35 protein-coding genes (2 of these 35 running past the window's edge) are annotated in these 57671 nt (G+C 64.7%); 19 read left to right on the forward strand and 16 right to left on the reverse strand.

Annotation, left to right across the window (positions count from 1 at the left end; genetic code table 11):
- The 8 genes from RN629_RS05275 to RN629_RS05310 form a co-directional block, all read right to left on the reverse strand.
- Positions 1–1116 carry the 5' portion of a TIGR03032 family protein gene (locus tag RN629_RS05275; RefSeq protein ID WP_407034225.1) on the reverse strand. The gene continues 51 nt to the left of window position 1, outside the view, so 1116 of the gene's 1167 nt are visible here — the first part of the coding sequence; it begins with the start codon at positions 1114–1116; its stop codon lies beyond the left edge, outside the window.
- Positions 1117–1182: 66 nt separating this feature from the next.
- Positions 1183–14007 (reverse strand): filamentous haemagglutinin family protein, encoded by a 12825-nt coding sequence (locus tag RN629_RS05280; protein ID WP_407034226.1) that lies wholly within the window; start codon positions 14005–14007, stop codon positions 1183–1185.
- An 88-nt stretch (positions 14008–14095) separates the two neighbouring features.
- Entirely contained in the window at positions 14096–14371 is a 276-nt protein-coding gene (locus RN629_RS05285; RefSeq protein WP_407034227.1) for a hypothetical protein, read from the reverse strand.
- A 358-nt stretch (positions 14372–14729) separates the two neighbouring features.
- The gene (locus RN629_RS05290; RefSeq protein ID WP_407034228.1) at positions 14730–16565 is read right to left on the reverse strand and encodes a putative porin; all 1836 of its coding nucleotides are present in this window, start codon (positions 16563–16565) and stop codon (positions 14730–14732) included.
- Between the two features lie 49 nt (positions 16566–16614).
- A complete protein-coding gene (locus tag RN629_RS05295; protein WP_407034229.1) occupies positions 16615–17337 on the reverse strand; it encodes a cell envelope integrity protein TolA in 723 nt (240 codons plus the stop codon).
- Positions 17337–17768, reverse strand: coding sequence for an ExbD/TolR family protein (locus tag RN629_RS05300; protein ID WP_407034230.1), 432 nt, complete (start codon positions 17766–17768; stop codon positions 17337–17339). Before RN629_RS05300 ends, RN629_RS05295 begins: the two co-directional genes overlap by 1 nt.
- Before the next feature lie 25 nt (positions 17769–17793).
- On the reverse strand, positions 17794–19527 hold the full coding sequence (locus RN629_RS05305; protein WP_407034231.1) for a DUF2341 domain-containing protein: 1734 nt from the start codon (positions 19525–19527) through the stop codon (positions 17794–17796).
- Entirely contained in the window at positions 19527–20957 is a 1431-nt protein-coding gene (locus RN629_RS05310) for a ShlB/FhaC/HecB family hemolysin secretion/activation protein (RefSeq protein ID WP_407034232.1), read from the reverse strand. Before RN629_RS05310 ends, RN629_RS05305 begins: the two co-directional genes overlap by 1 nt.
- Between RN629_RS05310 and RN629_RS05315 the strand changes: the two genes are divergently transcribed.
- Positions 20929–21249: a hypothetical protein gene (locus tag RN629_RS05315; RefSeq protein WP_407034233.1), complete on the forward strand. Its 321-nt coding sequence runs from the start codon at positions 20929–20931 to the stop codon at positions 21247–21249. The two genes, RN629_RS05310 and RN629_RS05315, sit on opposite strands and share 29 nt — an antisense overlap.
- 273 nt (positions 21250–21522) lie before the next feature.
- On the opposite strand, the gene RN629_RS05320 is transcribed toward RN629_RS05315, so the two are convergent.
- Positions 21523–22449 (reverse strand): AraC family transcriptional regulator, encoded by a 927-nt coding sequence (locus RN629_RS05320; protein WP_407034234.1) that lies wholly within the window; start codon positions 22447–22449, stop codon positions 21523–21525.
- Positions 22450–22625: 176 nt separating this feature from the next.
- Here RN629_RS05320 and RN629_RS05325 point away from each other — a divergent pair, with 176 nt between their 5' ends.
- The 4 genes from RN629_RS05325 (at position 22626) to RN629_RS05340 (ending at position 25608) form a co-directional block, all read left to right on the forward strand.
- Positions 22626–23297 (forward strand): energy transducer TonB family protein, encoded by a 672-nt coding sequence (locus tag RN629_RS05325; protein ID WP_407034235.1) that lies wholly within the window; start codon positions 22626–22628, stop codon positions 23295–23297.
- A gap of 79 nt (positions 23298–23376) precedes the next feature.
- The gene (locus RN629_RS05330; protein ID WP_407034236.1) at positions 23377–24072 is read left to right on the forward strand and encodes an STN domain-containing protein; all 696 of its coding nucleotides are present in this window, start codon (positions 23377–23379) and stop codon (positions 24070–24072) included.
- On the forward strand, positions 24069–24617 hold the full coding sequence (locus tag RN629_RS05335; protein WP_407034237.1) for an RNA polymerase sigma factor: 549 nt from the start codon (positions 24069–24071) through the stop codon (positions 24615–24617). Before RN629_RS05330 ends, RN629_RS05335 begins: the two co-directional genes overlap by 4 nt.
- 55 nt (positions 24618–24672) lie before the next feature.
- The gene (locus RN629_RS05340; RefSeq protein WP_407034238.1) at positions 24673–25608 is read left to right on the forward strand and encodes a FecR family protein; all 936 of its coding nucleotides are present in this window, start codon (positions 24673–24675) and stop codon (positions 25606–25608) included.
- Between the two features lie 115 nt (positions 25609–25723).
- Here RN629_RS05340 and RN629_RS05345 read toward each other — a convergent pair whose 3' ends face one another.
- Positions 25724–27106, reverse strand: coding sequence for an aminotransferase-like domain-containing protein (locus tag RN629_RS05345; protein WP_407034239.1), 1383 nt, complete (start codon positions 27104–27106; stop codon positions 25724–25726).
- Positions 27107–27241: 135 nt separating this feature from the next.
- Here RN629_RS05345 and RN629_RS05350 point away from each other — a divergent pair, with 135 nt between their 5' ends.
- From RN629_RS05350 to RN629_RS05365, 4 genes are all read left to right on the forward strand, one after another.
- On the forward strand, positions 27242–28540 hold the full coding sequence (locus RN629_RS05350) for an aminotransferase class I/II-fold pyridoxal phosphate-dependent enzyme (protein ID WP_407034240.1): 1299 nt from the start codon (positions 27242–27244) through the stop codon (positions 28538–28540).
- 25 nt (positions 28541–28565) lie between these two features.
- Entirely contained in the window at positions 28566–29372 is an 807-nt protein-coding gene (locus tag RN629_RS05355; protein WP_407034241.1) for a TSUP family transporter, read from the forward strand.
- A 97-nt stretch (positions 29373–29469) separates the two neighbouring features.
- Positions 29470–30615 (forward strand): Fe(II)-2OG oxygenase family protein, encoded by a 1146-nt coding sequence (locus RN629_RS05360; RefSeq protein ID WP_407034242.1) that lies wholly within the window; start codon positions 29470–29472, stop codon positions 30613–30615.
- 77 nt (positions 30616–30692) lie between these two features.
- On the forward strand, positions 30693–31790 hold the full coding sequence (locus RN629_RS05365; protein ID WP_407034243.1) for an alpha-hydroxy acid oxidase: 1098 nt from the start codon (positions 30693–30695) through the stop codon (positions 31788–31790).
- Positions 31791–32393: 603 nt separating this feature from the next.
- On the opposite strand, the gene RN629_RS05370 is transcribed toward RN629_RS05365, so the two are convergent.
- The 4 genes from RN629_RS05370 to RN629_RS05385 all read right to left on the reverse strand — a co-directional run bounded on the left by RN629_RS05370 (position 32394) and on the right by RN629_RS05385 (position 39594).
- Entirely contained in the window at positions 32394–34073 is a 1680-nt protein-coding gene (locus RN629_RS05370; RefSeq protein ID WP_407034244.1) for an aspartate:alanine exchanger family transporter, read from the reverse strand.
- A 70-nt stretch (positions 34074–34143) separates the two neighbouring features.
- On the reverse strand, positions 34144–35796 hold the full coding sequence (locus RN629_RS05375) for an NAD-dependent malic enzyme (RefSeq protein WP_407034245.1): 1653 nt from the start codon (positions 35794–35796) through the stop codon (positions 34144–34146).
- Positions 35797–36362: 566 nt separating this feature from the next.
- Positions 36363–37688: a sigma-54-dependent transcriptional regulator gene (locus tag RN629_RS05380; protein ID WP_407034246.1), complete on the reverse strand. Its 1326-nt coding sequence runs from the start codon at positions 37686–37688 to the stop codon at positions 36363–36365.
- Complete coding sequence (locus RN629_RS05385; RefSeq protein WP_407034247.1) at positions 37681–39594, reverse strand: sensor histidine kinase; 1914 nt, start codon at positions 39592–39594, stop codon at positions 37681–37683. Before RN629_RS05385 ends, RN629_RS05380 begins: the two co-directional genes overlap by 8 nt.
- 519 nt (positions 39595–40113) lie before the next feature.
- Here RN629_RS05385 and RN629_RS05390 point away from each other — a divergent pair.
- The 6 genes from RN629_RS05390 (at position 40114) to RN629_RS05415 (ending at position 51760) form a co-directional block, all read left to right on the forward strand.
- Positions 40114–40614 carry an RNA polymerase sigma factor gene (locus tag RN629_RS05390; RefSeq protein WP_407034306.1) on the forward strand — a complete coding sequence of 167 codons (501 nt, stop codon included), beginning with the start codon at positions 40114–40116 and terminating at the stop codon, positions 40612–40614.
- Between the two features lie 124 nt (positions 40615–40738).
- Positions 40739–41737, forward strand: coding sequence for a FecR family protein (locus tag RN629_RS05395; protein ID WP_407034248.1), 999 nt, complete (start codon positions 40739–40741; stop codon positions 41735–41737).
- A 142-nt stretch (positions 41738–41879) separates the two neighbouring features.
- Entirely contained in the window at positions 41880–45512 is a 3633-nt protein-coding gene (locus RN629_RS05400; protein ID WP_407034249.1) for a TonB-dependent receptor domain-containing protein, read from the forward strand.
- 416 nt (positions 45513–45928) lie between these two features.
- Entirely contained in the window at positions 45929–47548 is a 1620-nt protein-coding gene (locus RN629_RS05405; RefSeq protein WP_407034250.1) for a long-chain-fatty-acid--CoA ligase, read from the forward strand.
- Between the two features lie 50 nt (positions 47549–47598).
- Positions 47599–50094 (forward strand): alpha/beta hydrolase fold domain-containing protein, encoded by a 2496-nt coding sequence (locus RN629_RS05410; RefSeq protein WP_407034251.1) that lies wholly within the window; start codon positions 47599–47601, stop codon positions 50092–50094.
- 46 nt (positions 50095–50140) lie between these two features.
- A complete protein-coding gene (locus tag RN629_RS05415) occupies positions 50141–51760 on the forward strand; it encodes a GMC family oxidoreductase (protein ID WP_407034252.1) in 1620 nt (539 codons plus the stop codon).
- Here the strand turns inward: RN629_RS05415 and RN629_RS05420 are convergent.
- Positions 51749–52837 (reverse strand): AraC family transcriptional regulator, encoded by a 1089-nt coding sequence (locus tag RN629_RS05420; RefSeq protein ID WP_407034253.1) that lies wholly within the window; start codon positions 52835–52837, stop codon positions 51749–51751. The genes RN629_RS05415 and RN629_RS05420 overlap by 12 nt on opposite strands.
- A 56-nt stretch (positions 52838–52893) precedes the next feature.
- Here RN629_RS05420 and RN629_RS05425 point away from each other — a divergent pair, with 56 nt between their 5' ends.
- Both RN629_RS05425 and RN629_RS05430 read left to right on the forward strand, forming a co-directional pair.
- Entirely contained in the window at positions 52894–54282 is a 1389-nt protein-coding gene (locus RN629_RS05425; RefSeq protein ID WP_407034254.1) for a coniferyl aldehyde dehydrogenase, read from the forward strand.
- 237 nt (positions 54283–54519) lie between these two features.
- Complete coding sequence (locus RN629_RS05430) at positions 54520–55419, forward strand: 3-hydroxyacyl-CoA dehydrogenase (protein ID WP_407034255.1); 900 nt, start codon at positions 54520–54522, stop codon at positions 55417–55419.
- A gap of 60 nt (positions 55420–55479) precedes the next feature.
- On the opposite strand, the gene RN629_RS05435 is transcribed toward RN629_RS05430, so the two are convergent.
- Positions 55480–56655 carry a Gfo/Idh/MocA family protein gene (locus RN629_RS05435; protein ID WP_407034256.1) on the reverse strand — a complete coding sequence of 392 codons (1176 nt, stop codon included), beginning with the start codon at positions 56653–56655 and terminating at the stop codon, positions 55480–55482.
- 118 nt (positions 56656–56773) lie between these two features.
- Here RN629_RS05435 and RN629_RS05440 point away from each other — a divergent pair, with 118 nt between their 5' ends.
- Together RN629_RS05440 and RN629_RS05445 are read left to right on the forward strand one after the other, a co-directional pair.
- A complete protein-coding gene (locus RN629_RS05440) occupies positions 56774–57163 on the forward strand; it encodes a c-type cytochrome (RefSeq protein ID WP_407034257.1) in 390 nt (129 codons plus the stop codon).
- Between the two features lie 26 nt (positions 57164–57189).
- Positions 57190–57671, forward strand: partial view of a sugar phosphate isomerase/epimerase family protein gene (locus RN629_RS05445; protein WP_407034307.1) — the beginning only. 559 nt of this gene lie beyond the right edge of the window; only the first 482 of its 1041 coding nucleotides appear in the window; its start codon is at positions 57190–57192; its stop codon lies off the right edge, out of view.

Here is a 57671-nt window from a genome sequence, read left to right on the forward strand (position 1 = left end):
CGCGGCGCTTCTGGGCGTGGACCAGAAACCGATGTCGGGCAGATCGATCGCCGTCTGCGTCGCGTCTCCGTCGAGATCGCTGATGCCCATCACCCGCGCCCTGGTGGTGATCTGGATGTCGTGTATCTCGGTGCAACCGCCCGTATAAGTGAGCATGCCCACCGCTTCCCCGGTGTCGGCGCGCAGCGCGGCGACACCGCACATCAGCGGTTCGCCGCTCGCGGCGACGGGGAGATCCTTGAACGGCTGGACGCCGCGCGGCAGCGACAAGCCCACGAACAGATAGCCACCCAGTTCCGCCAACCCGCGCGCGAAGCCCGGCAGCGTGCCGATTACCCGCTTCTTGCGGGTCGCCCGGTCGATCTCGACGATCGCGCCGATGCCAGCCTCGGTGAGCAACAGGCGGCCGGCGATGATGCGTGGCGAATGCGGCATGCACAGGCCGGAGGCGACCGCGCGCCCACCCGGCACCTCCAGCACGACGCCCCCTTTGTACCGACCCGCATGCCAGCCGCGCGGGGTGTCGGTCTGGCCAAGTGCGGTCACATAGCGGATTCTGCCCTGCTCGATCGCCATGCCGTTGAGATGGCAAAGATCATCGGGCGAAAGCGCCGACACGAATGGCGGCTTCCAGATCGGCGTGAAATTGTGAAAGCCGTCCAGCCGGCACAGGCAGCTATAGTTTGTATTGACCGCGATCACGTCCGGACCGTCGAACACCATGTCATGGATCGCGCTCTCGCCGGTGACGTGGCGTTGCCGCACCACAAAATAGCCACCATAAATATTCTCCGCGCCCGGCTTGGTCCGCGCGAGCGAGCGCACGTTGGAGAGGATCGCGACTTCCGATCGCATCGCCACGGCCAGGCGGTCCCCGTCGAGCGCGAGGCCCATGGCCGCCGGAAAATGGGCGAAGGACTGAACCGGGCGGCCATCGCCCAGACTGCCGACGATCATGACTGCGCTGGCCTGATAGCTGCTGATGATCAGCGAGCAGCCAAGCTGCTCCAGCAGACCGACAAATCCGTCCGTCATCTCATAGTCGATACGCTCGGCGACCGGCGTTGCCCGATCGCCACCCCGCCGCCCGTTCAAATTCTCATCTGTCGCGGTCATTCTAGATACTCGCTTCCGCTGCTTCAGGATGCGGGAAGGTCAGGCAAAGTTGGTCCCGGTCCATGATCAATCCTCGCCGAACCCGAGGAAGCGGACGTTTACGAGCGTAGGGATATCGCGCATCGGTGCGGGGCGTGACCGCTCGGCCAGGCGCGTCGCCTCCGTCACGGCGGCGCTGCTCGCCGCCGAAGCGGCGGTCAGCGCGCCGGTGTTGACCACCACTGCCTGCGGGATGCCCGACGCATTGCCCTTCACCTGGATGTTCGCGGCATTGAGCACCTGAAGCGCTGCCAGGTTGATGCTGCCCGACACGCGGATGCCCGCCTCGCCCGCGTCGATCGTGCCGAGCGGCGCGATCAGGTCGATATCGCCCGGCTTGACCTCCGGGATGGGATCGAGCGTGGCGATGCCCGCGCCGCTCGACGGCGCCAGTGGCGACAGCGTGACATTGCCGTAATTGTCATAGGTGCGGCGTGGCGGGGTATAGACGATCGTCGTCTTGGCGCCGCGCCCGGCATTGATGTCGCCTTCCGCCGACCAGCCGAGGACGGAGCCGCCGAAGGTCGTCATGATGCGCGACAGGCCGAGCAGCAGGCTGCCCTTGCTGTAGGTGCTGATGTCGCCATTGCCCTGCGTGATGAGGCCCGCCGTCGAGGGCGGAACCGCGCCCTGCACGCCCAGCACGATCTGCCCGCCCGGCGCGAGCAGGCTGATGTCCCCGCCCGCGATGGTGCGCACCCCCGACCCGCCGAACATCGTGATGTCGCCGGTGCGGACGATCGCCTTCCCGGCCGCGTCCTTGTCCGGGAACAGGGTGGCGATCATCCCGCGCCCGCGCAGATAGCTTCCGAAGCGGGGGCCGGTGGCGTCGTTATACTCGCGCCCGCCTTCGCGCAGTTCGGCGTAATAGACCTGTCGCAGGAAGAGGTTCCGGTTCTCGACCGGCAGGGCGTCGAAATAGGCCAGTGCGTCTTCCGCAGAGCCGGTGAAGCCATAGTGCTCGCCCAGCCATGCGACCAGTTCCTTGCCATAGACCTTGGCGACCTTGCCCCGGTTGTTCGCATGGGCGAGCGGGAAAGCCGGGTCGGCGAGCTTGGCCGGATCGAGATAGCTATTGCGGATCGCGCTATAGTCGAGGCCGTTCGCGCCCACCCCGGCGGTCATCGAAATGCCGGCACCAGGCCGCAAATCGCCGCGCACGATCGGGCCGATCGAGGTGACGAGGCCGCGATCCTCCTGCACGATGTTGCGCCCTGCGCTGATTTCCAGCGCGCCCGGACCGGCAATCTCCACATTGGCGTAGCGAATGTCGCGCCCCGCCGAGATCACCGACACGTCGTTCGCGTCGCCATGCACGATCAGGCTGCCGGTGGCCCACGCCGACATGACTTCCCCAAATCCGATTGTCCGGCTTTCGTCCGATGCCCTGCCCAACCCCAATATGTCGCGGCCGGCCCGGATACGGACCGGGCCCCCCCCTTCATACCAGGCGAGGCGGCTACGGGTGAATATCAGCTTCTCGCCGGTGCTGAAGTCCACGATGTCGCCATTGACGGCATAGAAGCGTGCCGGGTCGCGCCCTTTGCCGACCATGCCATTGAGGATGCCTGGGGCGCCAAAGGCGAATAACGGGAAATCATATCCGCTGTTCGCGAGGACACCGAGATCGGGGCTCGTGCCGGTGCCCGTCTCATAGACATTCTGGCCAACCGCCGATCCGTTGCTGAACACCGGCGTATAAAGCTGGCCCAGATAATTTGTCTCCCAGGCGGCGAACGCCGGGTCGAGCGGTGTCGGCAACGCCACATTGGCAGCAGACATGTTCACGCTATGGCCGTTCGCATAGATCGACTGACCGGCCAGCAACTCAAGGGCGCCCGATGGTGAAGGGGCAAGCAGCAGCGATCGCGCCAGCGCTCCGGCCTGCAGCAGGTTGTTCGTTTCCGGCACCAGACCATAATAGAGGCTGCCATTGGGCGCGACGGCGCGGAGGATGGAGGGATAGACGATCTGCCCGTCCATGGTCCTGACGTCATCCAGATTGAGTTGACGCGGCGTCAGATTGCCGCCCGCCGAAAACAGGTTGACCGCGCTGTGCTCCGTCCAGAGCGTGAACCATGTCACGCCGCCCGCCAGATAGGTCGTGCCGTCATAGCTGTAGCCGGCGGAATTATATTGCCGCGCCCGCCCCGCATCTTCGGCGATGCCGAGCACCAGATCGTCGCGCGTATTGAGATAGGACGCAGCGTCGCCCAATGTCAGTGCGATGCCGCCCGTTGGCGTTCCAAGCGTCGCCGTGAAGGGGTCGGTCACGAACCGGGCGGTAGTGCTGAAGACATTGCCGTAGGTCAGGCCGATCGTGCCGACCCCGCGGCTGTCGAGTTGAACGCTGCCGCGCAGGTCAACCAGCGCGCCGTTCAACTGGCTCGTTTCCCCGAATTTGACCGCATTGCCACGGACATGCCGCGTCGCCGACGCATTCGGGTTCCATGTGCCACCCAGTCGCATGTCGATATCCCCGCCACCGGTCAGCCGCAGGTCGGCGGCGTTGGTGACGCCATCGCCATTGTCGAGGACGCGGCCCGTGCTGCCCACGACCACCACCAACGCCTGACTGCGGGCATAGGCCATGTTCTGATCGGGCGCGATTGCCGAACCTATGGCGTCGATCGCGCCGACATCGCCCCCGGCGCGCAAGGCAACATTGCCGCCGCCGAGCGCGCCAAAGCCGGTGAAGCCGATGACGCTGGCCAGATCGTTCCGTGGCTTGTTCGTCACGGCGTAGGTACCGAAATTGATCCACCAGGCGGTGGGAACCGAACCATCGCCGCGCACCGCCGATCCGGTGCCCTGACGCCACAACCAGTTGCCGACATCGCCGCTGTTATAGAGGGCGACACCCGGCCAGGGCGCATCGACATCTCCGAGTTGATCGCCGACGATGGCGCCACCGGCATTGACCAGCAGATTGCCGCCATGGTCGGGATACCAGGCCCGATAATCGGCCAGCAGCGGTTCCAGGGTAGCGTTCGTCGCGCCCAGCACCGTCCCGTCGTTGAACCGGCTGCGCGGCTGGTTGAACCGTGCATCATCGCCGCCGGACCGGGTGTTCACGCCCGCCGTATAGATGCCGTAGAGCGAGCGCACGCGCACATCCCCGGCCGCGATCAGGTCGAGATCGCCTGTGCCTGTGCGCACCACGCTCATCAATGGACGTTCGGGCTTGAAGACGGTCGATCCCGCGGAAATCGAGCAGATCCCGGGGTAGGCCGAACAGTAGAACATTGCACCCGCAGGAACGGGATCACCCGGAAGATAGAACCCGCCGGGAGGGAAATTCACGACCGCATCGGTGAAGGTCGCACTGCCGGGCGTTGCCTCCAGCACTCCAGCCGTGTGTGTATCGGCCAGCGTCAAATTGCCCGACGTGCCCTTGTGGATCATGCGGGTATCGACCGCGTCGAGATCGGCGCCCGCGACCAGACGCATGTCCCAGGATGTCGATCCTTCGCCCAGCATCGGCGCCACGGCCCAGTTGCGGCCCTGGCGACCGTCCACTGTCGGGCGCAACTCTATGGAGCCGCCAACGATCTTCACATCCGTCATGGATGGAATGACCGAGCCGATGGCCAGCGGGAGCGCTTCGTTCAGCGACATCGCGACCGGCAACGCCACGCCCTTTGGCCAGACAATCGCGCCAATCTGTGTAGCGCCGACCAGCCGTGTGCCAGCGCCCAGCTTCGTCCCTGCTGTCAGGGTTATATCTTCCGACAGCACGGTTCCCGCCGCATGCGCGATGCTACCATCCGGATTGAGAATATCGGCAGCAAGCACCGTTCCGGCCGGCAGGCTGATCGCGGCGGCCAATGATGCCTCCACAGGCAGCACCGTGCCCGCTGGCAGCGTCATGTCCTTCATCGGGGCGTCGTAATTCAACGTCACGCCGACCGAGAACTTCGTGCCCGCATCCAGAATGACGCCCGCGATCGGCACCACCACTTCCTGCCCGAAAGGCGTCACATTGCCGCCGGTTCCGTCCCAACCTTTATAGGCTGCGAGCACCCAGCTATTGGCATCATCAGGAGTGCCCACCGGCAGGCCAAAGCCGTCATTGATGCTGCCATGGATGCTGAGCGTGCCGCCCGCGCGGATGACCAGCGCGCCCGGCTCGCCATAGCCGCGCAGGGCCGGATCGCTCCGATTGGCGTTGGGGCCATAGCGATAGCCGGAGAGGTCGAGGTCGCCCATCACCGCGATGTTGCCGGCCGGGTTGGTCGTCGCATTGCTGGTGATCGCGACCCCCGGCCGCAGATGATAGACCCCCAGCCCGGACAGGCGACCCGACAGGTTGCCATTGCCCAGCGCGGCGGCCATGAACGCCTGGCTGTCGAGATCGATCGCGTCCAGATAGGCCTGCGTCACGATCTGCGGCGTGTTGCCGGTCACGTCCGGGCTGGTGGCAAGCGGCGCGTCGTCATAGCTGCGGAAGGCGTTGACCGCGATCAGCTTCGCGCCGTTGATACCCGGCGTCCCGGCCACCGAGATATCGGCGTTGTTCACACCCAGCCGCCGCGCATTGAACGTCAGCGTGCCGAGCGGCGCCTGATCCGCCAGTGTGTCCGTGCCATAGCGCAGGTCCATCCGCGCGCCGCCGGCGACAGAGATGCGCCCGTCGCTGGCGGTCAGGTCGATGATCGCCCGGTTGGGGCTTTCGATGACCTTGCCATAGCTGTCGCGCCGCACGCCCGCGCCATGGGCGTCGAGCGTGCCGTTGATGGTCAGCCCGTCGCGCCCGCCCAGCCGGATCGAGCCGACCTGGAACCCGCTGGCGTCGATCAGGCCGTTCACCGTCAGGCTGCCGCCATCGGTGAAGATCTCCACCCGCCGCGCCTTCACGCCGTCGCCGACGACGAGATCGCCCTGTTTGATGTGGAAGCGCCGCGCGCCGGTGACGCCGCCGCTGTTCAGCCGCGTGTTGAGCCCGGCGAAGTCCGTCACCTGCCGCGCCTCGATCGACAGTTCGGCGGCGTCGAACGGCACCATCGTGCCGCCCGCGTCATATTGGCCGCTCGCGGCGCCGCGGATCGACCCGGCCAGATCGACCGTCCCTGCGCCCGTCCCCAGCGCCACCGCCTCCAGCGCTCCGCCGGCATTGTTGGTGGCGGACAGGTCGATGACCGATCCGGTACGCTGGGTGATGTCGCCCGCGCCGCTGACGAGGCTGAGATCGCCGCCCCAGCTATATTTCTTCACGTCGAACATCGCGATCTCGCGGCCCGACAGGTCGATGCGAGAGCGCGCGCCCAGATCGATCGCCCCGCTCGCCTCCAGACCCAGCTTGCCGCTGTGCAGCGCGACCGTCGTGTCGACCAGCACGTCGCTGCCCGCGAAGCGCAGTTCGCCCCCCAGCGCGTCATGGTCTGACGCCGCCGCCCCTTCGGGCGCGACCAGCCGGATGGCCCCGCCGCTCTTGACGATGGTCGATCCGCCCGCCGCCGAGGTGACCAGCGGCGCGGTGATGGTCAGCGCCCCGCCCGAATAGCTGAAGCCCTTGTCGGCGACATAGCCGCCCTGCGCCTGATAGACGCCGATGCGGTTCCTGCCCTCGAACAGCACGCGCTCCGACGCGGTGAGGTTGAGCGCGTCGAAACCGGCGACGAGGCGGTCGGTCACGATGGTCGATTGCGGCGTTACATTGACGCCATGGCCCACCGCGATGCGACCGGCCAGGATGTCGAGCGCGCCATGGCCGAGCCGGCTGGCGATCGCCGCGCCGGGGGTGGCGGCGGCCGCGCCGTCCATGACGCCCGCCCAGACGAATTCGCCGGTCTTGATCACCGCCGTATCGCCCGCTGCGCCATAGCCGTAGATGGCCGGCGTGCCGAGCACGAGGCGACCCGGGCCTGACGCCCCGGTGCTGCCGGTGTCGATCGTCACCGCGCCATAGATGTTGACCGACTGGCTGGCGTTGAGGCGCAGCGTTTCCACCGCTGGCGCGTTGATCGCGCTGTTGCCGCGCAGCAGGGTGTCGAGGACGGTCTGGTTGATGGTCAGGCCCGGCGGCCGCGCCCCGGCCGCGCCCGCATCGGCGATCGCGCCATTTTCCCCGAAGTTGATCGAGGAGGTGGCGATCACCAGATTGCGCGTGCCATAGCGCACGGTGTCGGCGATCTGGAAGCTGCCGGTGGTCGCCAGCGCCATCGAGCCTTCGGAGACGAGCCGCGTCTCGCCCGTGCAAGCGCCGCTCGCGCAGGTGCCGATCTCGATCGCGGGACCGGCTTCGCCGGTCAGCCGGACGTTGAGATCGCTGTTGGAGAGGATCAGCCCGGTTTTCACATTACGCACATAGCCATCGTCCGCGCCGCGGCTGACCTTACCCTTGCCGACGGTGTCGATCGTCACGCCCTGTTCGACGACGATCCCGCCGCCGATCCTGAGAGTGGACGGATCGTTGCTCGACAGCACAGCGACCTCGCCCGCTGACAGCGTCGTGCCCGACCGCAGGATCAGCTTCGATCTATAGCCCTCGATCGACAGGCTGGGTGCGCCGATCGCCGTCAGCGCATCGGCGTAGAGGGAGGCCCCCACGATCCCCGCCGTGCCGCTGGGACTCGCGCCCTTCGCCATGATTTCCAGTTCGGAGTCGGCGAACGGCTTGGTGATCTTCATCGAGACAGTCGCGCCGCCCGTAAAGCCGCCGCTCTTGGCGTCCGGCGCGAACAGCGCCTTGCCCTCGAACGTCAGCGCGGCACGCTCGCCACGCCCAGCGCCTTCGTCGAAGACCATGTTGAGGAACCGGGCGTCGCCGGTCAGCGGCGCGCGCAGCACCCCGCGCCGTGCCGCATCGGCCAGCACGAACGCATTATAGCTGGTTTCATTATAGCCCGAATAGCTGCGCACCGCCTTGGCGGGCGTGATGAACACCGCATTGGGCAGCGCGTTGCGTTGCGACGTGCCGAGCGTACTCAGCGTGCCTGGCGCGCTGTACGTCATTCCATCGATCGCCGTGACCTTGGTGAGCGTCGGGCTGGCCTTGCCGATTTCCACCCGGAACGCGCCGTCCATCAGCGCATAGGTCGAGGGCATCAGCGTATAGGTGCCCGCCGGAAGCCCCGGCACGCCATCAGGAACCGTGATCTGCCGCCCGATCGCCGGATCGCCCGCCCCCGCATCCGGGGCGTCGGGCGCATAACCGGCATAGCCGGGCACGATCGCATAGACCTGATTGTCCGGATCGCTGAACGTATAGCCCGGATTGACGTTGGCGAAGGCGGTGTTCAGCACGTCAACCGAACCGCCGCGCCCGCTGACGAACGCGCTGCCCAGCAGGTCGCCGCCACCTGACAGGTCGAGCACCGCGCCCTTCTGAACATCGATCTCCAGACCGGCGATGTTGATGTCCTGATACAGCACGGCGGTCTTAATGAGGCCGCTTGCGTCCTTCAGCAGCACTTCCTTGCCGTTATAGAAATATTTGATGCCGTCGACCGTGCCGCCATAAGGCAAGGTTATGCCCGCCGCACTGATCGACGTCTCGCTGCCCGGCAGGAAGCGCACGGTGGAGCCGGGGTGCGCAATGCCGTCGCCAAGCACATAGGTGTTATAGCCGATGTTCAACTGACCCAGCGGCGCGCGCACCACGCCGCCTTGCTCGATCGCCGGGGCGGCCAGCGTGAGCGTGCCGAACACCGACAGCGGGGCCACCGCATTCGTCCCGGCCGTGCGCGCGATGGTCAGCACCGCATCGGGATTCCATCCGCTACTGCTGGAACCGCGCGTATCGATGGCGCCAGCCGCGATCATCGTCGATGCGCCCGTGACGGGGTAAAGCTGCGCCGCCGTCAGCGAGATGTCGCCGCGCGTGATGAGTGCCGTCGACTGCAGTCCTCCGTCCATGGACCGCAGCAGCCTGAGGTCGCCGCTGCTGGTAAGGCTCACCTCGCCAAAGCCGCGCCGGTCGATGGTCACATTGCCGTTGGCCGGTCTGTCTCTTGCAACCGCGCTCACGCCGAAACCGACCCGGTCGCGCAGGTCTATCAGGCCCGCCGTCACCGCAAAGACGGCGTCGCTTTCCCGCGACGGCGTCTTTGCGTTACTGTCGCCAGCGCCGAAGCGGACCAGCGGCATGACATAGCCATTATTGGTGCTCGGCGCCGTGCTGACATTGGCCAGCAGGACATAGGGCGCGGCAAGCGAGACGCGCGCCGCATCGTCGGCACTGTCGGACAACGCATAGGCGCCGGCATAGAGGCGCAGGCTCTGCGCCATGGTCAGCCTCACGCCGCCGTCGAACGAGAGCACGCCATTGACCAGCAGCGAGGCATTGTCGAAGCCGCCCGCCTCGATCTGGTCCACACCGATACGGCCAGCGCCATAACGCAGCGCCGGATCGCTCTGGCCCGGCGACAGGTCCGCCGCCAGCCCGCTGCCACCGCTTTGCGACAGGACCAGTTCGCGCGCGTTCATCACGGCGGCGTTCGCACCCGTGGTCGCATAGATCGGCGTTTCGAGCGCGATGCCGAGCGTCCCGCCCGCCGCGCCCGCGCCGCCTGCGGTGGCTTTCATCGTGCCGTCGATGAAGAGGCCGCGATTGGAGGCAAGGACGATGGTGCCGCCATTGCTGGCCATGTCGACCGAACGCGACCCGTTCGCCACGCCACGCACCGGATAATCGAGCAGGGCATGCGTGCCCGACGCATCCAGCACAGCGCCGGGGCGAATGATGACGAAGGCGTCGCTGGCGAAGTTCGCGCCGCTTTTCTCCCAATCGAGCGCGCCGCCGATCGCGATCGTGCCGCCGTCGCGCACCACGCCATAGGTCCGCCCATATTGGTCGGTCGCGGTCGCCGCGCGCGCCGCCACGTCCAGCACCGCATGGTCGCCGATCCAGATCGCGTTCGCATCGCCTCCATTGGCGGCGATGGGGTCGTTGGCAGGGTCGCTTGTGGTCAGCCGATAGTTCTGATCGATGGCGATCTCACCGCCCCAGGCGTTGAGCGTCCCGTCGACGATCGTGCGCCCCAACCATCCCGTCAGGCGGATTGTGTGGCCGGGATCGACGGTGATTGCCGCGCCATGGGAAATCGCGATCGTGCCGCCTGCGCGCGCGCCGCCCGACAGCAGCGCAAGACTCGCCCCCTGCCGCTGCGTCAGAATGCCGGTGACGGGGTTTGCCTGATAGAGCGGTGGCGTCCACAGTTCCAGCGCATCGGCCGGCGCGGCACCGCTCGCAATCGTCCGGGCATTGGCCGTCAAACGATAGACCGGCATGGCGACGTCGATCTTGACATCCTCGCCAACGGCGACACCGCGATTGCCGTTCACTTCATAGGCGGAAAAGCCCGTCGAGAATATCCGCCTGTCCAGTTTGCCGGGTGACGTAACGGCCACCGCGCGGTCCAGCGCGGTGCCGCGTGGAACGATCGTGTTCGCCGGGATCGTGAAGGGTGCGGCGACGATTTCGCCCGCCTTGACCGACATCGTCGTCGGCGTGATCGGGATGCCACCGCCCGCAAACACGCCATCGGGAACGACAAAGCCGGATGGAAACGCCTGATCATACCAGATTATCTTGGATCCGGTGGGAATGACCGGCGCAGGGGCACGGGCCGGCCTCCACCTGACGCTCGTCATCGTGGTTTCGCCCGGCCGAAAGTACCAGATCGAAACGGAAAAGAATCGGCCCACGCCAGGGTAAGCTGGCGGCTGCCAGTCCCGCAGCAGCACGACCCCGCTGCCGGATTCAAATTGTGGAACGCCCGACACCGCCTCGCCCGGTGACGCCACCGTCTTCTGGTAGCTGAGGTCGATCGGCATCGCCTCGCCTGCCTGAACGACATACTCTTCCAGCGTGACGAGATCGACCGGCGCCTTCTCACCCGCGCCAAGCACACCTTTGTTCGCCAGTCCCTTGCCGCCGATGATGATTGCCGGGCCGGACTGGACGCGCAGCGTGCCGCCGCCCGCGACGCCATAGGCGCGGATGTCGCCGTCCAGCGTCAACAGGCCGTTGTTGGAGACATTCTTCTGTGTCGCATCGGCGAGCAGGGAAACATTGCCGCCGCGCCCGCCCATCATGCTGCCATCGACCAGCAGCGCCGCGCCGGAGGACACATCGATCGCGCCGCCCTTCTCCACCGTCACGTCGCGGCTCGATTCGAGCGTCACGCTGCCGCCGTCCAGCCAGGCGAGGTTCGACAGTTTCGCGCCGCTGTCGTTCGCGTTGACCCACAGCCCGCGCAGGTCGAGCGTCGCGCCCTTGCGCAGCGTCGTGCTTGCCTTGCCGTCGAGTTCCAGCTCGCGGGTAAGCGGCGCGGTGCCCTGCGAGACGACCGGCGTGAACAGGTTGGTGGCATGGATGCCGCCGCCACGCGCGGTGATGTTCGCGGCGATGTCGATGACCGGCGCGGTCAGGTCGATACGGCCACCTGTCGCCATCTCCAGCGGCGCATCGATGGCGATGGTCCCACGCGTACCCAGGTCGAGTTTGCCCAGCTTCATCGCGCTAAGGCGGCTGGCGTCGAACCAGGCGGTATCGACCCGATCCGTCGCTATCGCGCTATCGCCGTCAAATGCGGGCGCGGCATTGGCAAGATCGCCGATGCGGATGGCGGTGCCGTAAAGGTCGGTGCGGCCCAGGAAATCATATTTGCCGATGGCCAGCGTGCCCGCCCCGGCGGCGGTGTGCTGGCTGAGCTTGTAGCCATCGGTCACGCCGTCCGGGCGGGTGATCGTCTGGCGGTCGCCGTTGACGACCTCGGAGACGATATCGCCGTCGAACAGCACCGTCGGCGCGGAGAGGATCAGTTTGCCAGCGTCGCGGCCGACGGTATAGCCATCCTCCCAGCGCGCCGATGTCCCCCGCGAGAAGAGCGTGTTGGAATAGACGTCGCTATATTGCTCGCCCCAGCGGGCATGCTTGCGCAGGAAGGCATTGCCGACCGCCACCATCTTGATGTTCGCGGGCGCGTTGCGGATGTCGTACATGCGGCCATCGGCGCCCATCACCAGGCTGGAGCGGACATAGCCCGCCTGATAATCGAGGCTGCCGCCCGAGATATCGAACAGCGCGCCCTTCTCGGCGACCACTTCCTTCGCCGACAGGGTGATCGTGCCGCCGACCGCAGTCCACTCGCCGATGCGATGCTTGGTGTTCGCCAGATAGCCGCCCACTTCGAGCAGGCCGCCCTTGGTGTACCAGCGATCGCCCTCGTAGCCGCCGGTGCCGTTCGGCAGCAGAACGAGGTCGCGCACATCGACCCAGACATTCTGGCTGCGGATATTGTTCTGGTCGCGGTTCGCCGGGCTGTCGCGCATCTCGTTGCCCTGGATATTCACCAGCATGGAGTTCGACTCCATGTCGAGCGCGACCCCCATGGTGCCCGAGACGTCGATCGTGGCGCCATCCGCGACCGTGATGCGACCGGCATCGGCCTGCACCGAGACCTGGCCGCCATTGGCCATGGTCTGCGACCCGCCCTCGAACAGCACCTTGCCGCCGGTAACGATCTCGACGCGGGACTGGTCGAGCCGATCGGTGAGGGTCGAGCGATCGTCGAATCCGAGCGCGGGGTCGTTACGGGCCGTTCCGGTCGACGCCTTGATCAGCGCATCCCGCTGCGAATCGAGCGCGGTGTCCTTGCTGTCGAGTTCGGGCAGGATGAGGGTGAGGCTTCCCTTGCCGAGGGTCACCGAGCCTTCGCCGTCGGCGCGTGAATTGAGCAGGTGGATGGTGCCCCGCTGGTTGACGCTGGTGGTCGAGACAAGAACGCCGTCCTGGCGGATCGCGCGGCCAGCGAGGGTGATGTCGCCCTGTACGGCTTCGATCATGCCGGTGTTTGTTACGGTACCGCTGGCGGAGTTGGCGCTGATCTGCCCGCGCACCTCATTGCCGCGTGTCGTTGAATATTGGTTCTCGTTGGTGCCGTAGCCGCGGCGGATGAGGAAGTCGTCACCAGCGGACAATGTGCTTTGGCCGCGCGGGGTGGTGATGGAGCCCGCATTGGTGACCTCGGTGCCCATCAGGAGGACGAAGCCGCCGCCCGACGTGACCGAACTGGGCGTGGTGGTGGTGATCTGTGCGCCGGCCTCGACACTCACCTTGCCACCGGCATTGGTGAAGCTGGGCAGATAGTTGGAACCGGAGATGGTGGAGTAGATGCCGTTCCTAAGGAACTGATCGTTGGTGATGCTGGCGGTCGCGGCGATGAGGTTGCGGACATTGACCTGGGACGCGCCGCCGAAGATCACGCCGTTGCGGTTCAGGATATAGACCGATCCGGGTGCCTTGATGCTGCCGAGGATTCTCGTCGGATCGGCGCTGGCGTCGGTGACGCGGTTGAGCGCGACCCAGTCTGCGCCACCCTGTTTGAAGGAGAGGTCTGTCTCGCGGCCGACATTGAAGCTGTCCCAGGTGAGGATGGCCTTGGCTTGCGTCTGGTCGATGAGGACATTGGTGCGGCCCTTTTCGCCCGCGCTCTGCGCGGGCCGGTGGGCGCCGATCCACAGGCTGCCCTCGATCGGCTTGCCGTCGGGACCGAACACCACGCCGTTCGCCACCTGAAGACCGCCCTGGCCGAGACCATTCGGAACATTGCTCTGCGCGGCCTGGGCAGCGGCGCGGGCGGCAGCCTGCGCGGCGGACATGGCGCTGCGGGAGTCGGCGGCGCGGCGGAACGCGGTGATGGCGCGCTGGCTTGCCGAGTTGCTCTGGGCGGCTCGGCTGGCCTGGTCCTGTGCGGCGCGGGCTGCGGCGACGGCGGGGTCGGCAGTGCCGCTGCGGCTGCCGAACACCGAACGGCTCTGGGCGAGGGCGGTACCTGAAATGATGAGCGTGCTCACCGAAGCGCCGATGAGCAGGGAATGGCGAAGCGTGCGAAACTTGACGGTCATCGGTTGGACTCCGGATGGGCCGCACGGGCGGCCATATCTTGATCTGGGGCTGCGTCCGGAGCGTGGTGCCCCGTCGAATACTGGATGGTCATGGGCGGCTGCCGGGCACGGCGCCGGGCCGCATTGCGGGCGGCGTGCGATAGGGCCGCTGCGGATGGACCGAGGTGCCGAACATATTGCCCATGCGCTGGCGGGTGGCGGTCTGGTTGGCGACGCCGGTCCGCACGTCGGGTGACGTGGCGTCGATCACAGCCATGTCGATGGTGGCGCGCGCCAACGCCTGGGCCGTGTGCGCCGCCGCCTCGAGTTTCCGGCTGGCACAGTCGAGATGGCCGACCTTCTCGCCGGCGATATCGACGGTCACGCACGACGTCATGACTGGTCTGCGGCCGATGCGACCGGGCACGGGCGCATCCTGCGCGGTGGCGAGATCCCCGCCATTGAGAAATACGGCAAAGGCAAACAGGCCGGCGCGGACGGACCCTGGGAGTGAAGAGGCCCACGCGCCGGCCTGTCGCTCCGCCCGCCCGGAAAGGGAGTGAACGGACGGGACCGGTCCGGCTGACACGTGCCGGACTGGAGCTGAGAAAATGCAGAGCCGCAACGCCCAGCCGCGCACGATCCGGCTACGTCCCGCAAGGGGACTCAGCCGCGCGGCGGACCGAGAGTCACGCAGCCGGGTGGCGAGGAGGAGCGTTGCGGTCAACATGGATGCGGGCCGATCAGAACCGCGTCACGAGATCGACAAAGAGGCGATCGACCGAGAGCGGCGGGCCGGCAACCTCGTTGGACGAGATCCAGCGCGCGCCGATCATGGTGTTATGGCCCAGGCCATAGTTGCCCGAGAGATACCAGCCTTTCACATTGGTGCCGCCCATGCCGAAGTCGCTGTCGGCAAACGCGTCGAGAATCGCGTCGCTTTCCAGGCGGCGATAGGCAAGCATGAGGTTCCAGCCCCCACGCTCGATCGTGCCGCCATCAGCATCGGTGTTGAGGCCGAGCGAGGAACCGACCGTCAGGCGCGCCTGCCAACCTGTGTTGCCGCCGGCATAAGGACCGTTCTGCAGGATCGTCTTGGTCGAATCCTTGGGATCGGGCACCCGCACGCCCGCGCCCAGATTGTTGACCGCAAGGCCGCTCCAGCCCGAGGTGGCGCTGTAGGTGCCGCGCAGCAGGGCGCGGTTCCAGGCGAGATTCCTCACGAAGTCGCCTTCGAGGCGCATGCCAAAGCTGTCGGACGGTGCGAAGTCGACCGCCGCATGGATGTTGAGCACGCGGAACTTGCTGGCGAGACCGAAATACTGGTTCTCCGGGCTGTGGACCGGATCGAGCGGATTGGGGATCACGTTACGGATCGGGAACAGTGTATTTCCCAGCTGCTGGAAGGCAGGGCGCGTCGCGTCGGTCGAGCAGGTCAGTTCATAATATTCGCACGGCGCCGAACGCTGCCCCTGAACATTGTCGTAGTGGAAATAGGCGCCGGCGAGGCGGAAGCGCAGCGCGTCGCTGGGCTGGAAGGCGATCCCGGCCTGCGCGGCGAAGAGATATTTATCCTGGCTCCTGTAAGGTCCGCGCACCCCCGGATAGCTGTTCTTGCCTTCGACATCGGCGGTAGGCGCGTTGCGCGAGCCGAAGTTGAGCGCGGTGTTGAACACCGGGAACGCACCTGCCGTGCCGAATAGCGAGAATTTCTGCGTCACCGGGGCGCTGGCCGAGACGGCGACGCCGTCAAAGCCCATGTCGGGATCGAACATGAGGTCGGTGGTGAAGAAGGGATTGCTGAACCGGCCAAGCTCGATATCCACGCTCTTGACCGGGGTCAGGGTGATCGCGGCGCGGTCGAGCCAGACTTGATAGCCGCCACCGCCGAATGCGCCCAATGTCTGGTTGGTCGAGACCGGGGTGCGGTCATTGCCGGTGGCGACGCGGATATTGGCGCTGATCCATTCATCGACCTGTGCCTTGACGCCGAGACGTGCACGAAGCTGGGCGCGGTTGCGGTTGGCGAGTGTGTTGAGGAAGGCCGGACCGACATAGCCCGGCGTATTGGTGTTGATGTTCTGCGGGTTGCCTTCATTGATGTCGGCATAGTTGGGGAAGATGTCGGCATTGCCCTTGTCGAAGAAGCGCCGCTCGAACCGCGCGCGCACGTCGCCATAGACGCTGATACGGCGGGTCCATTCCGGGGTCTCGCCGGGTTTGGCCCAGCCTTCGGTCTGGGCTTGGCTGGCGAGCTGGCTCTTGACCTGCTCGGTGATCTGGTCGCGCACGACCTGCGGCACATAGGGCACGATCTGGGTGCCGTCGGCGGTGACCCCACCCTGGAGCGGCGCGGCCGTGGTCTGCGCCGGGGCGGCCCGCACCGGCACGGTCGCCTTCGCGATCATCCGGTCGGCCTGGGCCTGGGTCAGAACACCTTCGGCGACGAGCTGCTCGACCAGCAATTTGGGATCGATGGTGGTGTCCTGGGCAAAGGCAGGCGAAGCGCAGGCGGCCGTGCCCGCCGCGCAGGCGAGAAGCAGCGGCCGCAGCCGTTCGTGAAAGATGGACTTGGACATGGCAGTATTCCCCCTGGGAGATGAGGCGCGGAAAGGCTGAGTGGACACATCAGGCTCCCGAGCGGGTAGCGAGTTCGAGCCGCATCGGCGGAAGGCCGGGAGGCGGCGTACGAGAAATCTGGAGACCGACGAGCACCGAGCGCAGGCGCGCGTCGCGGCGGCTGTCGCCTGAGCTGTCGATCACGCGCACGTCGGTAACGCGCCCGGCCTCGTCGACCCGGACCATCAGGCGCACCGTGTAGCGGCCACGGGCCAGTTCGCGGTCGCTCTGCGTGGCGAGCTGGATGGCGCTGCGCACCACCCCTGCATAAGCGGCGAACCCGTCATTACCGCTCCCGCCCGGCCGGCCGCCGATCCGCGTGCCCGAGCCGTTGCCCACGGCGAGGCCGTAATTGCTGGGGCCGGCGCCTTCGCGGGCGGTGAGCGCGCTGTCGCCCTGGGTCGGCTCGGAGGGTTTCGCCTGGTCGGGCGGCGGTGGGTTGTCCTGCGGCTGCTCGATTGGTGGCGCCTCTTTCGGTTCGGGCGGTTTCTCCTGGGGCTTGACCTCGGGCGGCGGCGGCGGGGTTGGGGGGGGCGGCAGGATGACCTGCGTCGTCTTCATCTCGCTGGGCCGCTTGCTCACGATCTGGGCGGTCATGAACGTCCAGATCATGAAGGCGACGAGCGCGATTCCGCCGACCAGCGTGGCTCGGCCCCAAGTCAGGTGACGCGCGATGGGCAAGCTTCGCCGACGCGGACCGTCCGGTCCGCCATTCAGGGCCAGCGCCGCCATTACTGGCCTCCACCAGATGCCGAAACCGGAGGCCGGGTCGAGGCCATGCCCAAGCTCGGCACGCCGACCTTGGAGCACAGGTCAAGCACCTGCATCACCTTGTCATACTGCACCGCCCGGTCGCCGCGCAGGATCACCGCCAGCTTGGGATCGTTGGCGATGGAGGTGCGCAATTGTCCCTCCAGTTCGCTCATTGAAACCGGGATCGCGTCGATCGATACTGTGCCGTCATCGGCTACAGCGATCACCCGGCTTTTCTGTACCTCCAGCGGCTTTGCCGAAGAGGCGCTTGGCAGGTCCACCTTGATTCCTTGCACCGCCGCGGTGGTCAGCAGGATGAAGATGATGAGGAGTACCAGCATCACGTCGATCATCGGCGTGACATTGATCTCGTTATACGGCTTGTCTTCGTCGCCGATCTGCATCGCCATGACCTGAACTCCTTCTCTACGGGGATCAGGCCGTGTGCGCCGCGGCAGGAACATCCTGCCACGTCTCGGCGATGCGCTTCTCCAACTCGTCAGCGAAGATCTGGCCGTGCGCGGTGATCTTCTTCGAGCGGGTGAGCAGCGCATTATAGCCGAACATCGACGGGATCGCGACGACCAGGCCCGCCACCGTCGCCAGCAGCGCGGCGGCGATGCCCGGCGCGATGGCGTTGATGTTGACCTCGCCTGCCGCGGCCACGGCGGCAAAGGTGATCATCACGCCCAGCACCGTGCCAGCCAGACCGATGAACGGACCGCCCGAGATCGAGTTGGTCAGGAACCCCATCCGTTCCTGCAGTTTCTGGTTCTGGAGCACCTGTTCGGCATCGAGTGCCGAACGGATCGCCGCGATCGACTGCGCGCGGATCGCGAAACGGCTGCCGGTGGCGCGCCCCTCCTTCAGGCGTTCGGCCAGTTCGCGGCGGCCCAGCGCATAGATCTGGCCCAGCGTCGAGCTCTCCGAACCGGCACCCGGATCGAAGGCGGGCAGTCCTTCATGATCGCCCGCGCGCTTCGCCTGCGCGCGATAGGAGTCGAGGAAGAGCGCATTGGCCTTCTCGATCCGCCCGAACAGCAGATGCTTGGCGATCATCGTCCACACCGCCAGGATGAACATCACCCCCAGGATCGCGATCACGATCCAGGCGTCGAGCGTCAGCGCGCCGAACAGGATGCCGAAATAACCATGGCCGCCACCGGTCTCGACCTGCTCGGCCGTGTCCGCCAGCACCAGCTTCGCATTCTGGCCTTCGCTCGCTGCGGCAAGTTGGAACATGGCCTGCGGCAAGGCCGCGCCCGCCACGCGAAGCTCGTCCACCTCGCCGGCAAAGCCCACGCCCATCTGCGCCGCGCCGGTCGGCGGGGCCAGCGCCCCTGCGACCTCGCCCGCAGGCTGACCGTTCACATAAAGCAGGCTCTTCTTGCCGTCATTGACCAGCGCGACATTGGCCCAGGTGCCGGCCGCAAGCGCAGCACCCGCCGAGCGCACCCCGCCCTGATCGATGAAGAGCCGGCCGCCTCCGCTCACCAGGCTTACGGCGCCCGGCAGCGTAAAGATGGTGCCATCCGAGCCGGGCTTCACCCAGAAGCTGATCGAGAGCGGCCCGGCCGCGAACGCAGAAGCGGGCAGCGTCATCGGCGCCTTGCCGTCAAGGACCAGGCTCGGCCCGATCAGGCCGCCCGCGTTCCGCGTGTCGCCGCCATGGCCGTTCGCGCCATTGACCGTCGCGTCCCGAGGTGCTCCCGCATTGTTGAAGTGATAGACCAGCCGATAATCCGGGCCGAAGGTCCCGGCGAGGTCCTGACCGTCTTTGGCGTTCTTGTTTCCATAATAGGCATAGATCGCGGAGGCCTGGCCTGGCTGCAGGCCCTGCACATCCACCCAGACCAGCGCCTGTTGGCCCGCCACGTCCCACTTTTCGACGTGGAACTTGAGCGGGGTGCGATCGTCGCCGGCTATGAAACGCAGGTCGGACCCGTCGGGCTTCACATCATCGAAATTGAAATTGCCCTGATGCAGGCGGACAAGGACGGGCGCGCGCGCCACCTCACCGGTGATGCCGGCGGCCTGGGCATTGAGGTTGAGCTTGGTGCGATAGGCATAATCCGCTTCCCACCAGGCGAAGGCTGGCGAGGCGGTGGAGAGCGCGATGACGGCGATCACGCCGCCCATCACGCTCTTCTTCAGAGACGATCGAGACATCAGAATTCCCCCCAGATGCGGAAGCGAGCGAAAATGTCCCCCGAGCGGCTCTCGGAGGTGGAGAAGATCGGCGTGCCGATATCGACCGCGCCGTTAAGGATCTTGAGCAGGCGCACCCGTGCACCGGCGCCCACCGACATCGCCTTGAACAGGTGGTGCTGGCCCGGCAGTGGGGCATGAATGCCGGTCCGGCCGGCATCGTAGAAGACGTGGAAGCGCAATGCGTCGAGCGGTGGCAGGATGTCCGCCAGTTCCGGCGTCCTGAGTTCGGTCTGCATCGCAAAGCCCCAGTCGCCCAGCGCTTCACTCTCATAATAGCCGCGCACGCTCTGCATGCCGCCCAGACTGAACTGCTCGTTCGAGATCAGCGGATCGCCCGCCCATTGGCCCGAAAGATGCGCGTTGAACTGGAAATCGCCCAGCACGTCCTGCGTGTGGTTGCCCTCGACCTTGAACACCACGAAGCTCGGCCGCGCCTGATAGCGCTTCGCGTCGAACCGCTCCTGGCCGTCGCCGATCCCGCGAAAGCCGAATATGGTGCTCAAGGTCAGGTCGCTGTTGCGCCGGTCGCCTGACCAGTCGCCACGCCAGCTTGCCGTCGCCGGGAAATATTCGATCGGCGCCGAGGCGCGGTCCGCGCCCAGCAGCACGTCTTCCTTGAAATGCTTCCAGTCGAACCCGATGGTCAGCGAGTGATAGAAGCCCTCCTGGCTGCCCAGCGACCGGATCAGCCGCACGCCCGCCATGTCGCCCTTGCCGATGACGCTGGTGCCGCCCACGACCGCTATGTCGCTATCCGAATGCACCCCGTAGAGCAGCAATTGCGTGCCCGTGCCCAGCCGCATCAGATAATTGCCCGAGAGCACCTTGGCGTCGTCCAGCCGGCGCGGTGCGGTCTGCACCGAGACGCTCAAGGAGTCGCCGCGGCCCCACATATCGTCATAGCGTACCGTTGCCGACGCGCGCAGGTTGCTCGTCGCCGCACTGGAGAAGTTGTTGATTTCGGCTGAGGCGTGGAATGGCGAGGTTTCGTCGACCGTCAGCACCACGTCGAGCGTGCCTGTCGCGACACCCGCCTTCAGTTCCGGCGTCACCCGTCGGGTCGGCTTGCTGTTCATCGCGACCACGTCGCGCTGAAACTGTGGCAGGTTCGGCGTCTCGCCCGGCGTCAGGGACGGCGCCAGCGCCTTTACCTTGTCCGCATTGCGCGTGTCGCCAGCCACCACCACTCGGCCGATCGCTTGCGGCTGCACCTGCAGGATCAGCACACCCGTGCCCACGGCCTGCTCGGGGATGAACACCGAGACGGCCACATAGCCGGCGTCCTCGAATGCCTTCTGCAGCGCCGCCCGCGCCGCCTCGACGTCCGCCTCGCTCCTGTCCGGGCCCGTGAACGGATAGATGGCCCGCTCCACCACGTCGGGCTTCAAGAGCGTGTTGCCCTTCACCGCAAAACCGCGAATATCGAATGTGGCTGAAGGCGCGGAGGGTGCTCCAGCCTCGCTCGAAGAGGTGTCGGCCTGCCCGGTCGTGGGTGAAAACCTTGGTGAATCCTGCGCGAAAGCAGGCATCGCCGTCAGCGCGGTCGTCACCAGCATGGCAGTCAGCCGCAGCATCGGCGGGAAGCGATGTGCCCCGCACCATCGATCGATTTCTAACATCAAGCCCCCAGACAGGATTCGATTGCGGCTGTTGGCCGTGCGGCACCGCAGCATATCGTGAACGCAATTCTCTTGCCGGTTCGGCTGATTCGTCTCAACGGGAAATTAGTGAAATCCCCGTGTCTCGTGCGCTTCATCCGCATTGGGCGATGTAGTGTTTAAATTATGTGACGATATTGGCGATGTTTGGGATAATGTGTAATTACAATAAGTCTCGATTCCTTTGGAATTAGTGGAAATATAATTGAAAAATTATGGCACAAGAAATCCAAATGCTTTGAATATGCATCAAAGCATTTGGATTTTTAAGGCTTCTCCGCTTGCGCGGAGACGGTCAGCCGCGCACGGCGCGGATGCGTGTCTGGCTTGGAATTTCTCCAAATCGACGTTGGTAGGCGCGCGCAAAAATGGCGGCGGAGGTGAAGCCCAGATCTGCCGCCAGCTGCGTAATCGAACGGCTTTCGCATGCGCTGGCCAAGCGCTCATGCGCCAGATCCAGCCGCGTTTGCTGAACGAACTGGGCAATCGGTATCCCAAAGCATTCGCGAAAATTGCGTTGCAGGGCGAGGATTGTAATTCCTGCGATCCGCGCCAATTCGCGATCGGAACAGTCTGCTTGTGGATCGTCGCGAACATGCGCGATCACACGCTCTACCGAGCGGGCGACCGGAAATGTGTTGGCCGCGAGCCCCGCCGACATCAGCGCCTCAACAAGCGCCGTCAGCAACTCGCCCGAAATATCAGCATTGTCCGCACCCTCGATGGGCTTCTGAACACGGAATTGTCCGAGCAGCCGTCCGATAGCTTGGCCGAAGCCCGATGCTTCGGAGCAATTCAACCGATAATTTGCCGAAGCAAGGCGACAGGGCATGCCGGTCGCATGGGCCGCCGCGATCTGAACATGCGAGCGAGGAATATGAAGGATCAGGGCGGAACTGCCTGCCGTCCCCGCGCGCGCTGTGGTTTCGCGCTTTGCGATCAGCAGCGCGGACGATTGGGACACGAGTTGCGTTTCGCTTCGTGTGCCAACAGCGATGCCGCCACTCAGTGGAACGAGCAGATGAACGGTGGCGGTGTTCGCGGTGAATTGCACGGTGCGCTGCACCGGGAAGCTACGCACCTCCGCATCAAGGCGGCCAATCCGCGCGTGTTGCGAAGGAGGATCGAACAGCACGGCCGGGGCGGCGACCCGGAATTGTCGACGGACATCCGGATCGTCGGCAATGTCTGCGCTGTGACAGTCGCGATGCGCGCGTTGCATGATGTGCTGCCTCCTCACTTTTGGAGACAGGCATCTCACGACGAAGCGAATCATTTTTACGAAAGCTTTGATTTTTCAGATCGGTCCGGGCGACGATGCCGCAGAGATTGGTCATTCGCGAATGTCATCAAGTCGCGACATATCCCGGTTAGGCAGTCCGCTCCGATGACAGAGACATGACAGTGGCGGGTTCCAATCCTGACGGTCCAACGCGATCGCTTGCGTTCTTCATATCATCCGCCATGCATGTCGCAGCGGGTGTGGCGCTATTCTTTTGGCCGGTGCCGGGCATGGATCGTGACGAAAACGTGACGCGTCAACGAGGAGCAGCCTTGGTCATTGAAATGATCCCCCTTGATCGCGAGGGAGCGGTGCCAGAAGACAAGGCCGGCAAGACCGGCAGCATGCCGATGCCCGTCGACATGCCTCTTCGCATGGCGCGCGACCGTGCGCGACCGCAACGCGCTGCCGAAGGTCGCGCTGCCGGTTCGAATGGCCAGAATCAGGAAGCTATCCAGTCCTCGCCGCAGACAGCCCCGGCGGCAACGGATATCCCGACCGCTGAATTGCTGGCCTACCGTGCCCGGCTGCAAGAGCATCTGGATCGCTACCGGGTCTATCCTGCCGCCGCCCGCAGCGGTGGAAAGGAAGGCGTCGTGCAGGTGAGGTTCCTGATCGACCACGAGGGACGGATCATCGACGCCTGGATCGAGAGCAGTTCCGGCGTCGCCGAAATCGACCGGGAAGCGCTGGCTTCCGTGGCGCGTGCGCAACCGATGCCGCCTCCGCCCAGCGCATGGCCGGATAAACTCGACATCAGCTTGCCGATCACGTTCCAGATCAGATGATCATCGGGCGATGCGATGGACGAGACCAACGGGATGGAGAAGGTTCGCGGCTGCGCTGGCAGTCGCCGTTGCTGGACCTATGATGATGGGAGCGCCGTCACTCCACGCTGCGCCACCGGATGGTGAGCGCTATTATGCGATACCGGCGCAACCGCTGGCCGGGGCGCTTGCGGCCTTCGCCAGCGAAAGCGGCGTCGATATCTTCTTTGAAACCGGGCTTGCGAGGGGCCGCGTGTCGGCGCCGCTGAACGGTCGATATACACCGGCCATGGCGTTGCGCACGCTGCTGGCGGGAACCGGGCTTGAAGGTCACTTCACCGATCGCAAATCGGCCTATGTCTTTTCGCCCGGCACCCGATGGGGGGATGCCGCCGGTAGGGCGCACGGCTCCGCCCGTCACTTCTCCAGCGTGCCATCCCTGCAACTCGACATGGCGCAGGTGCGCACATCGCGTTTGATCGGCGGCGGCTCATCCTCATTCACATCCTATGCAAATCGCGCCGTTCGGGAGATTCGATCCATTCTGAACGTCGGGGGCGGCTTCACCGGCCGCCCGTTCGAGGTCGCCATCATTGTCCGTATCGACCGCATGGGCCGGATCGACACCGTAGGCCTGACCACGGAAAGCCGGAAGCGCCACCCCGAACGTGAAACCGAGATTCAAAACCGTCTGGTCGGGTACCAACTGTCGGAGTTGCCGCCCGACGGTTTTGCGTCGCCTCTCCGGTTCGGGGTCAGTTCTGTCACGGTGCCGGCGCGGAAGGATGCGCCGTGACCAAGCCCACGCGCATGATACTGCGCGAATCCCTGATCTCGCGCTATCACTATCTTCGGGACCGACTGACCTCGCGACTCGGATCGCGTGATCTGGCTGGCGAGGCATTGCATGAAACCTGGATTCGTCTCGGCAACGGCCCTGATCTGGCACCTGTCTCGGACCCTGATGCCTATCTTTATCGTGCGGCTCTGAACACGGCTTCAAACCTCAATGCGACTGAACGGCGCCATCTGCTGAACAGGGTCGAGATTCTTGAGATCATCGATATGGCGGACGCCGCGGCCGATCAGGAACGCGTTGCGATCGGCCGCGGCGAAATCGCGGCGTTGCGCCATATCATCAACGAACTGCCCAAGCGCCAGCGCGATATCTTCATCGCCAATTTCAACGGCGAAGCCACCACTGCGGAACTCGCAGAACGCTATGGCGTCACCATCCGCACCATCCAGATCGAGTTGCGTGATGCCGTATTGCACTGTGCGCAACGCATGGAACGAAAGAATCTCTTCGCTCGCGGTGCGTTCCGCCTGTCTAGGAAATAGGAGAATTGTGCATGAGGAACGACACCTGCCATCACAGCAGGAAACCAACTCTGCAATGACGCAGAATGAGCCCGTCCAAGACAATGACGACCGATTGCTTTTCGAGGCAGCCGAATGGCTCGTGCGCCTTGCCTCCGGTGACGTGACGGAATCCGATGCGGCGGAACTTGTCCGCTGGCGGGCGCAGAGTCCGGACCATGATGACGCCTTTCGCAAGGTGGCGAGTATCCACACGCTTACCCGCGCGGTCGCGACGACGCCCGCGCCGGTCATCGACCGTCGCGCGGTTCTGGCGGGCGGGTCCGTGCTTGGTGCGGCGGTGGCGGCGTTCGGCATCATGCAGCCTCCGCTCTCGCTATGGCCTTCGCTGGCGGAGTTGATGGCCGATCATCGCACCGGCGCGGGCGAACGTTATGCCTTCAGCCCGATGGCTGGAGTCGACATCGAGCTAAACTCCCGGACCAGCGTTTCATTGGTCGACAGCGGACGGGGTATTGCGCTCATCAGCGGCGAAGCCTTTGTGGACGCATCTTCGGCCCGCCAGCCGTTCTCCGTCGAAGCTGGCAGCCGACAGATCATTGCCGATGCGGCGATATTGAACGTTCAGGCGCTTGGTGGGGTGCTTCGGATCACCTGTGCGAGAGGCAGAGTGCAATGTCGGCGCGATGGGCACAGGGATGATATCCATGCCGGAGAGCAGCTGGCCTTCGATACCGATAACCGCACCACGCGAACGCGCATCGATCCAGCCAAGGCAGCGGCCTGGCGACGGGGGTTGCTCATCTTCGAAGGAGTGCCGCTCGGAGAGGTGATCGAGCAGATCAACCTCTATCGCGCCGGCCGGATCATTCTTACCGACGCGGCATTGGGGCGACGGTCAGTGAACGGCGTTTTCCATACCGACCGGATCGATAGCGCCGTTGAGCAGATACAACAGGCCCTTGGGTTGCGTTCGCGGCACCTGCCTGGAGGTGTGTTGCTGATGGGCTAGGTGTTCAGTCCCGGCATTTGGTCGATAGGATTGACGATGAACCAGTCGGGCTCTCAGGCGGAAACGCAGCGATCAACCGACTGTTGATCGCTGCCTGCAGTAGGGAGCCGGTTCATCATCCGATGAACGACCCATCGATTTCGGGATCATAGTCCAGAATCTTGGAAATTCCTTGTAGCGCCTGGCCGAGGACGTCACGGTCAATCACGCCACCTAAAGAGATTCGGACGCAATTACTTGCAAATTGTGGTGAGACAGCAAAAGCATCGCTCGGTATGGACGAGATATTCTCGCGTTGCAAACGGGTCAGAAATTCAGCTCTATTCCAGTTTTCCGGCAGGGCAAGCCATGCATGCAGTGCTTCGCCAGAGGTCGTCAGGCGATCTCGACCAAGAATAGTGATCGCCTTTTCGCGCCGCAGGCTCATTTCATCTCGGATTTCCTGTATGAATATCCTCGCAAGACCGCCCTCTATTAATTCGGTAGCGAGAGCCAGTTCCAGGGGCGGGGCGACGCCTCCGCTGACTGTCAATCGAGCGGCAAACAGATGGGTCATCCTTGCCGTGCCGTGCACCACATAGGCAACGCGCATTCCGGACATCATGCTCTTGGCCAGACCGCCAAGATAAATCACTCCTTCCGGGTAAAGAGCTGCAATGGGCGGAGGTGACGCCGCGCCACCGAGAAATCCGTACACATCGTCTTCGATAATCGTGACGGTGTGTTTCGCAGCGATCGCGGCGATTTGTTCCCGACGAGCAATGGACATGGTCGCCGTCGTAGGGTTCTGGCCGGATGGGGTGCAGTACAGCGCCTTGGGCCGGTGCCGCGCGCATGCCTCATCAAAGGCTGCCGGGATTATTCCCTCGCCGTCGAGGGCGACCGGCTCAAGCCTGATCCCCAGGAATCCCGCCAAGTTCTTCGCCGCAGGCCATGTCAGCGCCTCGGTAAGCAATATGCCATCGGTGCCCACCGTCGTCATCAGCAGGGCGGTCAACGCGGCCCGCACGCCACCTGCCAGAGCGACCCGGCTTGCATCGATGGCGGCAGAGCCGAATCGCACCTCGTTCAACCACTCTGCGGCCGCCTCCGAGTCACGCCCATCCTGGATACCCGCTCTGCGGGTAAGGTCGGCGACGCCACGGCTTCTGCCCAGCTTGCTCAGATGATCGGCCAGTCGCCCAGTCGACGCCGTAAGTGGTGGCGAGTTCCCAGAAAGATCGATCAGGCCGGGCGTAGTCGTGGTTGTTCCCCGAGCGACAAATGTGCCGAGACCGCCCCTCGCCTCGACCAGGCCGCGTTGGCGAGCTTCTTCATAAGCTCTTGTAACTGTTGTAAAATTTATTCCAAGCTGGTCGGCTAGGGAGCGCTGTGAAGGAAGAGGCTCGCCCTTTTTCAGGCGACCATTTGCAATGTCATCAGCCAGCGCCTCGACGAGGCCGCGCGATATTCCTCGCGAACTCGGCCGAACCCAGTTGGGAAGCCAGTCTGCGCTCATCATAACAACTCCTGCTTGCGTACGCGACCTTCATCACGTACATATCGCATGCGGATACTTATTGTATGCAATAATACAATGTAACTGTATGCGATAGAATCACCGATAGCAACAGATTGCACATGAAGGTGATACATGGAGAAGCTGTCCAACGAAGCCCTTCGCGCATTCAGGCGCGAAGCCGATGATCGTTACAAGGCGTTCGTGGCTCGGGGCGTATGCCTCGATCTCAGCCGCGGCAATCCTGCCCCTGAGCAGTTGGACTTGTCGCGAGAACTCCTCAACGCGGCGTCGGACGGCGACTATCTCACCTCTGACGGCATCGATTGCCGCGGCTATAATGGAGGCGTGCTGGGGATATCCGAAGCGCGCCATCTTTTCGCTCCCCTGCTCGGTGCCACGCCCGACCAGGTCATGGCATCAGGAAACTCGAGCCTTGCCCTCATGCACGATGCGCTGACATTTGCGTATCTGCATGGAGTGCCGGGAGGCTCGGGAGCGTGGCATAAGGCCGAGCAGCAGACCGCATTTCTCTGTCCGGCCCCCGGATACGATCGGCATTTCCGCATTTGCGAGACGCTTGGGATCCGCATGATCCCCGTCCCGATGCAAGCGGATGGCCCCGATATGGACGTCGTGGAAGAGCTTGCGGCCGATCCGACGGTGCGTGGGATGTGGAGCGTCCCCCAATATTCCAATCCGACCGGCGTTACCTACTCGGAAGAGGTCGTAAGAAGGATTGCGGCGATGCAAACCGGGGCGCCTGATTTCAGAGTGTTCTGGGATAATGCCTACGCGGTTCACGATCTCAACGAAACCGAACAGGAGCGTGTCGCAAGCCTTATAGAAGCCTGCATGCAGGCAGGGCATGCAGATCGTCCTTTCGTATTTGCATCTACGTCCAAAATTACCCTGCCTGGCGCGGGCGTCGCCTTCTTTGCATCGTCTGAAGCTAATCTTTCATGGTTTTGCCACCATGTGAATCGCCGAACAATCGGTCCGAACAAGATCAACCAACTCCGGCACGTCCGATTTCTCGGTGACCTTGACGGCATAAATGCACATATGAGCCGCCACCGTGCGCTATTGAAGCCGAAGTTCGACGCGGTCCTCTCGACCTTGGATGAGCATCTTGGCGGAAAGGACGTCGCGCGCTGGACAAATCCCCGCGGCGGTTACTTCATCAACATCGACCTTCACGGTGGTGGGGCGCGGCGGGTCGCATCATTGGCCCTGGACGCTGGAATCCGCCTTACGCCCGCCGGGGCGACTTTCCCATATGGCGACGACCCTGCCGATCAGAACCTGCGCATCGGTCCGTCCGGCGGGACGGTCGAGGCGCTGCGGACGGCGGCCGAAGGTCTTTCCCTCTCCATTCTTCTGGCGGCTGCGGACGGTCATCTCGCCCGCCGGGCATCCGCGCTCGTCGCCTGAGCGCGCTTCATTCGGGGAGGCGTCCATGAGCGAACTCGACCTTCTGTCCATTGGCGGCCTGTTTCTGGTGTCCGTCGTGGCGGGTTGTTGCGACGCGATCGCGGGCGGCGGCGGCTTGCTGACCGTTCCCGCGCTGATGCTTGCCGGCCTGAATCCGGTCGCCGCGATCGCGACCAACAAGCTTCAGGGATCCGCGGGCACAGTATCAGCGACTCTCGCCTTCGCGCGCAAAGGTTTGATCGACTGGAGAATCGCGCTTCCGATCGGTGGAAGTGCCTTCATCGCCGGCATCCTCGGAGCACTTTCCGTGAATCTGCTTCCGAAACCCTTTGTCAGCGGCGTTGTGCCATTCATATTGATCGGCATCGCGCTCTATTTCGCGCTTGCGCCCAAGATGACCAATGCAGACGCGAAGGCGCGCATTTCGATCGGCATGTTCGCCCTGACGGTCGCGCCCCTGATCGGCTTCTACGATGGAATCTTCGGGCCTGGCGGCGGTTCGTTCTACATGGCGGCATTCGTCAGCTTGCTCGGCTTTGGTGTAGTTCGCGCCACCGCACATACAAAAATGGCCAACGCAGCGAGCAACCTTGGAGGGCTTCTCCTCTTCGCATCCGCGGGCTCAATCTATTGGGCCGTGGGTTTCGTCATGGCGATCGGTGCGTTCACCGGAGCGCAAATCGGCTCAATTCTGGCCATACGTATCGGTGTGAGGCTCATTCGTCCTCTGCTGGTTACAATATCGTGTCTCATGGCGATACGATTGCTTTTCGCTCCCACTAATCCTGTGGGAGGGTTCCTCGCGCGCAGTGTCTCGACCATATTGAATTAGGTCGGTAGTGGTTTCGATAATTATAACTACTTTACCATGATGCAGATAAGAATCTGCGTTGTCCATCAGTAACAGAAACCAACTATTGGAGGCGAAAATGTCTTTCCAAGAAATGTTCGGCCTGTACTCTGAAACTTCACGGATCACTGACTTCGGGGCCATTTGCGAAATCTTCACTGGATCAGAGGGGGGATCCGCCATCGTTTCGATCCGTCCCACCCCCGGCGGATGCGCCCGGCATGCCGTGGTCACGATCAATCCATCTGCGGCGAAAAAGGTCGCCTCGATCGCGTCTGAACGCCGCAGGTGGGGGTCATACGAGGACGATCCAGAAGGTTATGAATATGACGCGCGAATGGCGTTCCTTGACGCTGTTCCCGAGATGACCTCGGGTCTCATGTTCGCAAAAACGGCCGACGCGACCGTCATCGAGGTGCGCGGTCTGCCCATAGATGAGGATTCACCAAAGACCCCGAGCGACGGGGCCGTGACAGAGGCGGACGTGCGATCCTATATCTTCAATCTGGTTGGCAGCTTGGCGGGGTCCCTGAGCCTCCGAGGTTTTGCCTATGCCTCGGAGAACAATGGGCGATTATTGCGTGCGGTCGCGCCGGTACGACGCCTGGCAGCGCAAGCAAGCTCCCAGGGATTCGCAGACGACCTCGGATGGCATCAAGACAATGCCAACCGCTTCATCCCCGGTCTTTCGGAGCCGAAAGAGCAGATACGCGGTCCGATGAACGATTATCAGGCTTTCGTCTGCGTTCATGCGGAAGACGATGTTCCCATGGATGTCGCCGCATTGGACGATATCGTCGCCGAGATCGGTCGACGACATGGGAGCGTCCTCGTCGACATTCTCCACCGTCCTGAGTTCGGCATTTGCCGACCGGCGAGTCACGGCGGGGGGCTCGACGTCGAGGGCGTTCCGCTTCTGGCCCGGGACCGATCAGGTCGGCTCCATGGCCGTTTCCATGCAAGCAATGTGATCGGCCTCACGCCGGAAGCACAGTCGGCCTACGAGCGCTTCAAAGAGATCCTGCGTGCGAGCCGGAGCGGTCTGGAGATCGCGGGAGAGAAAGGTGCCCTGCTTCTCTACGCCAACACCCGCGTCATGCACAGACGCCGATCATTCCGGCCCAGATTTGACGAGCAAGATCGCTATTATATTCGCCTCTACTTGATGAATGCCGATGCGTTGTCGGGCTGGAATAGCCTTATCAATGATCGCGTGTTCCTGTGACCGGCGCGGAAACGCTGGCAGAGGCCGACATCTGCGCCCAACCCGCATCCTACGACTGTCAGACAAGGGGCGATCACATGAACGCGATCAACATCGACGACTTCAAGGATGCGGCTCGCGATATCCTCTCCGAGGATGCATGGAACTACATCGCGGGAGGCTCGGAGGACGAGATCACCATCAGAGACAACGCCCTCGCGTTCAGTCGATGGCGATTGATGCCTCGAATATTGCGGGACATTTCGAAAAGAAGTCCGGTGGTTTCGCTGCTGGGTCAGGAGGTCGCATTACCGGTCGTCCTTGCCCCTACCAGTCCCCTGCGCTTGGCTCATGTCGATGCGGAGCTTGCGGCCGTCAACGCGGCCGCTCGGAGCCACGTCCTGGCCATCTGCAGCATGGATTCGCATTATTCACTGGAAGATACAGCCCGCGCTGATGGACCACTATGGTTCCAGCTTTACTGCTACGGTGACCGAGGCCACATGGCCGAGATCATCAAACGTGCCGAGCATGCCGGCTATAAGGCGCTCGTCGTCACCGTCGACGCCTTTCATCCAGGACGCAGGGAGCGCATGCTTCGCCGTTTGTTTTCGATGCCCGCCAATGTGGGCATGGGTAATCTCAATGGATTGGAATTGGATAGCACCGCTCGCCGGCCCGACGGAAGCATCAAACGCTTCGCATTGACTTGGGCAGATCTCGAATGGCTAGCTAGTTGTACGTCCCTGCCGATCATCCTCAAGGGTATATTGTCGCCTGATGATGCAGACTTGGCGGTGGCGCGGGGCGCTGCTGCAGTGGTTGTCTCGAATCATGGCGGCCGGCAGATCGATCAAGTGCCGGCGAGCCTGGATTGCCTTGCCCCGGTTGTCGAGCGGGTTGGTAGCCGGGCGGAGGTCTATTACGATGGCGGCGTGAGGCGCGGAACCGATGTGCTGAAGGCAATGGCGCTGGGAGCGTCCGCCGTGCTTATCGGCCGAGCCTATATCTGGGGTCTTGCCGTCGCCGGGGAAGAAGGTGTTTCCCGGGTCATCGACATCTTCCGACAAGAGATTGATGTTGCGATGGCACAGCTCGGTTTGGCCGATCTGAAATCAATCGACGCCTCATTCATCGTTCCGTCCACAACATACCCCGGAGATCAAGCGCCGAGGTTGCACAGCATGGTGCGTTGAGGCCGAAAGTCCTACGCCAAATTCGCTCGACCGAAGCCCGACAGACGCCAGAGCATAGACAGGTGGTCCTCTCGCTGCACCGCCCACGAGAGCCTTGCATTCTGGAGGATGATGCTCTCGGGCATCACCCCGGCATGCTCGTTGGTCAGGAACCCGCTGGGGTCGGTTCTCTTTTCGATGCTTCGACGAGTTCGAGGCTGCGAAAACGGAACCGCTCTCACGGGGTGGTTCGGGCTGATCGTCGGTGCGTCGTCGCCTCCGGTGATTCCGGGTGGAAGATGAAGTATAACGGAAGCGAAGGCCCGTAATGGCGGTGTCGCCGCTTGCGGCCCCGGCGAGGTCCGGGGCTTAATAGGGAGATTCTCCAACCTCGAAGGCAATATGGTCACGCAAGGTGGCGCGCTTGTCGTGACATCGGCGCTCGGGAAGCTCGGATACAGGGGCGTCGTCGTCGGGATCATTTCGGCGGCCCCGGGTAGAATCGCCCAGGCGGACGACCTCGACGACCGGCTGGAACACGGGCGGAGTTTCGTGGGGAACCGTCTGCGCTTCCTACAAAGCGGAAACGCCGCCTCTGACCGGAGGCGACGTTTCCAGGAGAGGTCAGAAGAATTTGACGACAGGGATCGTCAGCAGCGCCATGACCAGGCGCGAGGTGGCATAGCCGGTGGCGTAGCCGACGACGGGAACATTGCTCTTGGCCGCCTCCTGAAGCGCGCCCAGTGCGGCCGTGGTCGAACGGGATCCCGCTACTGCGCCGAGCATGATGCCGGGGTGGAACTTGAACACGAAATGCCCGAGGATCAGGCCGACGATGATCGGCACCAGGGTGATGAGCGTACCGGCCAGAAACAGGGTGACGCCGTAATGCTGGATGCCGCCGACGAAGCCGAGCGCCGCGTTGAGGCCGATGCAGGCGATGAAGCCGTTGAGGCCGACATTGTTGAACACCCAGATGGCCGGGCCGGGAATGTGCCCGAAGGTACGCATGGTCGAGCGCAAGTAACCGCAGATGATACCAGCGACAATCGCGCCGACGGCGGTCCCGAGCGACAGCGGAATGCCGCCGATATGGATGGTGAAGGCGCCGATCAGCGAGCCGGCGACGATGCCGAAGGCCATGAATGCCATGTCCGAACCTTCAACCGGACGATCGGCGTAACCCAGTTCCTTGGCGATCGTGGCGACATCCGCCTTGGCGCCGAGAATGGTCAGCACATCGCCGCGCTGGATGCGGGTTTCGAGGTTCATTGGCATTGCGACATCGGAGCGGGTAAACTTGGTGAGAAATACCCCGCGTCCGGGTTCGCCGAACAGGGTGTGGATCAGTTCACCCAGCGTCCTGCCGGCATAGGCCTTGTTGGTGACGACCAGATCCAGCAGTTCCGTGGAAAAGTCCAGTAGCGGCACATCCTTCAGTTCCGGTCCGAACTCGCGGGTATAGGCAAGCAGGGCGGAGAGGCCGCCGGAGACGGCGAGGATGGCGTTTTCGGTCAGAATGGTATCGCGCTGGCAATCGATGATCGAACCGCCCTCTACGGTGCGCATGCGGCGGATGAAAATTTCGTGGCGGAACAACTCCTCCACTTCCGCGACGGACTTGCCGATGAGCGCTTCGCTCGTGAGGCGGACAGCGCGCGCCGAATATTCGCGATAGGCGGTGGTGCCGACCTTCTTGCCGCCATGGGCCGCCTCATATTCCTGGCAGACCTTGACAAGGTCGAAGCCGAGAATTTTCGGGGCGATGGCGGCGAGCATGTAGGCCGAGCCGATGGTCCCGAATGGATAGGTGACGGCATAGGCGACGGGCATCAGGGCCAGCGCGGCTGCCAGTTCCGCTGGTGGCAGACCCGACTGGTTCATGAGATCGGTCGCCACGCCCAACACGGTCGAGTTGGTGTAGCCGCCCGAAAGCAGACCGGCGGTCAGGGCTCCGTTATATCCGAGCGCCTTGCCGAGCAGGATGGCCGTTGCCGCGCCACTCAGACATATGATGATCGAGAAGATCACTTGCGCCAGGCCGTCGCTCTTCAAGGCACGGATGAACTGCGGCCCGACCGAATAGCCCACGGAAAACAGGAACATGGCGAAAAAGGTGGATTGGAGAACGCCGGGCAGCTTGACGCCGACCTGTCCGACGAGCAGCCCGGCGAGCAACGTGCTGGTCACGACGCCGAGGTTGAACTTGCCCATTTTCAGGTTGCCGATCCAGAAACCGATGCCAATGGTCAGGAAGAGGGCGATTTCCGGGTATTTCTGGAGCGTATCGACAAAATAGTGCATGACGGACTCTCTCCGGTTGTCCGGCCGTCATGGCGAAACCATGACGGCCGGAGTGCGCGGGTCGTTGGTGTCAATAGGCCGGGTTGTAGAGCAGGCCCTCGATCCAGGAGCGGATCTCGGCGGGTCGCTCGACCGTCGCGAGACCCGCGTCGAACATATATTCGACGATGCGAGTGGCGGTGGTGATCTCCGTTTCCAGAATATGGTCCTGGCTCGGGAAGAGCATTCCCTTGGCCTGCAGGGAAGGACCGACCTGATCCGCCGTGGCATGGGCGGCAACGATGAAGCATTCATCGTTCAGGCGCGTCGGACGCGCCGCATATGTCGCCAGGCCGATCGCCGGATAGATGTAGAAGTTGTTGGCCTGGCCCGGGCGGTAGGTTTTACCGTCATAGGTGACTTCATCGAACTGGACGCCGGCGGCGAACAGGGCCTTGCCTCCGGACCAGCTATAGGCTTCCTCTGCCGTGCATTCCGCCTTGTGAGTGGGGTTGGACAGCGCGAAGATGATCGGATGCTCGTTCAGGCGGCTGACGGCCTCAATGACTTCCTTCGTGAAAGCCCGTGCTTTGGTGGACACGCCGATCAGGATGGTCGGCTTGAAGTGCTCGATGACGTCGACGAAGTCCTTCGAGGGTGTTTCATCCTGCGCCCAAGGCTTCTGGGCTTCCGTCAAATCGGTGCGTGAGGATTCGAGCAGGCCGTTGACGTCGAACAGGCGGACGCGCTTGCGGGCGTCTTCGGCCGAAAGACCCAGCGTCTGAAGCTCGGCAGCGATCAGCTTGGCGATGCCCAGACCCGCGGAGCCTGCGCCGAGGAAGAGAATGCGCTGGTCAGCCAGCTTGCCGCCTGTCTGCTTCAGGCCAGCATCGATTCCGGCGAGCGCTACCGCCGCGGTACCCTGAATGTCGTCATTGTAGCAAAGGATGGTGTCCTTGTACCGTTCAAGCATCCGGATGGCGTCGGTACCCTTCCAGTCTTCGAAATGGATGCAGCATCCGGGGAAGACTTGATTGACGGCCTGAACGAATTCCTCCGTCAGTTCGTCGAGTTCGGTTTCGGTGACCGGGGCTTCACGCGTGCCGAGATAGAAGGGATCGGCCCGAAGATGCTCGTTCGTGGTTCCGATGTCGAAAAGAACCGGCAACAGGACCTGCGGCGGAACCGCGGCGCAGGCGGTGTAGAGTTGCAGCTTTCCGATCGGAATCCCCATGCCGTTGGCGCCTATGTCGCCCAGCCCCAGAATGCGGCCGCCGGTGGACACGCAAACGAAACGGACATCCTTTTCCGGCCAGTTGCGCAGCACTTCGGCCATCCGGCCTTTCATGTGGCGCGAAATGTACATGCCCCGCGGGCGGCGGTAGAGGTTGCCGAAAGCCTCGCAGGCGTCGGCGACAGTCGGATCGTAAAGGATCGGAATGAAGCGCTTCGGATCGGACATGATCGCCTTGAAGAAGACCGTTTCGTTGCGGGCTTCGAGGTCCATCAGATAGCTGTACTGATCGAGGTCATCCTTGACGCGATCAAGGTGATCGAGAACGCGTTCGACCTGACGGTCGAGCGTTTCGACGGCATGCGGCAAAAGTCCTTCCAGACCAAGCTGGCGGCGCTCGTCGCGCGTATAGGCCGTACCCTTGTTGCAGATCGGATCGTGCAGAAGAGGCACCCCGGAAAGGGTGCTTTGCGAAGCCTTGCTGGGCTTGTTAACGTTGCTGCTTGCCATTGCCATCTTCCTTCTTGGGGCTCTTTTTTGAGCTGGAAAATTCCAAGCCATCCGGCTCGTTCCCATGGAAAAGCAATGATCGTGCCAAGGTCGGTTTGTTATGATAAGTAGTTGATTTTGTATATTAAAAACATGGATCGCGACGATCGGGCGAGAGGATTATACGGATTCCCGAAGATCGGCGTCACGGCCGTCCGGTTGACCGAACAGGCGTGACGCAACACCAAGGATGGCCGCGCGAAGTACAACTGGCGCACGTCGGTGGGAGGCGGAATCGGGGCGAGGATTCCCTTGGCGCCCGAATTCCTATTTCATGGCTTGGACCGATGATCGGGGCGGAGCCGATATGATCCGAGCGTTCCGCGATGATCGACGCAGCCATGACCTGGCTATGTGACGGGGTAGCCTGTCTATGCGCTCGGCAACGCCCGATGGCGGATCGGTATTTCGGTGATTGCCGCGATTGCCATTGCGCGGCCCCGGGCCGTCGTGCCCGGGCAAGCGGGACTGCCGCACAGGCTCGCGGTGTTCTCGCCAGGATACGCTTGGCGGAGGGGAGGGATCCGTCAGGTTTCGCGAACGCGAATGTCGTATTTGCGGATCTTGTCGAACAAGGTCGTCTTGGCGATCGCCATCGCGTCCGCCGTTTTGGAAATGTTGCCGTCGTTGCGTTTCAGTTCCTCGACGATGAGGCCGCGTTCGAAATTCTCCACCGCAGAGGACAAGGAGATGCTGCCACCAGCGGCGTCATGGCCTGGCGCCGTCTTCAGGCCCAGAGCATAGCGTTCGGCCTGGTTGCGGAGTTCCCGCACGTTTCCCGGCCAATTGTGCGCCAGCAATTCGCGGATCACCGACTCGCGCACGGGTGGAGGCTCGCGATCGAGCCGTGAAGCCGCCTGAGTGACGAAATAGTCGAAGAGAAGGGGAATGTCCTCCCTGCGATTGCGCATGGGCGGTAGTTCGATGGTGATGACGTTCAAGCGGAAGTGCAGGTCGCTGCGGAATTTCCCTTCATCGGACAGTTCCAGCAGATCGGCCTTGGTGGCCGCGATCACCCTGAAGTCGACAGGAATCAGCGTGTTGGAGCCGAGGCGTTCCACCACGCGCTCCTGGAGCACGCGCAGGAACTTCACCTGCATCGCCATCGGCATGCTCTCGATCTCGTCGAGGAAGAGCGTGCCGCCATTGGCATGTTCGATCTTGCCGATGCGCTGTCTGGTGGCACCGGAAAAGGCCCCCGCTTCGTGGCCGAAGATCTCGCTCTCGAACAATGTTTCCGGCAGGCCACCGCAATTGAGTGCGACAAACGGACCGGTGCGCCCCGATAGATCATGCAGGCATCTGGCGATCAATTCCTTACCCGTGCCGGTTTCTCCGAGGATCATCACATCGGCGGGAACCGATGACACGCTCTGGACGAGTTCGCGCAGTTCCATCACCGCGGGTGATCGCCCGACGATCCGGTTTTCGAGGTCGCCCTTGGTCGTGAGCTGCCGCCGCAACCGCTTCACCTCCGTGGCAAGGCGTTGCTTCTCCAGCGCCCGCTGCACCACGCCGACGAATTGTTGGGAGGCGAAGGGTTTCTGGATGAAGTCGTAGGCCCCGTCGCGCATGGCTTGCACGGCGGTCGCCACGTCGCCATGGCCCGTAATCATGATGACGGGCAGGTCGGGGTCGCTTGCGGCCAGTTCGGCGAGGAAACTCATGCCGTCCAGCCCGGGCAGGCGGATATCGGAAACGACGACTCCGGGATAGTTCTTCGGCAAGGCCTTGCGGGCGTCCTCGACAGTCTCGAATCCGGTCGCCTTTATCCCTTCAAGGGCCAGCGCCTGAAGGCAGCCAAGCCGAACATCCTCGTCGTCCTCGATGACGATCACATCGGCGTCAGGCATTGGCGTTCTCCATGAGGGGGGCGGCGCGCAGGACCATGCGGAAGACCGCGCCGCCGCCTTCGCCGTTTCTTGCGGTCAGATCCCCGCCGAAACGCCGCACGATGTCTTGCGAGATGGCGAGGCCGAGACCGAGGCCGCTGGTCTTCTTGGTGGTGAAGAAGGGTTCGAACAGTTTTTCCGCGACCGCGCCGCTCAGGCCGTGACCATTGTCGGCAACCTCGACAATCACGCTGTCGCCCTGCGTGGTCAGGGTGATCCAAAGCCTGGGTTCGCCATTGCCATGAACGGCGTCCATCGCATTGCTGATGAGGTTGACCAGCACCTGTTCCAGACGCACCGCATCGCCATGCGCCCCGACAGGGCGCGCCGGCTTGTTGATATCGATCCGGATATGGCCCTTGCTGATCCTGTGACCGAGCAGGGCCACGGCGCTTTCGACGCAAAGCTCGAGATCGACCGGGCCGGTCTCGCCGTCGGTGCGCCGGGCGAAGGATCGCAACTGCCCCGTCAATATGCCCATGCGGCGCACGAGACCGCAGATGCGTTCGAGATTGTGGCGAACGGTACCGGTGTCGTTCAGTTCGAGAAACCGGACGGCGTTTTCCGAAAGCGTCGACAGCGCGGCGAGCGGCTGGTTGATTTCATGGACGAGACCGGCGGAAAGCTGGCCGATCACCGCCAGATTTTCGGTACGGATCAGTTCGTCCTGGAAATTCTGCAATTGCCTTGCCGCCTGGATTCGCTCGGCCACTTCATGGCGCAGTTCCTCGTTGGTCGCGCGCAATTGCTGGTTTCGCTCATCAAATTGCTGAATCAGATTATTATAAGCGTCCTGCAACGCCTCGCGGGTCATCAGCCGCTCCTGGACGGCAAGGTGACGCTGATTGATGATCCGCAAGATCAGCATCGCTACCAGGATCAGGATTGCGGCGATCGTCGCCCGTTCGGCGGCGCGCGCCTTGACGGCCGAATAATCGGAGAGAACCGTCAGCTTCATGCCGACGACCGGGACGAACCGCGCATAGGCGAGATAGGCGCGCGTTTCGTTCCCCAGACCGGCGGTCACGATCATGCCACCGTCGCCAGTGGCCTGCGAAGGCGTCCAGGAAAGCGCGCCCATGACGTGGCGGTTATATTGCTGCGTTTCGTTGAGCTCTTCGATCTTCTGGGGCGGCAGTGGACCGAGGCTGTGATATCTCCATCCGTCATTTGATGAAAGAACGACGATGCGGTTCGCATCCGTCATCAGCATGAGCTGGTCCACGCCGGTGAACCAGTCCTTTTCGAGCTGTCCCAGATCCAGCTTGATCGCCGCGACGCCGACGCGCTTGCCGTCGACCTCGACCGCGGTGGCGAGATAGTATCCCGCAATCTTGTCCGTCGTACCGATCGCATAATAGCCGTTCACGACATCGGGTCTGGCACGCTGAAAATAGGGGCGATAGGAGATGCTACGGCCGACATAGCTGGTTTCATCCCCCCAGTTGCTGGATGCGATGACCTTTCCCGCCAGGTCGATCAGGAAGACCTGGCGCGTCCTGGCGACATCGTTGAGACGGGACAGATAGCGGTCCATCGCATTGATCCGGCTCCTTCGGTCTCGCGACTGCATGAATGCGATGACATCATGGTCCATGGCGATGGTGAGTGGCAGGGTGCCGTGCTTGTCGATTTCCCGTTCCAGGCGGCTGATGGCGCCGTCGAGTTGACTTCCCCCCTGCCGGGTCAGCTCGGCAAGGCCGTGCCGCTGCGCCCAGAAATAGGTGGCGAAGAACCCGCTCGCCGTGAAAAACAGGGTAAGGACCATAAAGGTGAGAAAGCCGCGCCGCCGCTGCCGCCGTACGCAGTCCATTTCGGTGAAGATGTCGGGGTCGAGCATCCTGTCACCGGCGTGACGGCATTTCATCCTGCACCGCGTTTTATATCGGCAAGGTATTGTGCGCAGGTCGGACATGCCGCTCGCCCTATGATCCGATATTGCCGCCTTCATCTCTTCATTACTCGTTGTGGCGGGCCCTTAGAATGGCATTCAGGCCCGTTGTCACGTTCATGCAAATCATGTTCGATGATGCCTTGTCTCTCGATAAGCAAGGATCATGCCGTCTTTCGGTTTAGGCTATGTAATTGACAGATAAAATAATTTCCCGGCATCATCCGATGTGTTGTTCGGAAAACCGAATGATGGGGAAACAGCTATTCGGTTTTCCGACTGCATCGGTATGCCGTGCACGATGCGCCCATGAAGCGTCTCGCGCTCGACGGGATACCCCGTTTTCAGTGTATTGGCTTGGGGCAGAGGCTGTCTCTCCGACCAGATCATGGGCCAGTGAGGGCGGGGGAGGAACGCCGGGGCAACTGTTTGTTGCGACTACTTCTCAATCGCGCTATCGGCGTTGCATATCTTGGTAGACTGAGGTGGCGGGCCATGGCGGATAAGGCGTTGTCACGCCTCTATGCCGTCCATTGGCGCGGTATCAGGGCGTATTTGAACAGCAGGCTTGGCAATCCCGCCATGGCCGACGATCTGGCGCAGGAGACGTTCCTGCGCATGGTCGAAGGCGGGGCCGGGAATATGATCGTCAATGGCCGGGCCTGGCTCTATCGTACCGCGCATAATCTTGCTGTCGATCACCACCGGCAGGAAGCGCGGCGGCGCACCGATGCACTTGATGGCGAACAACTGGCAGCGATCGCCGATGATAGCCCACGACAGGATGACGTCGCCGCCGCCCGCGACGCATTGGATCAACTGCGTCACACTCTGGAAGAATTGCCCGAGCGGACGCAACAGGTGTTCGTTGCGGTTCGGATCGATGGATTGACCTATGCTCAGGCGGCGAAGCGATTGGGCATCTCCGACTCCTCCGTGCAAAAGCATCTTGCCCGCGCCGTTCATCACGTGATGCGGCACGCCAGGCCGCTATAAATATTTTAACCGCGACAATTACCGAATTGGCGCTGCTCGAACGTCCTGTGCAGAGAATGGGATGAGGTTGCCCGAATGGTGTCGAGAATAGGGGCTGTCATGGATGACGTCGGAAGCGGACCGCGTGGCGGACGATAAGAGCCCTGTCGACGATCCCGAGCTTGCTGCGGCGCAATGGGTCGTGCGCCTTGGAGCGGGGCCGCTCGACGCGCAGGATCGGCGGGCCTTCGACGCGTGGTTGATCGCCCATCCCGATCATGCCGCCGCGTTCAAGCAGGCACAGGCGGCGTGGCGGCATATGGGGGAATTGAGCAGGGTGCCCGGTTCGCTCGGTCGGCACAGTGTCTTGGCGGATCGTGCCAGGCCGGCCAATGATGCTGGTCGCCGCCGCTTTGCGTCATTTGCGGCGCTGGCCGCCAGCATCGTCTGTGCGATCGGCGTCGGCAGTGCATGGCTGGGCGATCCCGTGACCTATTGGCGCGCCGATTATCACACCCGCGTCGCGCAGATGGAGAGCGTGACGCTACCCGATGGAAGCCGCGCGGCGCTGGGGCCGTCGAGCGCCATCGCGGTCCATTATGGCCGGGATGAGCGTCGAATCGAGCTGCTCTCCGGTGTCGCCTATTTCACCGCGGTTCCCAGGGCGCAGGCTGGCGGAAGGCCCTTCATCGTGGCGGCATCCAACGGGACCGCTCGGGCGCTGGGCACCCGCTTTCAGGTTGATCGCGCGCGCGATAGCGTCGACGTGACGGTGATGGAGCATGACGTCGCCGTTTCGGCCGCCGATCGTGCGGGCCGCGTCCGGCATATTATTCTCTCGCCGGGGCAGGGGGTGCGTTACGATCGCGATGGCGACCTGGGCGAAACGGCGGACGTCAGTGCGGAGCAGGCGTTGGCCTGGAGGCATGGGCGGCTGGTGTTCGATCGTGAGCCGCTGGCACGGGTCGTGGAGGGTCTCAATCGCTACCGCGCGGGACGCATTGTCATCATCGGCGATCGGCTCGCGCGACAAAGGGTCAGCGGCGTGTTCGAGGCGAGCGATGTCGATGGCGCCCTGTCCGCCTTGGCGGTCGAGACGGGCGCGCGGCGGGTGAGCGGCCCGTTGTTCACCGTCCTCTATTGAGCCTGACGCCGCACTGCCTTTCCGGCGTTTCGCAAGAAAGTAGAAAAAAGCTTTACCGAATCCCGCACCCCCGGACGTCTATGATAAACGCTAATGAGAATGTTTAGCGCATTAGGCCCGGTACAGGCTTTTGGAAGGGATCATGATGGGGGTAATCGGCAATGGTCGCCGGGCGCGCGGCAGGCGGGCTGTTTTCGCGGTGGCGGCCAGCGCATGGGCGCTGGCGGTAAGTGGCACGGCGTTGCCACGGGCGGCCGCGGCACAAGGGCCGCAAGAGCAGATCGACGTGACCATTCCCGCGCAGGATCTCAATGCCGCGCTGCTCTCGCTGACCCAGCGCGCGGGCCTCCAGATCGCCTATGAAGCGGACAAGGTCGCAGGGCGGCGCAGCGCGGCCGTCCAGGGGCGTTTCGTTCCGCTCGAGGCGCTGTCGCATATGCTGGCAGGCACGGGGCTGACCTTCCGTGTGAGCGGCGGCAATCGGGTAACGCTCGAACCGGTGCCGCAGGCCGGGAATGGCGCGGTTCAACTCGGCACATTGCGGGTGGAGGATTTTTCGGGCGGCGGCGGCCGGGCGGGCGATAATGGCCGTGCCGCGGGTTGGGACGGCACGGCGCAGACGGTCTATGCGACGCCGGGTTCGGTCAGCGTCATCAGCAAGGAGACACTGGACGCCTATCCCGCGCAGTCGCCGGCGGACATGCTGCGCGGTGTGACCGGCGTCATTTCGGGCGAGGCGCGGACGAGCGGCGGCCTGGACGTCAACATCCGTGGCCTGCAGGGGCAGGGCCGTGTGCCCGTGACGGTCGATGGCGCGATCAACGGCACCACCGTCTACCGCGGGTATCAGGGCACCAGCAATCGCAGCTTTGTCGACCCGGACTTCATCAGCCATGTCTCGATCGAGAAAGGGCCGTCCAACAGCAATGCGATCGCGGGCGGCATTGGCGGTTCGGTCTCGATGAAGACGCTGGGCGCGGACGACATCGTTCCCCAGGGCGACACCATGGCCCTCCGCGTGAAGGCGTCGGTGTCCAACAACAGCACCGAGCCGGGGTCCAACATGACCCGCAGCCTGATCGCCCCGCGCACCCTTTACGGCGATCCGATGGCGGCCACGCGCGAGCGGGACCGCCCCGGCTTCCTCAGCCCGCGTGGCGGCGCGGCCAGCTTCGTCTTCGCGCGCAAGGATGATCGGATCGACCTGCTGGCGGGCTATTCTCTCCGGCGCACCGGCAATTATTTCGCGGGCCGCAACAGCCAATATGCGCCCAGGGAAACCGGCACGCCGTCGCCCTTCTGCGTGGCGGGGACCAATGAGACGGACCTGAAGCAGCTCTGCGATCGCGCGGTCGCCTTCTACGACAAATATGGATCGACCGCCTTTGCGGGTGGTGAGCAGGTGCTCAACACATCGACCGACACTGAATCCGTGCTGATGAAGGCGTCGATCCGCCCGGCGGACGATCACAGCCTCGAACTCGGCTATGGCGGCTATTGGAGCACGTTCGGCGAGAATTATCCGGGTGCCATGGGCGGGACGGCGTCGGCGGTCACACAGAATAACGTGCTGTCCCAGACCAGCCTCGATCGCTTCACCGCGCGCTATCGCTGGAACCCGGATGATGACGCCATCGACCTGAAGATCAATGGCTGGCTTTCCAAGATGCGGGAAAGCGCGCCGTCGCTTGCCAACAGCAATCTGGTGCGCCGCTATGTCGACAGTTGGGGCGCGGACGTCAGCAACAGCAGCCGGTTCGGCACGCCGATCGGTTATTTCTCGGCTGATTACGGCCTGTCCTATCTGCATGAAAAGGCAGGGCCGGTCGATCGGTGGATCAAGGATGCCTCCACCCCGCCGGGCCGGGAGGGCACGCGCAAGGAGGTCAGCCTGTTCACGCAGATGGCGTTGCTGGCAACCGACTGGCTGCGTCTGGATGGCGGGATGCGCTATCAGCATTATACGCTCGACGACCGGCAGTCGGGCACTGTCTATCATGGCGATATATTGAAGCGCAGCGAAGACGCGTTCAATTATTCGCTGGGCGCGGTCCTGATGCCCGTCGACGGGGTGCAGATCTTCGCCAACTACAAACATGCCGCCCGCCTGCCTTCGCTGATGGAGGCGACCACCGGCTTTTTCTATGTCGCCAATCCCGATCTGCACAAGGAAGTGGCGGACAATTGGGAATTCGGCGCCAATTACAGCATGACCAGCGTCGTGTCGGATGACGATAGCCTCGGTCTGAAGCTGGTCTGGTTCGACAATGATGTCGACGGCTATATCGCGCGCCGATGGATGCCGTCTATCGGCTCGATGCAGATGTTCAATATCGATGCGGCGCGGTTCCGTGGGCTGGAAGGCAATATCGGCTACAAGGTCGGTGGCTTCAGCCTCGACGCCGGAGCGACCTATTATGATCGCATAATATTCTGTCGCACGGCGGGCGCCGCCTGTGTCAACAGCTCGCTGGCATCCGATTTCGCGACCAACTATATCCCGCCCCGCTGGTCCGCCAATCTTGCGGTCAATCAGACCTTCCTGAAGGACCGGGCGATGCTGGGCGCGCGCCTGACCTATATGGGGAAGCGGGCCATCGGCGCCGAAAAGCCCGCCAGCGGCTTCCTGCCCCTGATTTCCGCGATCGAATGGCATCCTTACACGCTGGTGGATGTGACGGGCAGCTACAAGCTGAACGACGCGGTCGCCTTCAACTGGAGCATCGATAACCTTACCGACCGCTATTATAACGAGGCGATGAGCCTCGGCTACATCCCCGCGCCGGGGCGGACATTCCGTATCGGCATCACCAGCACGCTCGGCCGGACCAACGGCCTGTGGCCGGGGAACTGGTTCGGCGGGCGCGGCAATGCGGATGCGGTGGACTGGAGCGGCCCCTATGTCGGCGCGGACTTCGGCTATGGCATGGGCAAGACCAAGGGGAATATCACCACCAGCGCAGGGGTTGCCGCTGATCTGGAGAATGGCAGCCGCTATGACCAGACCATGCGAAATATGCTGGGCGGCCTGCATGCCGGTTTCAACCACCAATTCGCCAATGATCTGGTGCTGGGGGTCGAGGGCGACATCGCCGCCGGAAACATCGCAAGCTGGTCGGGCCTGTTGTTGCAGCAGACCGCCGATGACGGCTATTCGGTGGAAGGGTGTTCGATGCCGTTGTTGACCCTGCCGATCTGGAGCAGGGTCGCCGCGCGCGTCGGGCCCGAAAAGCTGTTGATGCTCGCTTATGGCTGGCAGGTGGCGCTGGCCCCGCTCGCGCTTCTGCTGCCGTCCGGGGCGGTAGTGCCGGTGACGCTGTTCCTGATGGCGCGCAGCCTGTTCTACGGCGTCGACTACCTGTTGTTGCGCGCGATGGTCGCAAAGGTCGCCCGCGATGCGGCCGTGAGTGGGTTGCGGCACGGCGCAAGCTGCTATTCGGTCAGCAACATCACCTTGCGGCTGGCGATGGGAGCCGGGGCGTGGCTGGCCCTGATGGCGATCGGCGCGGCGGGCAAGGAGGGCGCGGTGCCGGATGCCGAGATCCGGGCGATCCAGTTGGCCTTCACGCTGCCGCCGGTGCTTTGCGGCATCGCCGCGCTCATGGTGCTGAACTGGCGAACCGCCGAACGCCGGATGCGGCCGCTGGTCAGGCTGGCATCTCGGTCGCATGGCGCGCGGAGCGCCGGACCGACGGCCCCGCATGGCATGGGTCGCGAGCATGGCGGGCCTGTCGATCGCGACGATATCGGGGCCGTGGGGGACGTCGCCGCCTGAGGTGTTGGCGGGGACGACCGGCCTGTTCACGTGGCATCGCGCCAGGGCGGCGCGATAGGCCCGTCCTGGCGCCGCGGCGGGGCTGCTCGCGTGCTGCGGGCGTCTTTGAATCTCCCGTCGGGCGTCGTGTCGCGCGTCCAGTTCGCCGCTGCGATCATGCCGGCCATTTGGCCCATTCGATAAAGTCGTTGTCCCGCTCCAACATTCCTTGGGCCGCGAGAGGGTCCACAATGCGGGCAAGGTATCGCCACGAGCGATGCAAGGAATGGGAGAGGATCGATGAAGGACGCCATCTGGCGGATTTTCGACCCGACGCCTATGGCGTGGTCGTTGGGCTTGTCCGCAAGCCGGGGCACTGGATGCCCGACAGAAGCAGGCGATGGGCGCATTCGGCATCAACCGCTCCGGAGCGGGCGATGACGTCGGGCGACTCCGATAGTCTGTTGCCGGGTACGGGCCTGTCGGATCTGCTCGACGCGGCGGTCCGCCGGGCGGGGGATCGGGCTGCGCTCGATCTGGCCGGGCACGTCTGGACGTATCGCGAACTGGGTGATCTGGTCGCGCAGGCGAGCGATGGGCTGCGTCGCATGGGCGTCGGACCGGGGAGCCGCGTGGGGCTGTGCCTGCCCAATTCCCCCTGGTACGTCATCGGCTTCTTTGCCGCGCTCCGCCTCAGCGCGATCGTGGTGCAGTTCAATCCGCTCTACACCGCGCGTGAGATCGTGCAGATCGCCCGGGATTCGGGAACCGACACGCTGTTCGTCTCGGACCTGTCCATGCAGGTCGCGACGATGGCCGAGGTCCGTCGTCAACGGCCGGGGCTGGCGATCATCGGCTGCCCGCTGGACGTCGCGTCCGCCGGCGCGATGCCGTCGGACTGGCGGGATTTCGGCGCACTGATCGCGGAGGCCTCGACCTGTCCGGCGGTGCCGGTCACGGCCGACATGCCCGCCGTTCTGCAATATACCGGCGGGACGACCGGCGTGCCCAAGGGCGCGGTGCTGACCCATGGCAATCTGCTCGCCAATTGCGAGCAGATCCGGCTGCATCTGCACCTGGAGCCGGACGCCGACCATCGCACGGTCGCGGTGTTGCCGCTGTTCCATGTCTTCGCGCTGACCACGGTGCTGCTCCTGTCGGTCCGACTGGCGGCCCAGATCGTGCTGCTGCCGCGCTTCGATGTCGATGGCCTGTTGCGGACGATCGCGCGGACGCGGCCGACCCTGTTGTCGGCGGTGCCGACCATTTACGGGGCGGTCAACGGCGTGGCGGTGGAGCAACTCCCCGATTTCTCGACCATGGCGGCGTGTATCTCGGGCGGAGCGCCGCTGCCCTTCGACGTGCGCGAGGCGTTCGAGCGGCGCACCGGCACGCGCCTGGTTGAAGGCTATGGGCTGACCGAAGCGTCGCCGGTGGTCGCATGCAATCCCGTCGACGCACCGCCCTGCGACCATAGCGCGGGGATCGCGTTGCCGGGAACGCGGATCGAGATCCATGCCACCGACGAGGCGCGGGGCCCGCTCGGCCCCGGCGAGATTGGCGAGGTCTGCGTGCGCGGGCCGCAGGTGATGCGCGGATACTGGCAACAGCCGGAGGAGACCGCGCGGGTGCTGCAGGACGGCCTGCTGCGCACCGGGGATGTCGGATATCTGGACGCCGAGGGGCATTTGTTCCTGGTCGATCGGATCAAGGATGTGATCCTGTGCAGCGGGTACAATGTCTATCCGCGGATGATCGAGGAGGCGCTGTACGAGCATCCCGCCGTGGCCGAGGCGATCGCGCTAGGGCTGCCGGACGCTTATCGCGGTGAAAGCCCGCATGCCTTTGTCGCCCTGCGTCCCGGTGCGGAGGCGAGCGTCGCGGGGTTGCGCGCGCATCTGGCGGAACGGCTCAACAAGATCGAGATGCCGGTGACGATCGAGATCCGCGCCGCACTGCCGCGCACGGCGGTCGGCAAATTGTCGCGCAAGGATCTGCGCGAAACGGTCCGTGCGGAGGCCGCGCGAGCGGCCGACCTGCGGGTGGACGTGGCCTGAAGGACGGGTGGAGCCGCCCCGGTGGGGCGGGCGACACGGTGGAGGATGTTATGGCGAACGATCGGAACGCGGCGAATATGGGTGCGGCGGTGATGCCGCGTGCCTGTCATGAGGCGATCATTATCGGTGCGGGCTTTGGCGGGATCGGCATCGCCCATGCGCTCAGGGCGCGCGGCATCCGCGATTTCGTGCTGCTGGAAAAGGCGGCGGGGGTCGGTGGCGTCTGGCGCGATAATGTCTATCCGGGCGCGGCATGCGACGTGCCGTCACATCTCTATTCCTTCTCCTTCGCGCCCAATCCGAACTGGTCGCGCGTCTTCGCGCCGCAGGCGGAGATCCACGCCTATCTGGAACGCTGCGCGGCGGAGGACGGCCTGTATCCGCATATCCGCTTCGGCACCGAGGTGGCCGGCGCGGCGTTCGACGAGGAGGCGGACCTGTGGGTCGTCCGGCTGGCCGATGGCGGGGAACTGCGCGCGCGCCTGTTGTTCAGCGCGGTGGGGCAGTTGAGCCGACCCGCCGTGCCGCGCCTGCCGGGCAGCGAGGATCTGGCCATCCCCGCTTTCCATTCCGCCCATTGGGATCATGACATTCCCCTGGAGGGCAAGCGCGTCGGGGTTATCGGCACCGGCGCTTCGGCGATCCAGTTCGTGCCCGCCATCGCCGATCGGGTGGCGCATCTCACCGTGTTCCAGCGCTCCGCCGCCTATGTCATTTCCAAGGCGGATCGCCCTTACTCGGCGCGCGAGCGGCGTCGCTTCGCCCGAAGCGGCCTGGCGATGCGGCGGCATCGGCTGGGCATCTATCTGCGCTACGAGGCGCGCGCGCTGGCCTTCACCCGTTTCAAGGGCTTGATGGACGTGTTCGCGGGGCGACCGTTCCGCACGCTGCTCCGGCGCGAGGTGCCCGATCCCGCGATCCGCGCGAAGCTGACTCCCGATTACCCGATCGGGTGCAAGCGCCTGTTGCTGTCCAACGACTATCTCGGCACCATGTCGCGGCCCGATGTCGCGTTGGTCACGGACGGCATCCGGCGCCTGACCCCCCATGGGGTCGAGACGGTGGATGGACAGACGCGCGAGTTCGACGTGCTGATCTACGGCACGGGCTTCGCCGCGACCGAGTTTCTCAGCCCGATGCGGATCACCGGGCGCGACGGGCTGGACCTGAACCGCGTGTGGAATGCGGGGGCTTCGGCCTATCTGGGCATCACGGTTCCGGGCTTTCCCAATTTCTTCATGCTCTATGGCCCCAACACCAATTTGGGGCACAATTCGATCGTCTACATGCTGGAATCGCAGATCGCCCATGTCATGCGCTGTCTCGACCGGATGGAGGCGAGCGGCGCGAGCCGTGTCGAGGTCGCACCCGACGCCTTCGCCCGGCAGGATGCGCATGTGCAGGCGCGGCTGACCCAGACGGTCTGGAGCGGTTGCCAGAGCTGGTATGTCAACGAACAGGGCCGCAACACCACCAACTGGCCGGGATTCACCCTGACCTATCGCTGGCTCACCCGGCGCAGCGGACTGGAGGCTTATGTCTTCAGCCGGACGGCGGCGGCGGGGCGGCTGATCCTGGCACCCCGCGCGCTGGTGGAACGGGTGACGGCGAGTGCGTTGCGCGGCGTCCTGCGTAGCGCCTTCCGCCCGCTGGTCGGGCCGCCCGTGCCGGCCGGGGTACAGCGTGGCGTCGTCGCGGCCTTGTCGACGCTGATGCCCGGGGTGGGCGGCGTGCGGCAAGGTCGCGCCGACCTAGGACGCCTGCGCATCGACACCGTCACGCCCGACGCGCCGGCGGCCCAGCCGGGGGGCGCCATCCTCTATCTGCATGGTGGTGCCTTCTGCCTGGGTAGCCGCTGGACGCATCGCGCCATCACGACGCGCCTGGCGCGGGCCTCGGGCCTGCCGGTGTGGGTGCCCGACTATCGCCTCGCGCCCGAGCATCCCTATCCCGCCGCGCTGGAGGATGCCCGGACTGCCTGGCACGCGCTGCGGCGTGCGGGCCATGCGGCCGACCTGATCGTGGTGGCAGGGGACTCGGCGGGCGGGGCGCTGGCGCTCGCTCTGGCGCTGTCGCTGCGCGACCGGGATGGCGAATGCCCCGCCGGGCTTGCCTTGCTGTCGCCCGTCACCGACCCGACGCTTGGGGATCGGGGGGCGGGTGCGAGCGATCCCATGATCCGGCGCGGTTGGCTGGCGCAGGCGTTGCGCTGGTATCGATTGCCCGCCACGGCGTCGGAGCATCGTCCGTTGGAGACGCCGCTCGACCGCCTGCCGCCGATGCTCGTGCAGGTCGGCGAGCAGGAGATCTTGCTGGGCCATGCCACCGCGCTGGGCGAGCAGGCGCGTCGCCACGGCGTGGCGTGTCGGGTCGAGGTCCATGCCCGGCGCTGGCATGTCTTCCCGCTCCAGGCGGCCTATCTCCTGTCCGCGCGGCGCGCGCTGGGCACGCTGGCGGCCTTTGCGCGGCAGCGTGTCGCCGGGGCCGGGCGGCAGGAGGAACAGTCTCCGGTGGAGACGCCGGAACGCGCGCGGATCGACGCCTGACCGCCACGAGCCTAAAACAGACGAAAACAGAACAAGGAGCAGGATCATGAGCGATGTGGTCGATTATATCGTCGTCGGCGCGGGGCCGGGCGGATGCGCCACCGCCGTGCGACTGGCGCAGGCCCGCCCGGATCGTACCGTTGCGCTGCTGGAAACGGGGCCGGCCCGCACCTCGATCCTGTCCGACGTTCCGCTCGGCATTGCCGCGCTGGTCGCCTTTCGCGGGCGCCACAATTACGCCTATCAGACGGTGCCGCAGCCCGAACTGGGCGGCCGTCGTGGTTTCCAGCCGCGCGGGCGCGGGCTTGGCGGGTCGAGCCTCATCAACGCGATGATCTATGTGCGCGGCCAACCGGAGGATTATGACGGCTGGGCCGAGGCGGGATGCACCGGCTGGAGCTGGGCGGAGGTGCTGCCCTATTTCAAGCGGGCCGAGGACAATGCACGCGGCGGCGACGCGTTGCACGGTGCGGGCGGCGCGCTGCGAGTCGAGGATCTGCGCGAGGACAATCCCGCCACCGATGCCTTTGTCGAGGCGGCGATGCAATGCGGTTATCCCCATAATCCCGATTTCAACGGCGCGGTGCAGGAAGGCGTCGGCCGCTATCAGGTGTTTCAGAAGAATGGGAGCCGGTTCAACGCGGCGCGCGCCTATCTGGGCAAGGGCTATCCCAACCTGATGGTGATCGCTGACGCGCCCTGTGCGGGGGTGCTGTTCGAGGAGACGCGCGCGACCGGCGTGCGCTATCATCGCGAGGGGGCCGAGCATCGGCTGATCGCGCGGCACGAGGTCGTGCTGGCGGCGGGCGCGTTCGGCACGCCGCAATTGCTGATGGCGTCAGGCATCGGCCCCGCCGCGCATCTGCGCGACCATGGCATTCCCGTCGTGTACGACGCGCCGGAGGTTGGCGCGAATCTTCAGGACCATATCGACTATACGATCGGGATGCGCACCGGCGCCGACGGACTGTTCGGGCTCAGCGCCGCGACCGTCCTGCAAGGCGCGGGCGCGCTCGGGCCATGGCGCAAGCGCGGGCGCGGGATGCTGACCACCAATGTCGCCGAGGCGGGCGGCTTCGTCAAAAGCGATCCGCTGCTCGACCGCCCCGACCTGCAACTCCATTTCTGCCTGGGGATCGTCGACGACCATAATCGCAAGATGCATCTGGGACGCGGCTATTCGCTCCACGTCTGCGCGCTGCGCCCGCACAGCCGGGGCGAAGTCCGGCTGGCCAGTGCCGACACGCGCGTCGCGCCGCTGATCGATCCGCGCTTCCTCAGCGATCCGCGCGATATGGAGACGCTGGTCAAGGGCGCGAAGCTGGCGCAGCGGATCGTCGCCGCGCCCGCGCTGGCGGCCCTCAAGGGGCGTCCGCTCTACGGCACCGGCCGGGATGAGGAGGCGGCGCTGCGCGCGCTGATCCGTGACCATGCCGATACCATCTATCACCCGGTCGGCACCTGCCGGATGGGGGACGATCCGGCCTCGGTCGTCGATCCCCGTCTTCGCGTGCGCGGCGTGATCGGGCTGCGGGTGGCGGACGCATCGATCATGCCCAGCCTTATCAGCGGCAACACTCAGGCGCCGACCGCGATGATCGGCGAACGGGCCGCCGATCTGATCCTGGGCGTCAATGGCGGCGCGGGCGAGCGGCTAGCCGCCTGACCCGCCGTGCAGACGCTTGCGGTACAGGCTGGGCGCGACGCCGGTCCAGCGCTTGAACGCCTGGGAGAAGCTGGACAGGTCGCTGAAGCCCAGTTCGTCGGCGATGTCGCCGATGCTCAGCCGCGCGTCGGCGAGCAGCCGTTCGGCGCGCATCTGCCGCCCGTCGGCCGACAGCGCCCTGAAGCTCGTCCCCTCGGTCTTCAGGCGCCGCTTCACCGTGCGCTCGCTGGTATTGGCGAGCCGGGCAAAGTCCGACAGGCGGCCCGGCGCATGATCGGCATCGATGTTGCGATAGAGCGCGGACAGGGTGCTGGTCTTCAGGCCATGCTGCTGACGCTCCAGCCGGTCGCGGCACAGCGTCTCGCACATCGCCGCCGTGACCGGATTGGCCTGAGGTTGCGGGCGGGTGAGCACCGCGGGGTCGAAGACGATCTGGTTGGCGGCGGCCCCGGTCTCGATGCGCGTGCCGAACAGGTCGGGCAGGGGGGCGTCGGCATCGGGGCGGGGCCGCGCCGTCATCCGCACATGGCGCGGGGTGACGTCGCGGCCCAGCGTTTCGCTCAGCAGCGTCGCCGCCGTCGTCATGTCGCGCGCGACGATGAAATCGCGCACATCCGCGTCCAGGGCCGGTTCGGCGAAGGACAGGATCGCCTCGCTGTCGCGTGCGTCGCCGCGCTCCTCGAAGGTGATGGCGGTGAAGGCATGGGTCAGCGGCAGGAAGCGCAATGCGCGCGCGATCGCCTCGCGCCCCGTCGCGCTGCTGACCAGCGCCAGTCCCCACACGCCGAAGGTGGCGAAATGGAACTGCTGGCCGGCGGCGATGCCCAGCCGGACCGGATCGCCCAGCGCCGCGACCAGATTGTGCAGCACGCGCAACTCCTGCACCGCGGCGATCTCCACCTCCGGCGCGCGCAACTGCGTCCGGGTGATCCGGCTGCCCTCCAGCAACTGGGCGATGGGGACGCCGCGCCGCACCGCGAATTCGACCAGCACCACGATGCCGCCCATGCTGCGCGAATAATCCCAGTGCTCCACCGCGTCGCCCTTGTTGCCGATCTGGCCCCGAATATAAAACAACCTGGTCGCCGCGTCATGCGCCATGCGCGCGCGGCGACCGCAAGGAGGATGCCGTCATGGATCTGAACGCACGCCTTGTCGCGCAACGCGCGGCCTTCGCCGCCGAACCCTGGCCCTCGCTGGCGGTCCGGCGATCGCGACTCGACCGGTTGCTGGCGCTGACCGTCGATCATGAGGACCAGATCGTCGCCGCGATCGATGCCGATTTCGGCGGCCGGTCCGCGCATGAGACACGGCTGGCCGAGCTGTTCGTGGTGGCGGGCGGGATCCGCCACGCGCGCGCGCATCTGAAGCGATGGAGCTGCACCCGCCGCGTGCCGACCGCATTGCATTTCCGCCCCGCGCGCAATCGGCTGATGCCGCAACCGCTGGGCGTGGTCGGCATCGTCTCGCCGTGGAACTACCCGTTCCAGCTGGCGCTGGGGCCGTGCGTCGCGGCGTTGGCGGCGGGCAATCGGGTGATGATCAAGCCGTCGGAACTGACGCCGTGCTTCTCGGCGCTGCTCGCCCGGTTGATCGCCGCCGCGTTCGACCCTGACGAGGTCGCTGTCGTGACCGGCGGGGTCGATGTGGGACAGGCTTTTGTCGGCTTGCCCTTCGATCACCTGTTCTTCACCGGATCGACGGCGGTGGGACGGCAGGTGGCGGTCGCCGCCGCCGCCAATCTGACCCCGGTGACGCTGGAACTGGGCGGAAAATCGCCCGCGATCGTCGACCGATCGGCCGATCCGGTGCAGGCGGCGGAGCGGATCGCCTTCGCCAAGTTGCTGAATGCGGGGCAGACCTGCATCGCGCCCGATTACCTGCTGGTCCCGCGCGGGATGGCGCGCCCGATGGCGGACCACCTCGCCGCCGCGGTCCGGCGGCTCTATCCCGCGATGCCCGAGACACCCGACTATACCGCGATCCTGTCGCCCCGGCACCGCGACCGGCTGGCGGCGCTGGTCGAGGACGCGCGCGGGCACGGCGCGCAGGTGGTGGCGCTGGCCGACCCGCAACGCGCCGGCGCGAAATATCCGCCGACCCTGATACTGGACGCCACCCCCGCGATGCGCGTGATGCGGGAAGAGATTTTCGGGCCGCTGCTGCCGATCCTGGAGGTCGACGATATCGACGCGGCGATCGCGCATGTGGTCGCGGGGGACCGGCCGCTGGCGCTGTACTGGTTCGGGCGCGATGCCGGGCGGCGCGACCGTATCCTGCGCGAAACCCATGCCGGGGGCGTCACGATCAACGATTGCCTCTGGCACCTGGCCCAGGAGGACCAGCCCTTTGGCGGCGTCGGGGCGAGCGGGACGGGCGCCTATCATGGCGAATGGGGATTCCGCACCTTCAGCCATTACAAGCCGGTGCTGGACCAGCCGCGCCTGGCCGGGACCGCGCTGTTCCACCCACCCTATGGCAAGCGCTTCGACCGGCTGCTCGCTCTGTTGCGCCACATGTGATGTGAAAGGCGAATGGCCCGAAGCATAAAGTCTGCGGCCCGTTCGGTCATTTGGGATAGCCGCTGCCGGGCCTAGAATCGGTCTCCTGACAGACTGCCGATCGGGTAGCGCGGGAGGGGATGGACCGAGGCGTTTCGCGCGCGGGCCGGCGACGGCTGGTGAGCGCCGTCCTCGACCGGCCTCTTTCGCGTTGGCCCGGCGGCATCCGGCAGGTCAACAATATCGGAGGGCCGCAGGATGAGTGCCATCACTACCATTGTCGTCGCGGGATCGGGCGTGCTGGGCGCGCAGATCGCGTTCCAGAGCGCGTTTCACGGCAAGACCGTTCGCGTCTATGACATCAGCGACGCGGCGATCGACGCGCTCGATGCCAAGTGGCAGGGCCTGGCCACGGTCTATGCCCGTGACCTGGGCGCGACGAAGGAGCAAACCGATGCGGCGATCGCGCGCCTGACCGGCACGACCGATCTGGCGCAGGCGGCGCAGGGTGCGCAACTGGTGATCGAGGCGGTGACGGAAATCCTGTCGGTCAAGCGTGACTTCTTCGCCCGGCTGGCCGAAGTCGCGGACGCCGGGACGATCTTCGCCACCAATTCCTCGACGCTGGCGCCCAGTGCGATCGCGGATGCGACCGGCCGCCCCGACCGGTTCCTGGCGCTGCATTTCGCCTATGACATCTGGCTGCGCAATATCGGCGAGGTGATGGGCCATCCCGGTACCGATCCGGCGGTGTTCGAGCAGGTGGTCGCATTCGCGCGGTCGATCGGCCTGGTGCCGCTGATCCTGCACAAGGAACAGCCCGCCTATATCTTCAACACGCTGCTCGTGCCCTGGCTCCAGTCGGCGCTGGGCCTGGTCGCCAATGGTGTCGCGACCTTCGAGGATGTCGACCGCACCTGGATGATCGCGCAGCAGGCTGAGTATGGTCCCTTCGCGACGCTCGACATGATCGGCCTGCGGACGCCGTTCAACATCGTGACCGCGCAGGCGGAACGGGGTGAACCGAACGCGGCGGCGGTTGCCGCCTGGCTGAAGCGCGACTTCATCGACCAGAACCGGCTGGGTGTGGAAACCGGCCATGGTTTCTACCACTATCCCGATCCCGCCTATCGCGACCCTTCGTTCCTGAAGCCGTAAGCGACCGGGGCAGCGCGGGGGGCCTGCCGACAGGCGGCCGCCCGCGCCAAGGCCAGCCTCTTATCGCATCGGAACGGAGAGTGGCGTCCATTTGTCGTTCGAGGCGGCGTTGGCCAGCACCGCCTCGACAAAGGCCATGGTGCGCAGCCCCGGTTCTAGTCCGGGGAACCAGCCCGCGCCGCCAATCGGCTCGCCGTCCGTGGGGCCCTGCTCGCGCAATAGGCGGGCGACCGCGCGATAGAGATTGCCGAACGCCTCGATATAGCCCTCGGGATGGCCCGAGGGTGTGCGCAGGCGGGGCAGGGTGGTGTCGGCGAGGCCCGGCCCGCCCGCACGGACCATTTCCGCCGGGCGGTCGAGCCAGCGCAGCGTCAGCGTGTTCGGCTCCATCTGCGACCATTCGAGCCCGCCGCGTTCGCCATGGATGCGCAGCCGCAGGCCATTCTCCTCGCCCGCCGCCACCTGCGTCGCGCGCAGCGTACCCCGCGCCCCGCCGTCGAAGCGGACAAGCACATTGACGTCGTCGTCCAGCATCCGCCCCGCGACATGCGTCGTCACGTCGGCGGACAGCGCCTCGACCCGATGGCCGGAGACATGTTCGGCCAGTTGGAAGGCATGGGTGCCGATATCGCCAAGGCAGCCGCCAAGGCCTGCCCGCGCCGGGTCGGTCCGCCATTCGGCCTGTTTGTTGCCCTCGCGGTCGAGGGGGCGGCTGAGCCAGCCCTGGATATATTCGACATGGATCAGCCGGATCGCGCCGAAATCGCCGCGCGCGACCCGCGCCCGCGCCTCCTCGACCATCGGATAGCCGCTATAGGTGAAGGCGAGCGCGTAGAGTTGCCCCGAGCGGCGCACGGCATCGGCGATCGCCCGCGCCTCGGCGAGGTTCATCGCCATCGGCTTTTCACTGAAGACCGGGAAACCGGCATCCAGCGCGGCGATCGCCATGGGGGCGTGGAGATAATTGGGGGTGACGATCGCGACCGCATCGATCCGCTCGTCCGGTCCCCGCCCGCGTTCGTCGGCGAGCAGCGCGTCCAGCGTGGCGTGGACCCGGTCGGGGGAGAGCCCCAGTTGCGCGCCGGTGCGACGGTTGCGCCCGGCATCGCTGCTGAACGCGCCCGCGACCAGTTCCCAGTCGCCGTCCAGCGCGGCGGCCATGCGGTGGATCGCGCCGATGAACGCGCCTTCGCCGCCGCCTGCCATCGCCAATCGCAACTTGCGCCCGTTGGTCATCCTGTCCTCCATGTTCCCCGTTCGATCGGCGGGATTCGGTGCTTGCAAGACAGTGGTTTACCGCTAAACTTTCTCCCGAACCAGCGAGTCTGGACAAGAATATAATGGGAGAGCGAGGATGAGGCAGCTGTTTTGGCTGGCCGCGTTGCCAGGGACCGTGGCGTTGGTGGTCGCGGCGAACGCGCCCCTGACGGCGCAGAGCGCACCGGCGGCGGGCGCGCAGGCCTTTGCCGCATGCCGCGCCTGCCACACGCTGAACAAGGGCGGCCGCAACGGTGTCGGCCCCAATTTGAACGGTGTGTTCGGACGGGCGGCGGGATCGGTGCCCGGCTTCAACTATTCCCCCGCCATGAAGGCATCGGGCCTGAAATGGGATGACAAGACACTGGCCGAATTCATCGCCGCGCCGATGAAGAAGGTGCCGGGCACGCGGATGCCGATCGGTGTCGCCGATCCTTCCAAGCGCGCCGCGCTGATCGCCTATCTCAAGGCCGAGACCGCCAAGTGACTGCCGCGGCGGGCCCATCATCGGCCATGCGCGGGCCGGGCATTTTCCTGGCCCAGTTCATGGGCGATGCCGCCCCGTTCGATACGCTCGATTCGGCGGCGCGCTGGATGGCGGAGGCGGGCTATGCGGGCGTGCAGATACCCACATGGGACGCGCGCTGCATCGACCTGAAACAGGCCGCCGACAGCCAGGATTATTGCGACGATCTTGCCGGGCGCTGTGCCGAGGCGGGGGTCGCGATCACCGAGCTGTCGACGCATTTGCAGGGGCAACTCGTCGCTGTTCATCCCGTCTATGACCTCGCCTTTGACGGCTTCGCGCCCGAAGCGATCCGGGGCAAGCCCGCCGAGCGGCAGGCTTGGGCGGTCGACCAGCTTCGTCTCGCAGCCCGGGCCAGCCGGCGGCTGGGGCTGAAGGCGCATGCGACGTTCTCTGGCGCGCTGCTCTGGCCCTTTGTCTATCCCTGGCCGCAGCGTCCCGCCGGGCTGGTCGCGGAGGGTTTTGCCGA

The sequence above is a fragment of the Facivitalis istanbulensis genome, from assembly GCF_040560405.1.
GTDB classification, from domain to species: domain Bacteria; phylum Pseudomonadota; class Alphaproteobacteria; order Sphingomonadales; family Sphingomonadaceae; genus Sphingomonas; species Sphingomonas istanbulensis.

Bases quoted from the DNA above. Each gene is read 5' to 3' on its own strand.
- RN629_RS05405 (WP_407034250.1), top strand. From the start codon at position 45,929: ATGACGTCGGGCGACTCCGATAGTCTGTTGCCGGGTACGGGCCTGTCG.
- RN629_RS05410 (WP_407034251.1), top strand. From the start codon at position 47,599: ATGGCGAACGATCGGAACGCGGCGAATATGGGTGCGGCGGTGATGCCG.
- RN629_RS05390 (WP_407034306.1), top strand. From the start codon at position 40,114: ATGGCGGATAAGGCGTTGTCACGCCTCTATGCCGTCCATTGGCGCGGT.
- RN629_RS05345 (WP_407034239.1), bottom strand. From the start codon at position 27,106: ATGAGCGCAGACTGGCTTCCCAACTGGGTTCGGCCGAGTTCGCGAGGA.
- RN629_RS05340 (WP_407034238.1), top strand. From the start codon at position 24,673: ATGACGCAGAATGAGCCCGTCCAAGACAATGACGACCGATTGCTTTTC.
- RN629_RS05360 (WP_407034242.1), top strand. From the start codon at position 29,470: ATGTCTTTCCAAGAAATGTTCGGCCTGTACTCTGAAACTTCACGGATC.
- RN629_RS05280 (WP_407034226.1), bottom strand. From the start codon at position 14,007: ATGACCGTCAAGTTTCGCACGCTTCGCCATTCCCTGCTCATCGGCGCT.
- RN629_RS05365 (WP_407034243.1), top strand. From the start codon at position 30,693: ATGAACGCGATCAACATCGACGACTTCAAGGATGCGGCTCGCGATATC.
- RN629_RS05315 (WP_407034233.1), top strand. From the start codon at position 20,929: ATGGCCCGCTCCACCACGTCGGGCTTCAAGAGCGTGTTGCCCTTCACC.
- RN629_RS05295 (WP_407034229.1), bottom strand. From the start codon at position 17,337: ATGGCGGCGCTGGCCCTGAATGGCGGACCGGACGGTCCGCGTCGGCGA.
- RN629_RS05435 (WP_407034256.1), bottom strand. From the start codon at position 56,655: ATGACCAACGGGCGCAAGTTGCGATTGGCGATGGCAGGCGGCGGCGAA.
- RN629_RS05400 (WP_407034249.1), top strand. From the start codon at position 41,880: ATGATGGGGGTAATCGGCAATGGTCGCCGGGCGCGCGGCAGGCGGGCT.
- RN629_RS05350 (WP_407034240.1), top strand. From the start codon at position 27,242: ATGGAGAAGCTGTCCAACGAAGCCCTTCGCGCATTCAGGCGCGAAGCC.
- RN629_RS05330 (WP_407034236.1), top strand. From the start codon at position 23,377: ATGATGATGGGAGCGCCGTCACTCCACGCTGCGCCACCGGATGGTGAG.
- RN629_RS05305 (WP_407034231.1), bottom strand. From the start codon at position 19,527: ATGTCTCGATCGTCTCTGAAGAAGAGCGTGATGGGCGGCGTGATCGCC.
- RN629_RS05425 (WP_407034254.1), top strand. From the start codon at position 52,894: ATGGATCTGAACGCACGCCTTGTCGCGCAACGCGCGGCCTTCGCCGCC.
- RN629_RS05370 (WP_407034244.1), bottom strand. From the start codon at position 34,073: ATGCACTATTTTGTCGATACGCTCCAGAAATACCCGGAAATCGCCCTC.
- RN629_RS05415 (WP_407034252.1), top strand. From the start codon at position 50,141: ATGAGCGATGTGGTCGATTATATCGTCGTCGGCGCGGGGCCGGGCGGA.
- RN629_RS05300 (WP_407034230.1), bottom strand. From the start codon at position 17,768: ATGGCGATGCAGATCGGCGACGAAGACAAGCCGTATAACGAGATCAAT.
- RN629_RS05375 (WP_407034245.1), bottom strand. From the start codon at position 35,796: ATGGCAAGCAGCAACGTTAACAAGCCCAGCAAGGCTTCGCAAAGCACC.
- RN629_RS05380 (WP_407034246.1), bottom strand. From the start codon at position 37,688: ATGCCTGACGCCGATGTGATCGTCATCGAGGACGACGAGGATGTTCGG.
- RN629_RS05355 (WP_407034241.1), top strand. From the start codon at position 28,566: ATGAGCGAACTCGACCTTCTGTCCATTGGCGGCCTGTTTCTGGTGTCC.
- RN629_RS05325 (WP_407034235.1), top strand. From the start codon at position 22,626: ATGACAGTGGCGGGTTCCAATCCTGACGGTCCAACGCGATCGCTTGCG.
- RN629_RS05290 (WP_407034228.1), bottom strand. From the start codon at position 16,565: ATGTCCAAGTCCATCTTTCACGAACGGCTGCGGCCGCTGCTTCTCGCC.
- RN629_RS05320 (WP_407034234.1), bottom strand. From the start codon at position 22,449: ATGCAACGCGCGCATCGCGACTGTCACAGCGCAGACATTGCCGACGAT.
- RN629_RS05385 (WP_407034247.1), bottom strand. From the start codon at position 39,594: ATGAAATGCCGTCACGCCGGTGACAGGATGCTCGACCCCGACATCTTC.
- RN629_RS05430 (WP_407034255.1), top strand. From the start codon at position 54,520: ATGAGTGCCATCACTACCATTGTCGTCGCGGGATCGGGCGTGCTGGGC.
- RN629_RS05440 (WP_407034257.1), top strand. From the start codon at position 56,774: ATGAGGCAGCTGTTTTGGCTGGCCGCGTTGCCAGGGACCGTGGCGTTG.